Consider the following 55646-nt stretch of genomic DNA (forward strand, 5'->3'; position numbering starts at 1 on the left):
GAGCTGCCGATGCTGACGCTGGCGGACCTGGGTGTGCTGCGCTCGGTGTCCGAGTCCGAAGGGCGGGTCGTCGTCGCGATCACGCCGACGTACACCGGCTGCCCGGCGATGGACACCATGCGCGACGACCTCGAGCACGCCCTGCGCGCGGCGGGCTTTTCCGACGTCGAGATCCGGACGCAGCTGGCGCCGGCGTGGACGTCGGACTGGATTTCGCCGTCCGGGCGGGAAAAGCTGGCCGCGGCGGGCATCGCGCCGCCGGGCGCGGCGCCCCGGCGGTCGGGCCCGATCCCGTTGACGCTGTCGGCGCCGGTGTCGGCGGTCCGCTGTCCTTTGTGCGGGTCGGCGGACACCGAGGAGCAGTCCCGCTTCGGCGCGACGGCGTGCAAGGCGCTGCGGCGCTGCCGCACGTGCCTGGAGCCGTTCGAGCACGTCAAGGAGATCTAAAGTGGCGCGGTTTCACTCGCTCAAGGTGGCGGGCGTCGAGCGGCTGTGCGACGACGCGGTCGCGGTGACCTTTGACGTGCCTCCTGCGCTGGCTTCGGAGTACGCCTTCAAGCCCGGCCAGTCGCTGACCCTGCGCCGCTCGATCGACGGCCGCGACGAGCGCCGGTCGTACTCGATCTGCGCCCCGGCGGGCGCGCCGCCGCGGGTCGGTGTCCGCCTGGTGCCGGACGGGTTCTTCTCGTCGTGGCTGGTGAGCGAGGTGCGCCCGGGCGACACGATCGAGGTGGCCCCGCCCACCGGCTCGTTCACCCCGGACCTGTCCGCGGGCGGCCACCACGTCCTGATCGCGGCGGGTTCGGGCATCACCCCGGTGCTGTCGATCGTGGCGTCGCTGCTGGACACCCCGGACGCGACGGTGACGGTCCTCTACGGCAACCGCCGCACGGACACGGTGATGTTCGCGGACGAGCTGGCGGACCTGAAGGACCGGGCGCCCTCGCGGCTTGAGCTGATCCACGTGCTCTCCCGCGAGCCGCGCGAGGCGGAGCTGTTCACCGGCCGCCTGGACGTCCCGAAGCTGCGCACGCTGTTTTCCACGTTGGTGCCGGTGTCGTCGGTGGACCACTGGTGGCTGTGCGGCCCGTTCGAGATGGTGTCGGGCGCGCAGGAACTGCTGGCGTCCCTGGGCGTGCCGCGCGCGCGGATCCACCAGGAGCTGTTCTACGTGGACACGCCCCCGGCGCCGGTGGAGCACCTCGACCCGGCGGTGGCGGGCGAGTCGTCGGAGGTGTCGGTGGTCCTGGACGGCCGGTCGACCCCGATGACGCTGCCGCGTTCGTCGTCGGTGCTCGACGGCGCCCAGAAGTTCCGCCCGGACCTGCCGTTCGCCTGCAAGGGCGGGGTGTGCGGGACGTGCCGCGCGAAGGTGACCGAGGGCAAGGTCGACCTGCGGCGCAACTTCGCGCTGGAGGAGGCGGAGGTCGAGGCGGGATTCGTGCTGACCTGCCAGTCGTACCCGGTGTCGGAGACGCTCACGGTCGACTTCGACGCCTGAGGCTCAGCCGAGGTCGGATTCCTCGGCGTTGACGAAGCCCCAGTCGCGGGCCAGGCGGGTCAGGGCTTTCGTGGCCAGGGCCCTCCGCTCGTCGCGGCCGAGCCCGATCGGGGCGACCACGGTCACCGCCCCCTGCGGACCCGGCCGGCCCGCCGGGCTGCCGAACGCCGACAGGTCGACCACGTCGGTCAGCGTGCCGTCGGTCTTGACCTGCAGTTCCACCGTCGGCGGGGCGAGCAGCACGGCGTTCGCGGGATCGGGGACGAGGGCACGGGGCACCACGACGGTGGCGGTGTCCCACGCCGCCGTCCACAGGTCCACGACCTCGTTCGCGGTGATCGGCAGGTCCGCCTGGAACTCGACGGCCACGGTGATCGCCGACGTCGAGCTGCCGGGCAGCATGATCCGCGCGACCGCGCGCATGCTCTCGCCTGCCGCCTGGTCGTACCGGGCGTCACGGCCCGTCTGGCGGACGTCCGGCCCGCTCGCCCGCTCCCACCGCAGCCAGGAAAGCGGAAGGCCCCGCCGCCGGGACAGGGCCGGGATCTGCGCGGTGATCTCGGCCTGCGCCAGGGCCGATTCGATCAGTTCGCGGGTCAGGCGGGTGATTTCGAGGTCGTCGTCCAGCTGCCACGGCAGGGTCGCGATGGCCCGCACGGTCAGGTCGGCGGGCCCGGCCACCGGCAGCTGGAAGGCCCGCCGGGCGTCCATGCTCAGCCGCGGCCGGGGATGCCACCGCGGTTCGGGATCGCGGAGCAGGACACCGGCTTTCCACGTCCCGCCGTCGAGGTCGACCACGTGGGCGGCCCCCTCGATGTAGTCGGTGGTCGGGAATCCGGGGCCGGCGGGGAAACCCGGCAGAGACGAGAGGTCGTCCCACACCCGCCCGGCCACCGCGGCGGCAGCCTTGCCGGCGACGGCGCAGATCACGGCGTCACCGCTGAAGTGCTGGACGAAGCCGGGCCCTTCGGGGACGGCCCGGCCGGCCGGCTCGCCCAACCGGCCCGCGGCCCGCCGGAAGGCGTCCTCGAAGGCGCGTCTGGTTCGCGGATCGGCCCCCTCGCCGACCGCGATGGCGGGCGCGCTCGGGACCGTCATCGAGCCGACGCTCCCGACCTGGAGCAGGAACCCGCTGACGTCACGGGCCTCGTTGTGCACGTGGGTGACCGGCTGCCGTGCGACCGGCGCGGCCGGCGGCACGCGCCGCGGTTTCAGCTCCGGCACGGGCCCCAGCGGCGGCTGGAGGATCTCGGGCTGGTTGGTGAGCAGCCGCAGGAGCGGTTCCGCGCCTTCGACGGTGAAGTCGGTGACGGTGTAGACGTCCGCGGTGTCCGGCCCCAGGAAGTCCGGCACGCCGGCCTTCGTCTGCCCGGGCAGGATGACGGGAACGAACCGGTGCACGGCGCGCGGGTCGGCGAAGAAGGTGTCCCGGATCAGCCGGGCTTCCCATTGGACATCGCGTTCCTCACTGGCGTCCCCGCGGCCTTCGGCACTCCGGCGGTACGCGGGTGAGGCGATCACCAGCACGTAGCCGGCCTCGCGGATCTGCTGGCCCCGCCACAGGGCCCAGTCCCGCCGCTGCTGCGCCTCGCCCCGATCGAACCGGGCGTCGACGCCGCAGGACCGCAGCAAGGTCCAGAGCCGGAGAACGGACTCCTCGTGGGAGGGATCGGTGGGTTCCCGCGCGTAGGAGAGGAACACGGCAGCCGGCTGTGGCCGCGGTTCCGCCGGCTCGTCGACATCGAGGTAGTGCCCTGCCACGCGCCCCTCCCACCGTCACGCGAAAGTCAGATTCTACTCACCCGGGGGATGGGCGCCGGTGACGCAGAGGGAGGCTCCCGGCGGGCGGCGGTGTGGGCGCGGTGAGGGGCGGCCGGGCGTCGATCGGCGGCGCTCCCCGCCTTGCGGGCGAGGGGCTGGTGTAGGTCGAGCGGCGGCGCGAACGTGGGGTGGCATCGGCCAGCCGCCGTGCGGTGGGGCGTGGCTTGGTGTGCTGAGCGGCGGCGAGCCGGCTCCGGCTCCCGCCGTGGGCCGGGAGCGCCGGAATCGCGTCCACTTCCCTCACCGGCCGGGTGGCCCACTCCCTCAGAGCAAGCGCCCCCGTCGGCGGCGGCGCGGGCGCGGAGTCCCCTCGTCGCTCTCGGGTGTCTCCTTCGGTGCAGGCGCGGCCGGGTCCGTGAGGCCCAGCATCTCCGCCGCCAGCTGTTGCGAACTCGCGAACATCCCCGTCGGCGCCGCCTGGGCCCGGCGCAGTGCCGACGGGCGGAGGCGGTTGTAACCGCGGACCGTCACCGGTCTGCGGGCGCGGAGCTCGTACGCCTCCTCCTCCGCGAGCTCCGCCGCCAGTTCGCGGTCGACCAGGATCGTGCCCGGGCGGGCCACCGAGGTCAGGCGGGCCGCCAGGTTGACCACCGAGCCGTAGACGTCGCCGAACCGCGACAGGATGCGGCCCGAGGCCATGCCCGCCCGGACCGCCGGCAGCGTCTCGTCCGCCGACGTGCGTTCGGTCAGCGTCAGGGCGATCTCCGCCGCGTCGACCGGGGAGTCCGCCACGAACAGGACCTCGTCGCCGATCATCTTCACCACCCGGCCGTGGTGCTCGGCGATCACTTCGGTCGCCAGCGTCTCGAAGGCGTCGAGGACCCGGCTCAGCTCGTCCTCGCCGATCTGGCGCGTCAGGCGCGTATAACCGACCATGTCGACGAACCCGACCACCTCCGTGCGGGCCTCGACGTTGTCGCCCGCCGCCGCGAACGCCCGGCCCGCGTACGCCGCCAGGTGCCGGCGCCAGACGAAGTTCTGCACCCGCTCGAGCTCGGGCAGCAGCCGGTCGACCAGGCGGGTCACCTGGCGTTCGCTGCGGCCCAGCTCCGGCTGCTCCCGGATCAGCTCCCACAGCATGTCGACCTGCCACTCGGCCAGCCGCGACAGGTGCTGGCCGAGCGCGCGCGTCACCGGCACCTCGATGCTCGGGTCGATCAGCCCGGACTGCACCAGCTGGTCGGCGGTCCGCATGGCCTCGACGTCCGCGTCGGTGAACACGACCTCGTCGTCGCGCACGGTCGCGAACCCCAGCGCCCGCCAGAGCCGGCGTGACCGCTCGTCGGGCACGCCGGCCTTCTCCGCCACCTCGAGCCGGGTGTACTTCCGCCTGCCGCCGAGCAGGACGCGTTCGAGCCGCTGCTGAAGCTCCTCGCTCGGATCGGTCACGTCAGGTCGTGTGGACGATCAGCACGTCCACGCCGGACTTGCGGGCCACCTCGGACGGCACCGAGCCCAGGATCCGGCCGGCGATCGTGTTCAGGCCGCGGTTGCCGACCACGAGCAGGTCGGCCTCGCGTTCCTTGACCACCTTGCGCAGCGAGTCGACCGGGTCGCCCTTGACCGCGACCGTGTCGATCTTTTCGGCCCCCGCGCGCGCGGCCCGGTCCCGGGCCGACTGCAGGGTGTCTTCGGCCGGCGCCGAGCCGACGACCTGGTACGCCTCTTCGCCGAGGACGTCCTGGGCCTTGTCGACGTCGGACTGGCTCGCCGGGTAGAACGCACACGCGATGACGAGCGTGGCGCCCGCGTCGCCGGCCACCGCCGCCGCGCGGTCCACCGCCGCGAACGAGGACTCCGAGCCGTCCGTGCCCACCACCACGGTCCGATATGCCGCACCCATGCGCAAACCTCCAGGTGATCCCCTGTGAGCAGGGACGACAGCCGGTCAGTGCTGACCGGACAGACTCGTCCGCGCCCGTGTCGGGTGGAAGGTTACTCGCCAGTCGCTTTCTGCGCTCCGCTCGCCCGCGGAGCCGGCTTGGGGGCGGCCTTCGCCGCGGGTTTGGCGCCGGGCTTCGGCTTCGGCACGTCGCTGGCGCGGATCCGGATCGTCTCCTCGACGTCGGGCACCCGGACCGTCTGCTCGGTCTCGTCGACGGCGCCGGCCTGCTGGCCCGGCTCGACCTGCTGGGCCGGCGCCAGGTCGGCCTTGACGTCCGCGGGCACCTTGACCTCGTCGCCGAGGACGGTGTGCGCCTCGGCCAGCACCGCCCGCGCCGCGCGCACCTGCTCGGCGAGGCCGCCGCGCACCTTGCGCAGCGCGTCGACCCGCTCGTTGGCCTGCGTGATCCGCCGGTTCGACTCCTCGGTGGCGGTCGTCACCCGGCGCCGCGCCTCGTCGGCGGCCTCGGCGAGCCGCGCGTTGGCTTCGGTGATCGAGTCCTGGCGGCGCTTGTTCGCCTCCGCGACCGACTCCCGCTGACGGCGGTCGATGTCGGCCTTCGCCGCCTTCTCCTCTTCGAGGATCTTCGCGCGGATGTCGGCGGCGTCCTGCGTGGCCTCCTGGACGCGCCGCGCGGCTTCGGCCTTGCTCGCCGCCTCCTGCTCGGCCAGCACCCGCATCGCCTCGGTGCGGCGCGAGGCCATCGCGATCTCGAAGTCCTCTTCGACCTTGGTGCGGCGCTCCTGAGACTCGGTGTCGAGCCGCTTGCGCTCGGCCTCGGCCTCGTCGGTGATCTTCTTGGCCTCCGCGCGGGCGTCCTCGAGGACCTTGCGGTGCTCGGCCTCCATTTCCTTGCGCCGCAGGTCGAGCTCGGTGAGCAGCTGCTCGTAGCGGGCACGCATGGCGCTCGCGTCCGTCTCGGCCTTGGCCCGGATGTGCCCGGCCTCGGCTTCGGCGCGGGCGCGCGTGTCGGCGGACTCGTCCTGCGCCAGGCGCAGCATCCGCTGGAGCCGCTCGGACAGGCCTTCGACGCTCGTCGGCGGCTGGGCCAGCCGGTCGACCTGCCCGCGCAGGTCCGCGATCTCGCCGCGCGCGATCTCCAGCTGGCGGGCCAGGTCGCCCGCCTGCGCGATGGCGGCGTCCCGATCCGCGGTGAGCATCTTGAGGTCGGCGTCCAGCCGTTCGAGGTGCTCGTCGACCTGTGCTCGGCTGTACCCGCGCTTCGCCACGTCGAAGCCGGCTCCCAGCGGCACAAGCTCCCGTTCATCGCCAAGGCTCATGGGCCTACCGTAGTCGCAGTCCGGTCACGGAAGGGTGAGCACCCGTACCGTGCGCCGAACGCACGGCGAGCCGCGGTGAAGGGAACTGGCGGATTCCGGCTGCTTCCTGGCGATTTCCGACACCGGGAGCCCGGCGGCTCCCGGCGCCGCCACGGCTCACGCGCCGCGGAACGCGTTGATGCCTTCGATGTGCTTCGCGCGCTTCTCTTCGTCCCGGACGCCGAGGCCCTCCTGCGGCGCGAGCGCGAGCACGCCGACCTTGCCCTGGTGCGCGTTGCGGTGCACGTCCAGGGCGGCCTGGCCGGTCTCTTCGAGCGTGTAGGTCTTCGACAGGGTCGGGTGGATCAGACCCTTCGCGATCAGGCGGTTCGCTTCCCAGGACTCGCGGTAGTTGGCGAAGTGGGAGCCGATGATCCGCTTCAGGTTCATCCACAGGTAGCGGTTGTCGTACTGGTGCATGTACCCGGAGGTCGACGCGCACGTGACGATCGTGCCGCCCTTGCGCGCGGCGTAGACCGACGCGCCGAAGGTTTCCCGGCCCGGGTGCTCGAACACGATGTCGGGGTCTTCGCCGCCGGTGAGCTCGCGGATCGTCGCGCCGAAGCGCTGCCACTCCTTGGGGTCCTGCTCGTGCTCGTTCTTCCAGAACTTATAGCCCTCGGCGCTGCGGTCGATGATCAGCTCGGCGCCGAGTTTCCGGCAGATCGCGGCCTTTTCGGGGCTGGACACGACGCACACCGGGATGGCGCCGCCGTTGAGCGCGTACTGCGTGGCGTAGGAGCCGAGGCCGCCCGAAGCGCCCCAGATCAGGACGACGTCGCCCTGCTTCATGTCCGCGCCGTTGCGCGAGACGAGCTGGCGGTAGGCGGTGGAGTTGACCAGGCCGGGGGAGGCGGCTTCCTCCCAGGTCAGGTGGTCCGGCTTCGGCATCAGCTGGTTGGCCTTGACCAGCGCGATCTCGGCGAGGCCGCCGAAGTTGGTCTCGAAGCCCCAGATCCGCTGCTCGGTGTCCAGCATCGTGTCGTTGTGCCCGTCCGGGCCTTCCAGCTCGACGCTCAGGCAGTGCGCGACCACCTCGTCGCCCGGCTTCCAGTTGTGCACGCCGGCCCCGGTGCGCAGCACGACGCCGGACAGGTCCGAGCCGACGACGTGGTAGGGCAGGTCGTGCCGCTTGGCCAGCGGCGAAAGCCGGCCGTACTTCTTGAGGAACTTGAACGTCGAGACCGGCTCGAAGATCGACGTCCAGACGGTGTTGTAGTTGATGGCGCTCGCCATCACCGCGACCAGCGCCTCGCCCGGCCCCAGCTCGGGGACGGGCACGTCGTCGACGTGCAGCGACTTGCGGGGGTCCTTGTCCCGGCTCTCGAGGCCCTCGAACATGTCGGCCTCGTCGGCGTGCACGGTCACCCCGCGGTAGCTCTCGGGCACGGGCAACGAGCCGACCGCGGCGGACTCGCCGGTCAGGATGGCCTGCTGGATCTCGCCGAGCTGCGTCATCGGTTCCTCCGCGGAGATGGGGGTCAACGGCGTTGGCGGCAGAAATTACTCGCGAGTAACACGCGCCCACAACTGTACGAGACGGACAGCACGATTACACGCCGAACTGTAACCGGTCCATCTTGACCGGCCGGCCAGTCAAGCGGATCATCGGCGGTGGCCAGCTGTTCCACCCGACGGAGGTGAGCACGAAATGAGTGAAGTCTCTACGCGCGCGTGGTCCCGGCCCCACGACTGGGCCGAGGTCGTGATCGGGGTGGTCGCCGCTCTTTCACCCCTTTGGCTGAGCACGGACACGACCGCGATGTGGACGATGGTCGTCCTGGGCGTCTTGATCGCTCTCGACGGCCTGGTCTCGCTGGCGATGCCGGGCATGGTCTACGGCGAGGGTGTCCAGATCGCGCTCGGCGTGCTGTTGTTCATCGCGCCGTGGGTGATGGGGTACACGGAGTTCAACGGCGCTTCCTGGACGTCCTGGATCGCCGGGGTGCTGACGGTCATCGCCGGCGCGGCAGCGATGCCGGTCGCGAACGCCGCGCACCGCACGGCCGGCCAGCACTGACGTCGTAGGAGGCACGAATGACCGAGGATTCGGCGAAGGAGCGCATCCTCTGCGCCGCCGAGGCGCTCTTCGCCGAGTCCGGTTTCGACGCCACCCCGACCTCCCGGATAGCGGAGCGGGCCGGGGTGCCGAAGGGGCTGGTGCACTACTACTTCCGCCACAAGTCGGACCTGCTCACGGCCCTGGTCGAGCGCCTGCCGGACGAGCGCATCGAGCCGGCGGTGGTGGTGGTCCCGGGCGACCTGGCGGGCAGCCTGCGGCGCCTGGTCCGCGAACTCGACCACCGGTTCAGCCGGTCCCTGGGACTTTCGCACCTGCTGTGGCGCGAAGCCGACACGCACCACGTGGTCCGCGACGCCCTCCACGAACGTTTCCAGGTCCTGGTCCGCCAGGTGACGGCGGTGATCCAGGCAGCGACGGGCGGCGGCCTCCCGGCGGCGGACGTGGACCGCGCATCGGGCCTGCTGGCCCGCGCGGTCAGCCACCGCCACGCAACGGCCCGCCATTCGGAGGACGACCTCCCGGCGGAGTTCGACGGCGAGCTGACGTTCATCGCCGACGCCCTGGCGTCGAAGGCCGCACCGGCGTAGGCGGACCGGGCGCGATGGCTCGGCTGCCTGACTGCTGCCGTCGTGCGCCGCCTGTCCGGCCGATGCGCCGGCGCTCCGGCTCTTGCCGACGTGCCGCCTGCCATCCGGGTGCCGGCCGCCCGCCCGGTTCCTGGCGTGGGCGTGCGGCCTGGCGCGCCGGAATGCTTGCGCCTGAACGCGTCAGTGTGCCGCCGTGTCCTTGGCCGGCTCGACCAGCTCGACCAGGACGCCGCCCATGTCCTTCGGGTGGACGAAGTTCACCCTGCTGTTCGACGTGCCCCTCTTCGCCTCCTCGTACAGCACGCGCACGCCCTTGGCGCGCAGGGCGGCCGCCGCTGCGTCCACATCGGACACGCGGTACGCCAGCTGCTGCAGGCCCGGGCCGCTCTTGCTCAGGAACTTGCCGATCGGCGAGTCGTCGCGGATCGGCGCCAGCAGCTGGATCTGCGTCTCCGTGGCCGCCGCGCCGGGGGCGCGCAGCATCGCCTCGCGGACCCCCTGCTCTTCGCTCACCTCCTCGTGCGTGAGTTCCAGGCCCAGGTGCTCGCGGTGGAACTCGATGGCCGCGTCCAGGTCCGGGACCGCGATGCCGACGTGGTCGATGGCCGTCACGAACGGCCGCAGGGCGTCATTCATGGAGGCAGGATAGGGGGCCCGCGCGCCACCGGGAGGCGGAATCGTCGCGTGCCCCGCCTCACACTGGCTCCATCAAGAAGCCCTGCTCCCGGGTATGGTCGGGAAAACTGCCCATGCGCCGATGCTTGGAGGACGCCGTGTCCGGTTCCGTGATCCTGGGTGCCGCCCGTACGCCGATCGGGCGCCTGCTGGGCTCCCTCAAGGACTTCACGGGCGCTCAGCTGGGCGGGGTCGCGATCAAGGCGGCCCTCGAACGCGCCGGGGTCTCCCCGGACGCGGTCCAGTACACGATCATGGGCCAGGTGCTGACCGCCGGCGCCGGCCAGATCCCGGCGCGCCAGGCCGCGGTCGCCGCGGGCATCCCGATGAGCGTGCCCGCGCTGACCATCAACAAGGTCTGCCTTTCCGGCCTCGACGCCATCGCGCTCGCCGACCAGCTCATCCGCGCCGGTGAGTTCGACCTCGTCGTCGCTGGCGGCCAGGAGTCGATGACCCAGGCGCCGCACCTGCTGCCGAAGTCCCGCTCCGGCTTCAAGTACGGCGACACCACCTTGGTCGACCACATGGCCTACGACGGTCTCTTCTGCGCCTTCGACCAGGTCGCCATGGGCGCCTCCACGGAGAAGTACAACTCCCGTTACGGCGTCACCCGCGAGCAGCAGGACGCGTTCTCCGCCCGCTCGCACCAGCGCGCCGCCGAAGCCATCAAGAACGGCTACTTCGCCGACGAGATCGCGCCGGTCTCCATCCCGCAGCGCAAGGGCGACCCGGTCGTCTTCGACACCGACGAAGGCGTCCGCGCCGACACCACCGCCGAAGGCCTCGCCAAGCTGCGCCCGGCCTTCGCCTCCGACGGCACCATCACCGCGGGCTCGGCCTCGCAGATCTCCGACGGCGCCGCCGCCGTCGTCGTGGCCAGCAAGGCGAAGGCGGAGGAGCTCGGCATCACGCCGCTCGCCGAGATCGGCGCGCACGGTGTCGTCGCCGGGCCTGACGCGAGCCTGCACGAGCAGCCGTCGAACGCGATCCTCGCCGCTCTCGCGAAGGCGAACCTCACGGCCGACGCGCTCGACCTCGTCGAGATCAACGAGGCGTTCGCCGCCGTCGGGCTCGTCTCGACCGAGAAGCTCGGCCTCGACCCGGAGAAGGTCAACGTCAACGGCGGCGCCATCGCTCTCGGCCACCCGATCGGCGCGTCCGGCGCCCGGCTCGCCGTGCACCTGATCCACGAGCTGCGCCGCCGCGGCGGCGGCCTCGGCGCGGCCGCGCTGTGCGGTGGCGGCGGCCAGGGCGACGCCCTGCTGCTGCGGGTGCCGTCGGCGTAAGTGACCGGACCACTCGACCTCGACGACCTCGTCGGCCGCGCGCGGGACGGGCAACCCCGTGCCGTCGCGCGGCTGCTGTCGCTCGTCGAGGACGCCCACCCCCGCGTCGCCGAGATCGCGCGGGCGCTCACCCCGCACACCGGGCGCGCCCGGGTCGTCGGGCTCACCGGGCCCCCCGGCGTCGGCAAGTCGACATCGACCTCGGCGTTGCTCACCGCGTTGCGCGCGGAAGGCAAGCGGGTCGGAGTGCTCGCCATCGACCCGTCTTCGCCGTTTTCGGGCGGCGCGCTGCTCGGCGACCGCATCCGGATGACCGAGCACGCCACCGACCCCGGCGTGTTCATCCGCTCGATGGCCACGCGCGGCCACCTCGGCGGGCTCTCGTGGGCGACCCCGCAGGCCGTCCGCGTGCTCGACGCCGCCGGTTTCGACGTCGTGCTGATCGAGACCGTCGGCGTCGGTCAGTCCGAAGTGGACGTCGTGAAGCTGGCCGACACCACCGTGGTGCTGCTCGCCCCCGGGATGGGCGACGGCATCCAGGCCGCGAAGGCCGGCGTGCTGGAGATCGCCGACGTCTTCGTCGTCAACAAGGCGGATCGCGAGGGCGCCGACGCCACGGTGCACGACCTCAAGCAGATGATCTCCTTGGCCCGCCGGGAAATCCGGGGGCCGAGCTGGCGGCAGCCGATCGTGCGGACCGTCGCGGCGAAGGGCGAGGGCGTAGACGAAGTGGTGCAAGCGCTGGCCGCGCACCACGAGTGGCTCGTGGCGCACGACGAGCTGGCCCGGCGCCGGGTGGCCCGCGCCCGCGACGAGGTCGAGGCCATCGCGCTCCGCCGGCTGCGGGCCGAACTGGTCGACCTGCGCGGCGGGGGACGGCTCGCCGGGGTCGCCGAGCGGGTCGTGGCGCGCGAGCTGGATCCCTTCGCCGCGGCCGAGGAACTGGTCGCGGACCTTCGAGGCTAGCGCGGACGCGAGCCGGGCGAGCAGAAACCGTGCCACCGCAACGGGTCTTCGCCGGAACTTCATGGTGCTCTCCCCTCCGTGGGCGACGGGTTCGCCGCGTGCTGACCATCGTGCGCCGGGGGTCCGACAATTTCCGGGGTGCGGCCGCCGGGGTTCACCCGATGGGCTGACGAGGGCGACTTTCGCGGGTTCTGGCTGTCGGTGCCGGGCCCTAGACTGCGGGGCGCTCCGGAACCGGGCGATCACTGGGAGGGCGTGCAGATGAAGAAGGCACTCGTCACCGCGCTGGCGGCAGGCGCGTTGTTCGTGGCCGGGAACGGCGTCGCCGCGGCGGCCGACGCCCCGCCGAAGACGACCCACGGACCTTGCCAGTACACCGAAACCCCGGACGAGCCGCCCGCGCGGCCGGTGCCGCTGCCGCCCGACCCGCGGCACACGCCGAGCCACGGCAAGGTCGATGTCGCGATCCCGACCAGCCAGGGCGCGCTGCCGCTGCGGCTGGACCGCGCGAAGGCGCCGTGCACCGTGCAGAGCTTCCTGCACCTGGCGCGGCACCGGTTCTACGACCACACGGTGTGCCACCGGCTCACGGCGTACCCGACGTTGAAGGTGCTGCAGTGCGGCGATCCGACGGCGACCGGCGAAGGCGGGCCGGGCTACAAGTACAAGGACGAGCTGCCGGTCGACCTGCCGCCGGCGCCGACCGACCCGACCGGCGCCCGGCGGGTCTACGCGCGTGGCCTGCTCGCGATGGCGAACGCAGGCCCGGACACGAACGGCTCGCAGTTCTTCGTCGTGTACGGCGATTCCGCGCTGCGGCCGAACTACACGGTGTTCGGAACGGTCGGGGCCGAGGGGTTGAGGACGCTGGACAAGGTGGCGGCCGGCGGGATCCAGCCGACCGCGGAGGATCCGGCGCCGGTCGATGGGACGCCGGTGCTGCGGACGGAACTGCTGCGGGTCCGGCCGGACTGCTGGTTCTGATGGTGACCCCGCGGGCCGCTCCGGTGGGGTGGCCCGCGGGCATTTTCGCGGGCTGGGAAGGGCATCTCGCGTGATCGGGCGGGCTTCATGCGTGATCGCGGGGCATCACGTGTGATTGGAGGGGCATCACACGTGATTGGAAGGTCGACTCGCGTGATTGGAGGGTCGACTTGCGTGATTGGAGGGTCGACTCGCGTACCTGGATGGACGACTCGCGTACCTAGGGGGTCGGCTTGTGTGCCTGGAGGGTCGGGTTGTGGGGGTGGGGGGTTGGGTTGTGGGGGTGGGGGTTAGGTGGTTATTTCTTGGAGGGCGTCTATCAGGGTTTGGGTTGCTCCTTTGAAGGCGTGTTTGGGGGTTGCGGCGTAGCCGACTACCAGGCCGCCCGGGGCGTCGGGGGTCATCCAGTGGCTGGACAGGCCCTCGATGCCGATCGCGCGGCGGCGGCAGGCCGCGAGGGCCGTCGACTCGGGAGGGCCGTCCGCGGGGAGGCGCAGCAGGAGGTGCAGGCCCGCCGCGATGCCTTCGGGGCGCACCGAATCCGGCAGGGCCGCCAGCAGGTGCGCGCGGCGGGCACGGTACTCCGCGCGGCTGCGGCGGACGTGGCGGTCGTACGCGCCCGAGTCGATCAGCTCGGCCAGGGCCAGCTGGTTCAGCAGCGCCGGGCGCGAACCGCTGTCCACCATCGCCGCGCGGACCGGCTCCACCAGTGACCGCGGCAGCACCAGCCAGGCCAGCCGCAGGGCCGGCGCGAGCGTTTTGCTGGCCGTGCCCGCGTACACCACCCGTTCCGGCGCCAGCGCCTGCAGCGCCCCGACCTGCTGGCGGTCGAAGCGGAACTCGCCGTCGTAGTCGTCCTCCAGCACGAACGCGCCCGAGTCGCTCGCCCGGCGGGCCAGCGCCGCGCGCCGGGGCGGGGCCAGGGTGACGCCGGTGGGGTACTGGTGCGCCGGGGTGACGACCACCGCCGGGCTGTCCCAGGCCGACACGTCGAGGCCGTGTTCGTCGACGTCCACGCCGACCACGCGCGGCCCCTGCGCCGCCGCGATGGACCGGTACAGCGGCAGCGACGGGTTCTCGAACGCCAGCTCGTCGATGCCCAGCTCGGCAAAAGCCCGGGCCAGCACCGCGATGGCGTGCGAAAACCCGTGGCACACCACGATCCGCGCCGGGTCGGCGACCACCCCGCGGGCCCGGGCCAGGTAGCCGGCGAGGGTGTCGCGCAGCTCCGGCGCGCCCGGCTCCGACTCGTAGCCGAACGCCGACGCCGGGGTCCGCAGCAGCGCCCGCCGGGTGGCGGTGATCCACGCCTGCCGGGGGAACGCCGTCAGGTCCGGGCGCCCCGGGCGCAGATCCCAGCGCGGCGCCGGGTCGCGCGGTGCCTGCCGCGGCGCCGACTGGGGGAGCGAACCCGCCGTCGCGACTCGGGTCGGCGCGCCCTGGGCCGTGTGCAGGTAGCCTTCCGCGGCCAGATCGGCGTACACCCGGGTGACCGTGCCGCGGGCGACGCCCAGGTCGTGGGCCAGGGCCCGGGTCGAGGGCACGGCCGCGCCCGGCTGCCACCGCCCGTCCCGGATGGCCGCGCGGATCGCCGCCGCGAGCCCGGCGCGGCCGGAGGCGGGCTGCCAACCGAGGTGGACGTCGAGCCCGGAACTGGACCACGAATCCGTCATGTGACTGGACCATACCCGTGGACCAGTTCCCGCTAGCGTGGACGGCATGACCAAGCGAATCGGGCTCGGGAGCGCTCCCGAGCTCTACCAGGCGATGGCGAACCTGCAGGCCGAGGTGAACAAGGCCGGCGCCAACGCGGGACTCGACCCGAAACTGCTGGAACTGGTGAAGACCCGCGCGTCGCAGATCAACGGCTGCGCGTACTGCCTCGACATGCACACCCGCGACGCCCTCGAGCTGGGCGAGTCGCCGCGCCGGCTGTTCGTGCTCGACGGCTGGCGCGAGACCGACCTGTTCACCGAGCAGGAGCAGGCCGCCCTCGCTCTCACCGAGGCGATGACGAAGCTGTCGGCCACCCAGTCCGTGCCAGACGACGTCTACGAGCAGGCGGCGAAGGTGTTCACCGAGGACCAGTACCGCGCGGTGGCCTGGGAGGTCATCGCGATCAACAGCTGGAACCGGATGACCATCACCAGCCACACCCCGCTCCCGAAGCGCGACTCGTGACCGCGGCCGCGCTCAGGGCGCTGCACGTCCCGGGCAAGCCCCTGGTCCTGCCGAACGCCTGGGACGCCGACACCGCGAAGCTCGTCGAAGCCGCCGGGTTCCCCGCCGTGGCGACCAGTTCGGTCGCCGTCGCGGCCGCGCTCGGGTTCCCCGACGGGGAGAAGGCGCCCGCGGACGAGATGTTCGCCGCCGCCGCGCGGATCGCGAAGGCGGTCGGCGTGCCGGTGAGCGTCGACGCCGAGTCCGGCTACGGCCTGTCCGGCGCCGAACTGGCGGGCCGGCTGCTCGACGCCGGCGCCGTCGGCTGCAACTTCGAGGACACCGACCACGCGACGGGTGGGGTCCGGCCGGTCGCCGAGCAGGCGGAACGGATCGCCGCGCTGCGCGAGGCGGCGGGGGACGGGCTGGTGATCAACGCCCGGGTCGACTCGTTCCGCGGGGTGGACGCGAAAGAAGCGCTCGCCGACGGCGTCGCGCGGGCGAAGGCGTACCTCGAAGCGGGTGCCGACTGCGTCTACCCGATCCACCTGCGCACGCCGGAGCTGATCGGGGAGTTCGTGCAGGGGGTCGGCGGGGCGGTCAACGCGCCCGCGTGGCCGGGCAGCCCGGGCCTCGAAGGCCTCGCCCAGCTGGGGGTGGCGAGGATTTCGCTCGGCGGCGGGCTGTGGCAGTACGTGCGGAAGCAGCTGGAAACCACCCTCAAGAGCGTCGCCGAGGGCAAGCTGCCGTACTGAAGATGGCCGAAGGCCGCCGCGAGGGGATCGGGAACACCCTCGCGACGGCCTTCGGGGTCGGTGGAACTAGTGGACGACCGCCTTCTCGGCGCCCGCACCGGTGAGGGAGCGGACCTCCATCTCGGCGTACTTCTTCTCGTCGTGCTCCTTGGACAGGACCGTGCCGAGCCAGCCGAGGATGAACGCGGCCGGGATCGAGACGATGCCCGGGTTGCTCAGCGGGAACCAGGCGAAGTCGGCCGTCTTGATCATCGACGTGCTCTTGCCGGACACCGCCGGCGAGAAGACGATCAGCACGATCGTGATGGCCAGGCCGCCGTAGATCGACCACAGCGCGCCCTGGGTGTTGAACCGCTTCCAGAACAGCGAGTAGAGGATCGTCGGCAGGTTCGCCGACGCCGCGACCGCGAACGCCAGCGCCACCAGGAAGGCGACGTTCTGCCCGTTGGCCAGGATGCCGCCGCCGATGGCGAGGGCGCCGATGACCACCGCGGTGATCCGGGCGACCTTGACCTCCGAGTCCGGCGACGTCTTGCCCCGCTTGACGACGTTCGCGTAGACGTCGTGGGCGAAGGACGCCGACGCCGTGATCGTCAGGCCGGCGACCACCGCGAGGATCGTCGCGAAGGCGACCGCGGAGATCAGGCCCAGCAGCACCGGCCCGCCCAGCTCCAGCGCCAGCAGCGGAGCCGCGGAGTTGACCCCGCCCGGCGCCTTCTTGATCGTGTCCGGCCCGACCAGCGCACCGGCGCCGTAGCCCAGCACCAGCGTGAACAGGTAGAACACGCCGATCAGCACGATCGCCCAGACCACCGAACGCCGCGCGTCGCGGGCCGTCGGCACCGTGTAGAAGCGCATCAGGACGTGCGGCAGGCCCGCGGTGCCCAGCACCAGCGCGATGCCGAGGGAGAGGAAGTCCAGCTTGGACGTTCCCGTGGCGCCGTACTGCTTGCCGGGGCCGAGCAGCGTCTGCCCGGCCTTGCCCGCCTTGTCCACGGCGGCCTGCAGCAGCTGGGAGAAGTTGAAGCCGTACTTGCCGAGCACCCACAGGGTGATCACGAGCGCGCCGACGATGAGCAGCGCGGCCTTGATGATCTGCACCCAGGTGGTGCCCTTCATACCGCCGATCAGGACGTAGGCGATCATGATGATGCCGACCACGGCGATCACCAGCGCCTGCGCGCCGGACCCTTCGACGCCGAGCAGCAGCGCGACCAGGCCACCGGCGCCCGCCATCTGGGCGAGCAGGTAGAAGAACGACACGATCAGCGTCGACGTCGCGGCCGCGGCCCGCACCGGGCGCTGCTTCATCCGGAACGCCAGGACGTCGCCCATCGTGAACTTGCCGGTGTTGCGCAGCAGTTCCGCGACCAGCAGCAGCGCGACGAGCCACGCCACCAGGAAGCCGATCGAATACAGGAAGCCGTCGTAGCCGTTGATCGCGATGGCGCCGGCGATGCCCAGGAAGGACGCGGCCGAGAGGTAGTCACCCGAGATGGCGATGCCGTTCTGCGGGCCGGTGAACGCGCGGCCGGCGGCGTAGTAGTCCGACGCCGTCTTCGTGTTGCGGCTGGCCCGGAACACGATCACCAGGGTGATGATCACGAAGAGGGCGAAGATGCTGATGTTGAGGGCGGAATTGCTGCCTTCCACGCCCGCGGCGAGTGTCGAGGTCATGCCCGCTCCTCCTCGATGTCCTCACGGATCTTCTCGGCGACCGGGTCGAGCTTCCGGTTCGCGTACCGGACGTAGAGGCCGGTGATCACGAACGTCGAGACGAACTGCAGCAGGCCGAAGATCAGGCCGACGTTGATGTTGCCGAACACCTTCGTGCTCATGAAGCCGTGCGCGTAGTCGGCCAGCAGCACGTACAGCAGGTACCAGATCAGGAACAGCGCCGTCATCGGGAAGACGAACCGGCGCAGGCGGCTGCGCAGCTCGCGGAACTCGGTGCTTTCGTGGGCTCGTTCCCAGACGGTTTCTGACGTGTCCGGGGGCCCGCCGGTGTTCGTGGTGCTCATCGCTGCTCCCTGCGACGCTGCGGAAAGTGACCTGCGACACCGTAGGGACGCGTGAGGCTCGCGTGAAGAACTAGCGGTTCAACAGCCGAGCCAGACGACGAACGGTTGACGAACGGTCGCGCGCTCCCGTCGAACGGGGCTCGTCCAAGTGCAGGCGGAGCATCGCCGCCGTCGACCAGGCGGGGGGCCTGCCGCGCAAGGAGACCAGTGCCATTACGCCGAACGCCAACGGTACCGACCAGGGTGCCGGTTGCTGCACCAGGATCGCCACCCAGCCGCGCAGCGGCGGCCCGGCGAGGGCGAACAGGATCGAGCCGGAGGAGGCCACCAGCCCGGTCAGCACGCCGGCGATGCCGCCGGTCGCGGTCAGCCGCGGCCACCAGATGCCGAGCACCAGCAGCGGGCAGAACGTCGACGCGGCGACGGTGAAGCCCCACGTCACGAGCACCCCGGCGTCGAGCTCGGCCGAGCGCAGCGCCAGCAGCACCATGATCCCGGCGACGCCGAACACGGCGATCCGCAGCCGCCGCAGCCCGCCGGGGACGAGGTCGTGGGCGATCGCGCCCGACATCACCAGCAGCAGGCCGAGCGACGTCGCCAGGAACGCGGCGAACGCGCCCGCGGTCAGCAACGCCGTGAACAGCCCGCCGGCCCAGCCGCTGTCCACCTGGTACGGCAGCGCGACGACCACGGTGTCGGTGGCGCCGGAGAGGTAGAGCCCGGGGACGAGCACCCGCCCGAGCACGCCGTAGACGCCGGGGAAGAGGTAGAAGACGCCGAGCAGGGCGACGGTGATCGCGGCGGTGCGGCGCGCGGCGCGGCCGTCGGGACTGGTGTGGAACCGCATCAGGACGTGCGGCAGGCCCATCGTGCCGAGCATGGTCGCGATGAGCACGGCCCAGGTGCCGAGCAGCGGGTAGCCCTGGTCGCCGAGGTCGAGCAGCGGGCGCCGCCAGTCGGGTCCGCCGAGCGCGGCGCCGCCGCGGACCGCCGGGACGGCCGCGCCCGTGCCGAACACGACCTCGTCCTGGCTGTGCGCGGTGAACTCGCCCGGCGGCAGGGTCTCGACGACGCCGTTGCGCCGCACCGGGGTCGGTTCGCGGATCTCCATGGTGACGTCGACCTCGAACCGCACCTTCGTCTCGCGGGCGAAGTGGGTGAACTCGACGGGGTTGAGCGCGTCGGTCCGGTTGACCGCGCCGGCCTGCAGCACCAGCCAGATCGCCGGGATCAGGAACAGCAGCAGTTTCAACACGAACTGGAACGCCTGCACGTACGTCGCCGCGCGCATGCCGCCCAGCGCCAGGGTGACGCTGACCGCGGCGCCGGCCAGCACCACGCCGACCCAGTACGGCGTGCCGCCGACGGCGGTGAGCACCAGGCCGGCGGTGCGGAACTGCGGGACGACGTAGATGGTGCCGATCACCAGCACGACGACGGCGGCCAGGCGGCGCAGCGCGGGGGAGTTGAGCCGGGCTTCGGCGAAGTCGGGGACGGTCAGCGCGCCCGACCGCCGCATCGGGGCGGCGACGAGCACGAGCATCGCGATGTAGCCGGCGGTGAAGCCGACCGGGTACCACAGCGCCCCGATGCCGTCCTTGACGACGAGCCCGGCGACGCCGAGGAAGGAGGCGGCGGACAGGTATTCGCCCGAGACCGCGGCCGAGTTGACCAGCGGCGAGATGCGGCGGGACGCGACGAGGAAGTCCGACGTCGTGCGCATCGCGGCGACCCCGCGGACGCCGATCAGCAGCGTCACGAGCACGACCGGCGCAACGGCGAGCGCGATGCCCACTACTCGTCCTCGAGACGCTCGGCGCGGCGCAGCTGCCAGCGGGCCAGGAGGGCCATCGCGGGGTAGGGGAGGACTGCGAGCATCAGCCAGGACAGCGGAATGCCCAGCAGCCGCACGGTGTCCAGGGCCGGGAAGAGCGCGAAGACGCCGGGGAGGCCGAGCAGGAGTGTGAACATGAGGACCAGCGCGGGAATGCCGCGGCGGCGCTGGGCGGCGTAAAGGGCGGTCGCGCGCTGGGTGTCGCCCGCGGCGAGGCGCGGCTGCCGCCAGCGTCCGCGGGACCGGCGCCGGGCGTGGGCGAGGCGGGTCTGCGGGCTGGTGACGGCGACCCGGCGGATCTTGCTCATCGCGTGCCCGGCCCGAGCTGGCCGCGCTGCGCCGCTTCGAGCAGCCTGTCCCGCAGGTCCCGCGCGTGCCGGCGGCTGACCGGGACGTCACCCGCATCCGTGTGGGCCAGCAGGCCGCCCGCGCTGTCGCTGCGCAGCTCCAGCACCGCGCCGACCGACAGGAGGAACCCGCGGTGCACCCGGCTGAACCCCGTTCCCTCCCAGTACTCCTCCAGCCGCGAGATCGGCATCCGCACCAGGTGGACGCCGCCCCGCGTGTGCAGCCGGACGTAGTCGCCGTGGGCTTCGACGAACAGCACGTCGTCGCGGCGGACGTACCGCGTCCGGCCGCCCGACTCCACCGGCAGCGCGGCCATCGCGTCCGGGGTCGGCCGTGACGCCGGGGTCGCCATCCGCTGCACCTTCGCCAGCGCCGCCGACAGCCGTTCCGCGCGGACCGGTTTGAGCAGGTAGTCGACCGCGCCGATGCCGTACGCCGTCACCGCGTGGCCGTCGTGCGCGGTGACGAACACGATCACCGGCGGCTCGCTCAGCTTCGCCAGCAGGGACGCGAGTTCGAGCCCGTCGAGGCCCGGCATCGAGATGTCGAGGAACACCGCGTCGAAGCGGTCCGCCTGGAGCAGCTTCAACGCCTTCAGCGCGTCGCTCGCGCCGACGACTTCGCCGACTTCGGGCGCTTCGCGCAGCATGGTGCACAACTCGTCCAGGGCGGGCGCGAGGTCGTCGACGGCCAGTACCCGAAGCGAAGTCACGGCAGCACCCCCGGCTGGAACCGCGGCACCCGCACGATCACCCGGGTGCCCGCGCCGACCTCGGTTTCGACGGTCAGGCCGTACCAGGCGCCGTAGACGTCCCGGAGCCGTCTGTCCACATTGGCCAGCCCGAGCCCGGCGGGGTCGTCCTCGCCGGTGCGCCCGGCCAGGATGTCCGCCGCGCGTTTCGGGTCCATGCCGACCCCGTCGTCCTCGACGAAGATCACGCAGTCGTTCCCTTCCGCCTGGCCGTGCACCTGGACCAGCCCGGTGCCCGAGCGCGGCTCGATGCCGTGCCGGATCGCGTTCTCCACCAGCGGCTCCAGCACCAGGTACGGCACCGCGACGGCGAGGATCTCCGGCGCGACCCGCACCTGGACGCGCAGCCGTTCCCCGAGCACCGCCCGCTGCAGCGCCAGGTACGTCTCGATCGCGCGGAACTCCTCGGCGACGACGGTGTACTCGCCGTGGCGCGCCAGGCTGTAGCGCGTGTAGTCGGCGAAGTCGAGCATGAGGTCGCGGGCGCGGTCGGGGTCCGAGCGCACCAGCGACGCGATGACCGTCAGCGCGTTGTAGACGAAGTGCGGTGACATCTCCGCCCGCAACGCGCGCAGCTCGGCCTGCGCGGCCTGCTCCGCCGACGCCTCGAGCCGCCACCGCTCCAGCGCGTGCACCACGAGGTCGGCGGCCTGGGCCGCGACCGCGTCCCGGACGTCCCCGACGACCAGCAGCGCCCCGGCCAGTTCGTCGTGGACGTGCAGCGGCAGCACCAGCACGTCCGGCGCGGAGCCGGGTTCTTCGGAGTGGAGGACGCCGTCGAGCACCGACGCGACGACCGCGTCCGGCCCCGGCCGGCCCGACCACAGCAGCGAACCGGACAGGTCGGTGAGGCCGAGGCCGGGGAAGCCGAAGAGCCGGCGCAGGCCGTGCGCGGCGCGGCGGGCGCGGGTGCCGGACAGGCCGTCGCGCAGGTCGTCGCTGACGCGGCGGGCCGCGGCGAGCACCGGCAGCGGGTCGGCGCGGGACGCCGGGCGCAGGTGCACGGTCATCGGGCCTCCCCTCGGCGGCGGTGTCCAGGGCAAAGATCCTACGGCCACGCGCGGCCGTCGCGGTCGGCCAGCACCTGGGCGTGGCGGCGGAAGCGGCGCCAGGTCCGGTAGTGGTCGAGCGACGTGACGCCGCCCAGCAGGCTCGCGTTCGCCGGGTACGGCCGGTCCGGCAGCGAGATCCAGCCGGTCGTGCGGGTCTCCTTGACCGCCACCGGCACCGGCCGGAACGTCGTCGGGTCGAGCCCGTCGCTGTGCCGGACGACCTCGTCGAAGAACCACGCCGACGTGATCAGCGCCAGTACCCCGCGCGACCCCTTGAGCGCCTCCTTCAGCGGCTTCGCCTCCAGCAGCCGGAACGTCTGGTTGATCGCCGGCGCGGTGACGCCGTGGTCGTCGTAGGCGACCTCGCCCGCGTGCAGCGCCATCCGCAGCCGGATCCGGGCGCCGGGGTCGTGCGTCCGGTTGTGCCGGTGCAGCGCCACGGCGAGCGCGGCGGGCAGGAACTCGACGAAGAGGCCCTTCGGCACCTCCGGCGGGACCAGGACGAACACGCCGTCGCCGCAGTCTTCGCGCCGGCATTCCGCCCACGGGACGCCGGCGTCGTCGAACGCCCGGCACAACGCGTGGTACAGCCCTTCGCGCAGGGCCAGCCGGTGTGGCGTGGTCCTGCGCTGGTCGCCGTAGCCCTCGACGTCCACGGCGAAGATCGTCCGGTGCAAAGCCGGCCGCTCGTACTTCATCGCACCCTCCCTGCGATCATGCATCTGTTAGTGCAAATGCATGTGCAAATGAGTGTGACGCCGGACACCCGTTCCGGTAAACGGGCCGTGCGGTGAGCGGTTCTCCCGCCGCGGTGACCGGCACAGGGTGTTCACCGCCAGTGAACACCGCTGGTCAAAGCCCTGCGCGCGGCACAGACCACCCGCAGGGCTCTGACGGACGGGTCAGCAGCTCTGCTTGTAGAAGTACTGAGAGTTGGCATCCATGTCGGCCTTGGTGATCGAGTGCAGCTCCGCGGTCAGGTTCCGCGTCACCGGCTTGCCCTCGATCGCCGCGACGGCCTGCTGCACCCCCTGGGTGCCGATCGAGGCCGGGTCCTGGGCGATCAGGGCCTGGTACTGGCCGTTCTTCAGGCCTTCGACCTCGGACGGGCTGGCGTCGAAACCGATCAGGTTGACCGCGCCGACCTTGCCGGCGTTGCGCAGGCCGGTGGCCGCGCCCTCGCCGGTGTTGAGGTTGGTCGCGAAGACGCCGATCAGGTCGGGCGTGGACGACAGGGCCGCCGTCACCTTGGCCGCGGCCTGCTCCGGCTCGTTCTGGGTGAACTGGACGCCGATCGACTTCAGGTTCGGGGTGTTCTTCAGCTCGTCCTCGAAGCCCTTGGCGCGCGCGGCGGTCGTGGACGTGCCGGCGATCGTGTCGAGCACCAGCACCGAGCCGCTCTTGCCGTTCGCGAGCTTCGCCATCGTCTGGGCGGCGAGCTTGCCGCCCGCGGTGTTGTCCGACGAGATCGAGGACGCGGCCACGCCCGTGTCCTTCAGCGCGGTGTCGACCTCGACGATCTTCGTCCCGCGCGCCTTGACCTGCTGGATCGGCGCCAGCATCGCGGTGTCGTCGGTCGGGGCGATGAGCAGCGCCGCCGGCGGGTTCGCGCCGAGGGCGTTGACCAGCTGGGTCTGCAGGGGAGCGTCGAACTTCTGCGGCGCCTGGGTGGTCAGCTCGTAGCCGAGCTTCTTCGCTTCGGCTTCGGCGCCGCACTGCAGCGAGATGTAGAACGGCTCGGCTTGCACGCCCGGGATCAGCGCGAGCTTCTTGCCGCCGACCGGCTGGGCCGTGTTGCCGGACCCGCTCTGCCCGACCGTGCCGGACCCGCACGCGGAGAGCAGGGCGGCGGCAGAGACCACGGCACCCATGGCGGTGAGAGTCTTGGTCAGTTTCATAAGCACCTCGTTGTACTTGGGGGACTGGACTTGCGGGGACTCAGCGGGAGTTGCGGCGACGGCGGCGGCGCTGGTCGAACCAGACCGCGGCGACCAGGACCCAGCTGACGATGAACATCTGCCAGAAGTCCTGGACGTGGATGATGTTGAAGCCCTTGCGCAGCACCGCGGGGATGAAGACCCCGATCACGGTGCCCAGGATCGTGCCGACGCCGCCGAAGAGGCTCGTCCCGCCCATCACGACCGCGGCGATGGCGTTGAGGTTGTCGGTGGTGTGCCCGGAGATGGTGGTCGAGTTGTAGTAGGCCAGCGAAAGGAACCCGGCGATCCCGGCCAGGAAGCCGGTCAGCGTGTACACCTTCAGCAGGTGCGCGGTGACGCCGATGCCCGCGCGCCGCGCGCCCTCGGCGTTGGAGCCGACGGCGAACGTGTAGCGCCCGAACTTGGTCGTCCGCAGCAGCCACGCGCCGATCACGGTGATCACGATCGCCACGATGACCAGGTTCGGCACGATGCCGAAGGACGTGCCGTAGCCCAGGGTCTGCGTCAAGGCGGCGGGCACGGTCCGCAGGTCCGAACCGCCGTTGAGCAGGTAGGCCGTCGCCAGCGCGGCCCCCATCGTGCCCAGGGTGACGATCAGCGCCGGGATCTTGGCCACGGCGACCAGGACGCCGTTGATCACGCCCCAGATCGTGCCGGTGACCACGGCGACGACGAGCCCGACGAGGATGACGCCCCAGCCCGCCTTCGACGCGTCGCCGCCGGACATCGCCTCCATCACCTTGCCCGCGACCATGCCCGCGAGGATCAGCACCGAGCCGACCGAGAGGTCGATGCCGGAGGTGATGATCACGAACGTCATGCCCACCGAAAGGATGAGCAGGACCGAGGACTCGATGAACAGCGTCTGGAAGGTGAACAGCGTCGGGAAGCTGTCCGGCGCGATCGCGCTGAACAGCACGACCAGCGCGATCAGGACCAGCCCGATCCAGAACGTGTTGGCTTCGACCAGGCGTTTGCCCAGCGGCCGCTTGCCGAACCCGGCTTCGGGGGACTCCTGGATGTCCTTCTTCGGGGGCGTCGACACGCTCATGCCGCCCTACCTTTCAGGTGTGCCCCCGGTCGTCCGGGATGATCGGGGTGTGCAGGCGGGACGGGGATGGCTTTCATGCTGGCTGCCGGTGATGGCTCAGGAGGCTCGGCCCCCTGTTCCGCATCCTTGTTCTGACCGCTGATTAGGCACTGCGATCGATCGCTATGTAGGGCGTTGACGGCGGAACGGGGACGCATTGCCACGTCAGATCGACCGGAGGACCGATGGCAGTAAAGGTGGGAATCGATGTCGCCAAGGAGTTCCACTGGGTCGCGATCGTCGTTGCTGAAACTTGCAAAGTCCTTGCCTCCCAACGGGTCGGCAACGATCCCGGCAGCATCGGTGGCTTGATCGACCAGCTGCGCCAGGCCGAGGTCGGCCACGGCGAGCTCACCGCCGCGATCGACCTGATGGGCGGCGTGGCCGGCCTGCTGACCGCGATGCTCATCGACGCCGGTATCCGCCTGGTGCACGTGCCCGGCCTGGTGGTCAACCGAGCCCGCCGCGCCACCAAGGGCGGTGAGGCCAAATCCGACCCGCGTGACGCCAGGACCCTCGCCGACCAGCTGCGGCTGCGCGATGACTGGCGCGAGGTGACCACCGGCGACGAGACCACGCTGGACCTGCGGATGCTGGTCTCCCGCCGCCGGGAACTCGTGGTCGATCAGACCCGTCGTCTCGCCCGGCTGCGCGAAACCCTGGCCGGTTTCTTCCCCGGGCTGGAACGCGCAGTGGACGTCACCAACCTCGGCGACCTGCGGTTGCTGTCCCGCTACGCCACCGCGGCCGAGATCCGCCGGGCCGGTCGCCGGCGCGTGACCGAATACCTGCTGCGCGCCGGGGTCCGCCGCGGTTATGCCGAAGCGCTGGCGGACAAGGCGATCACCGCTGCCCAGGTTCAGCGGATCGTCGTGCCCGGTGAAGCCCGGATGGCTGAGTTCGCCCGCGAGTTCGCTGCCGAGGCCATGACTGCCAAACGACGTATCGCCGAGCTGGACCGCGAGATCGCCGAGGATCTCGACCGCCACCCTGAGGCGGCCCTCATCGCCAGCCTGCCGGGGATGGGGGCCGTCCTGACCGCGGAATTCCTCGCCGAGGCGGGAGATCTCACCCGGTTCGCCACCGCCGACCAGCTCGCCTCGGCCGCCGGGCTGGCGCCGGTGCTGCAGCAGTCCGGCAAGATGCGCTACCTGCGCCGAGCCACCGCCGGCAGCAAGACCCTGAAGTTCGTCTTCTACCAGTCCGCGTTCTGCGCGATCCGCACCGACCCGGCCAGCAACGCCTTCTACCGGCGCAAACGCGCCGAAGGCAAACGACACCACCAAGCCCTTATCGCACTGGCACGACGCCGCATCAACGTCCTGTTCGCGCTCCTGCGGACCCGCCGGCCCTACCAAGCCGACTACAGCCGAGCCACAGCTGCTTGACAAAAACATTAGGCAGCCTCCTCCTGCACGAGGGCGCCGGTCATCGCGGCGACGAGGTCTTCGAGCTTCGTGTCCGGGCCGGCGAACCGGGCGACGCGCTTGCCCAGCCGCAGCACCTCGACGCGGTCGGCGACCGACAGCACCTCGGGCATGTTGTGGCTGATCAGCACCACGGCGATGCCCTTGTCGCGCACCTTCTTGATGACGTCGAGCACGCGCTCGCGCTGCACGACACCCAACGCGGCCGTCGGCTCGTCCATGAAGACGACCTTCGACGCCCACACGACCGAACGCGCGACCGCGACGCTCTGCCGCTGGCCGCCGGACAGCGAGCCGATCGGGACGTCGGTGCTCTGCAGCGTCACGCCGAGGCGCTGGAACTCCTCGATCGCCTGGCGCCGCATCTCGTTCTTGTCGAGCATCCCGAGCTTGCCGAGCAGGCCCTTGCGGTGGATTTCGCGGCCGAGGAACAGGTTGGCCGCCGGGTCGAGCTCGGGGGCGACGGCGAGGTCCTGGTAGACGGTCTCGATGCCGAGGCGCCGCGCGGTGGTCGGCGAGTCGAAGTGCACTTCGGAGCCGTCGAGGAGGATCTTCCCCGACGTCGGCTGCTCGGCCCCGGAGAGGCACTTGACCAGCGTCGACTTGCCGGCGCCGTTGTCGCCGATCAGGGCCGTCACCTCACCCGCGCGCGCCTGGAACGACGCGCCGCGCAGGGCTTCGACCGAGCCGTAGTGCTTGGTGAGGTCGATCGCGTCCAGCAGGATTTCGCTCATCCGTGCCTCTCCTCCGGTGCCGGCGGGCGGCAGCGGATCACCGTCGCCGTGCCGGACAGCTCGGTCTGGCCGGCGTCGAACGGGACGACGTAGGTGTCGCCCTTCGCCAGCGCGTGCTCGCCGCCGTGTTCGGTGCGCAGGGTGCCTTCGCCGTCGAGCACGACCAGGACCGCGAAGGACGGATCGAGTGACAACGTTGTCGTCATGTCGGTCCGCAGCTGCTCCGCTCGGAAGAACCGCTCCGATCCGCCGGCCAGCAGGTCCACAGTGGACGAACTGTCGGCCGCGGTGCGCTTGATGATGGTTTCGAGGCGCTCGGCGTCCCAGCCGGAGGTGTCGAGGGCTTCGATGGCGGTGTCGAAGCCCAGGCCGAGGTGGCCCTTTTCCGGCGAGGCGAGGAAGTCGCGCCACTCGATGGTGAGCGAGAAGTCCGTCGGCTGCTGCAGCTCGACGACGAACACGCCTTCGCCGATCGCGTGCGGCAGCCCCGCCGGGATGTAGACGGTGTCGCCCGCGGACACCGGGACGCTGTTGAGTGCCCCCAGCATCGACGGCACGTCCTGCTCCCGCGTCCACTCGGAGACCGTCGCCTTCGACAGGGTCTCCTTGAAGCCGGGGTAGACGCGCGGGTCGTCGCCGTGGGTGCCGACCACGATCCACGCCTCGGTCTTGCCGAAGTGGGAGTCGAAGTGCCGCTTCGCGAAGGTGTCGTCCGGGTGGAAGTGCACCGGCAGCCGCTGGCCCGCGTCGAGGAGCTTGACGAGCAGGCCGGTCGACGTCCCGAGCGCCTCGACGTGCTTCGCGCCGAGCCAGCCGTTCGGGTTCGCCATGACGGCGTCGCGCAGCCAGGCGCCGTCCGGGAGCCGGGTGAGGCCGTTCGTCTCCTGGCCGAACATCGTGGTCGCCGAGGCGACCCAGTCCTCCGGGCCGAACTTCTTGTCCGGCGACGCGCCGCGCAGGGCCGCGATGGCGTCCCCGCCGCGGTAGAACTGCGGCGGCTGGTTGGCCGGGAGGCGGATCGGTTCGAGGCTCACGGGGCGACCTCACCGGAACCACGGGCGACGAGATGCACGGGCAGGACTACCTTTCTCGGCGGGGACTGATCTCCTTGGACGCGGGCGAAGAGCAGTTCGGCCGCGGCGTGGCCCAGTGCGCTGACGTCGTGCGCGACCACGGTGACCGGCGGGTTCAGCAGGTCCGCCAGCTCGAAGTCGTCGAACCCGACCATCGCCGGGCGGCGCTCGGCGTGGGCCAGCGCGCGCAGCAGGTGCACGGCGACCCGGTTGTTGCCGGCGATCACCGCGGTGGCCGCGTCGGGGCCGTCGAGCAGCCGCTTGACGGCGTTGCCGACCGAGTCCGGCGTCGGCGTCCCCATCGAGACCAGCGACTCGTCGTAGGAGATCCCGTTGCGCACGCAGCCCTCGCGGAACCCGCGCAGGCGCTCGGCCGCGGTGAAGATGTCGGGGCTGTCGCCGAGGAACGCGATCCGCCGGTGCCCGTGCTGCGCCAGGTGCGTGACGGCTTCGATGGTGCCGCCGAGGTTGTCGACCAGCACGGTGTCGGCCACGATGTCGCCGGCCGGCCGGTCGATGAACACCACCGGCGTGCCCGCGCGCATCTCCGGCACCAGGTAGCCGTGCTGCAGGCCGGCCGGGACGACGAGGATGCCGTCCACCCGCCGCGCGCAGAACTCCAGGACGAGCTCGCGCTCGCGGTCGGAGTTCTCCTCGGACGAGCCGGTGAGCACCTGGCGCCCGAACGACGTGGCGATGCGCTCGACCGCGCGGTTCAGCTCGGAGTAGAAGGGGTTGCCGACGTCCTCGACGATCAGCCCGATGGTGCCGGTCGTGGACCCGCGGCGTAGATTGCGCGCGCCCAGGTTGCGCCGGAAACCCAGCTGCTCGATGGCCGCCATGACCCGCTCGGCGGTGTCCGGGTGCACGGCCGGTTCGTCGTTGACCACGCGGGAGACGGTCTTGATGCTCACGCCCGCCAGCCGGGCCACGTCGCTCATCGTGGCCCGCCTGCTCGCGGTGCGCGTGCTGCCGTCCCGGTCCCGGCCCGGAGGAGACAACGTTGTCATAGTGACCGGGATTGAACGCCACGCGCCGGGTGCTTGTCAACGCCCCGGGCGCATGTTGTGCCGATTCGGCTACCGACGGCGTAGGACAGACGGCTGATCACCCTGTCCGGAACCGGACAGGTCTTGACGGGACCCTTGACTGCCTGGTGAGCCGCTGCCCAAGGTGGCCCGGTTCGACCGACTGCGCGACAAGGTTGTCATGGCACCGTTTTCCGGTCGCGCTGATGAGGTGGAGAGGCGAGGGCAATGGCGCGAGCGCGCTTCAGAGCCGGTTTAACTTTCCTGACCCTGGCGGTGACCGCAGCGGTGGCTCCCGCTGTGCCCGCAGTGGCCGCTACCAGCACGGATTACGCGAAGTGGGTCAACCCCTTCGTGGGCACCCGGCCCGGCGGGGCCGACCACGGCACCGGGGGCGGGGCCGGCAACACGTTCCCGGGCGCGGTGGCGCCGTTCGGCATGGTCCAGTGGAGCCCGGACACGGTGAAGTCCCAGCCGGGCGGCTACTTCTACGACGACAACGCCCTGACCGGGTTCAGCCTGACGCACCTCTCGGGCGCGGGCTGCTCGACGTACCAGGACATCCCGTTCATCCCGTACGTCGGTGAAGTGACGACCTCCCCGGCGACCGACCCCGGGCACTACACGTCGAAGTTCTCGCACGCCAACGAACACGCGACCGCGGGCGCCTACGACGTCACCCTCGACAGCGGCGCGAAGGTCGAGCTCAGCGCGACCCAGCGCACCGGCTCGGCGCGGCTGACCTACCCGGCCGGCGCGTCCTCGACGCTGCTGGTCAACACGTCCGGCTCGGTCAACGGCACCGACGACGCGTCGATCACCATCGGCAAGGACACCATCAGCGGCTGGGCGACCAGCGGCCGCTTCTGCGGCGCGCGCAACAGCTACCGCGTGTACTTCTCGGCCAAGTTCGACACGCCGTTCGCGTCGATCGGCACCTGGAAGAACGGGGCCGTGACGCCGAACAAGGCCGCCGAAACCGGCGGGGCCAAGGCGAAGGTGGCGCAGCCCAACGGCGTGAACGCCTCCATCGCGCGCCCGGCCAAGGCGGCGCCGCAGAACACCACCGTCAGCGGCCCGGGCAGCGGCGGGTACGTCACCTTCGCCAACCTCAACGGCGCCCAGGTGAACGTCCAGGTCGGACTGTCCTTCGTGTCCGTCGACGGGGCGAAGGCCAACCTCAAGGCGGAGAACACCGGGAAGTCGTTCGACACCGTGGCGGCGAACGCGCGCAAGGCGTGGAACGCGCAGCTCGGCAAGATCGCCGTCACCGGCGGCTCGGACGCCGACCAGACGACGTTCTACACCTCGCTTTACCACTCGCTGATCCAGCCGAACGTGTTCTCCGACGTCAACGGCCAGTACCCCGGCTTCGACGGGCGGATCCACACGGCCGACAAGGGCCACGCGATGTACACCAACTTCTCCGGCTGGGACATCTACCGTTCCGAGACGCCGCTGCTGGCGACGATCGCGCCGAAGGAGACGTCGGACATCGTCCGGTCGATGATGGCCTACGCCGAGCAGGGCGGCTCGTGGGACCGCTGGACCGTCGCCAACGACTACACCGGCGTCATGAACGGCGACCCCTACCACATCATCGTCTCCAGTGCGTACGCGTTCGGGGCGCGGGACTTCGACGCCCAGAAGGCGTTGCTGCTCATGATCAAGGGCGCCACCCAGCCGACCCAGGGCTACACCGAGCGCCCCGGCCTGGAGGACTACCAGAACCTCGGGTACGTCCCCGGCGCCGGCGCAGACACACTCGAGTACACCAGCGCGGACTTCGCCATCGCCCAGTTCGCCAAGCGGCTCGGCGACTCCGCGACGTACACGACGTTCATGAAGCGCGCGCAGAACTGGCAGAACCTCTACAACCCGGGCACCGGCCACCTGCAGCCGCGCAACGCCGACGGTTCCTTCGCCGGCACCTACAACCCGGCCAGCTCGCAGGGCTGGGTCGAGGGCAACGGCGCCCAGTACGACTGGATGGTGCCCTACGACCTCGGTGGTCTCGTCACGGCGTTCGGCGGCAACACCGCGGTCCAGTCGCGTTTGGACACGTTCTTCACGCAGCTGAACGCGGGCACGCAGCTGCCGTACGCGTTCATGGGCAACGAGCCGAACTCGAACGCCCCGTGGGTGTACTCCTACGCCGGCGCGCCGGCCAAGACGCAGTCGATCGTCCGGCGGTCGATGAACGAGCTCTACAACCCGCGTCCCGAAGGGCTGATCGGCAACGACGACCTCGGCCAGATGTCGTCCTGGTACGTCTGGGCCGCGCTCGGCATCTACCCGGAGATCCCGGGCCGCGCCGAGTTCGTGCTCAACACGCCGCTGTTCCCCAAGGCCGTGCTGACCACCGGCGCGGGCAAGAAGATCACCGTCACGACGTCGGGCACCGGTGACTACATCGCGGGCCTGAAGGTCAACGGCGGCGACGCGGCGAAGGCGTGGATGCCCGAGGCGCTCGTCTCGACCGGCGGGAACCTGGACTACACGCTGTCGGCGACCCCGACCGCGTGGGGCAGCGCGGCGGCCGACGCCCCGCCGTCCTTCCGCGACCAGGAGAAGCCGAGCCTGTCGTTCGTCAACCCGGCGCGGGCGGTGACCCCGGCGGGGTCGACGTCCAAGGTCTCCGTCGGCGTCCAGGACCTCTCCGGCACGGCCCGGAGCTGGACGTACTCCGCGGGCAGCGTCGACGGGATCACGCTGACCCCGGCGACCGGCAGCATCGCGGTGCCCGCCGCGGGCAAGGCCCAGGCCGAGCTGACGGTGTCGGTGCCCGCGGGTCTGGCCGACGGCGCCCGGCGCATCCCGGTGACGTTCACCGCGCCGGGCGTGGCCTCGTCGCAGGCGGTGCTCACGGTGCTCGTCGCGCAGCCGAACAGCTGGCTGGCCACGGTGAACAACGCCGGCATCTCGCCGGACGCGAAGCCCGCCGCGGCGAACTTCGACGGCGGCGGCTGGAGCTACTCGGCCGACGCGCTGGCCGCGGCCGGCGCCGCCCCGGGCGCGACCGTCACCAGTGACGGGCTCAAGTTCACCTGGCCGTCGTTCCCGGCGGGCGACCCGGACAACGTGATCGCGTCCGGGCAGACGGTGAACGTGAGCGGGTCCGGACGGCTCGCCCTGCTCGGCTCGGCGTCCAACGGCAACGCGTCCGGCACGCTGACCGTCACCTACACCGACGGCAGCAAGTCCACCGCCACCATCGGCTTCTCCGACTGGACGCTCGGCGGCGGCAACGCGCAGCCGGCGTTCGGCAACCGGATCGTGCTGTCCACGCCGTACCGCAACGCCTCGGGCGGCGACCCGCAGCAGATCCGCACGATGGTGTTCGCCACCAGCCCGATCACCCTCGACGCGGGCAAGACGGTGGCGAGCGTGACGCTGCCGGGCAACGTCAGCGGCGGTGCCCTGCACGTGTTCGCGATCGGTATCGGCGCATGAAAGGCACCATCCTGGCGGGCTTTCTGACGCTCACCGCGGCCGCGACGGGGCTCACTCCCGTCGCGGCCGCGGCCGGCGGGGACGCTTTCGACGCCGTCAACACGTTCATCGGTACGCAGGACGAAGGGAACACGTTCCCGGGTGCCTCGGCGCCGTTCGGGATGACGCAGGTCAGCCCGATCACCTCGCACTACGCCGGGTACCGCTACACCGACACCGCGATTCGCGGGTTCGGGCACTTCTTCCTGTCCGGCGCGGGCTGCTGGGAGCAGGGCGGACTCGTTTCGACGCTGCCGACAACCGGGGAAGTGGGTCCGGGCAAGGCGTTCGACACGGCGAAACCGTCCACTTTCGACCAGAAGCAGTACGCCTCGCCGTTCACCCACGACGGTGAAGTGGGGAAGCCGGGCTACTACAAGGTGCACCTGACCGGCTACGGCGGTGTGGACGTCGAGACGACTGCGGCGACCCGCGCGGGTGTCGAGCGGTACACCTTCGCGAAGTCCGGTGACGCCAACGTCTTCGTCAACGTCGGGCAGGCCAACGACAAGGAACCGGTGACCGGCAGCAGCATCCGCGTCGTCGACGACCGGACCGTCGAGGGAACCGTGGAGTCGCAGGCGTTCTGCGGCGGCAAGGCGTACACGACGTACTTCACGACGAAGTTCGACAAGCCGTTCAAGGCGTTCGGCACGTGGTCACCTTCCGGTGGCACGCCCGGCTCCCGCACGTCGGAAGGCGGTGCGGGCCTGCGTGGTGCGTGGCTGACTTTCGCAGGCGGCGGCCAGGTCACCGCGACCACGGCGATCTCCCAGGTCGACGCCGCCGGCGCCCGGGTGAACCTGGCGGCGGAGCGCATCCGGTCGTTCGACGCGGCCAAGGCCGACGTCCAGCGCAGCTGGCGCCGTGAGCTGTCCTCAGTGGACATCAAGGGCGGCACACCGGACGACCGCACGGTGTTCTACACCTCGCTGTACCACGCGCTGCTGCAGCCGTTGACGGCCAACGACGCCGACGGCCGCTACTACGGCTTCGACAAGAAGGTCCACCGCGCGGTCGGCTGGACGTACTACGACTTCTTCTCGCTGTGGGACACCTACCGCTCCCAGAACCAGCTCCTGGCGCTGCTGCGGCCGGACCGGGCGCGGGACATCGCGAAGAGCATCCTGGCCATCCACGACCAGGGCGGCTGGCTGCCGCGGTGGGCGTACGCGAGCCAGGAGACGAACACGATGACCGGCGACCCGGTCACGCCGTTCCTGGTCGACCTGTGGCGCTTCGGCGCGCTGTCCGGCGAGGAAGCGCACGCCTACCAGGCCCTCCTGCAGAACTCGCGCGAGATCCCGCCGGCGGCGTCGCCGTTCCAGGGTCGCTCGGGCAACGCGAGCTACCAGCGGGACGGGTTCGTCCAGTACGACCCGGACTTCCCGAAGAAGGGGCAGGACACCGACCCGAACCACGGCGCTTCGGCCACCCTGGAGTACGCGCTCGGTGACTGTTCGCTGTCGGTCATGGCGGCCGCACTCGGCAAGAAGGCCGACGCCGCCGCTCTGCAGGAGAAGGGCCGGACCTACCGGACGCTGTGGGATTCCACCCAGACCGATCGCGGCTTCGCCGGCTTCTTCCGGCCGAAGGTCCTCGGCGGTGCGTGGTTCTCGCCGGCCGACAAGCCCTACAGCCCGCAGAGCCAGGACGGCTTCCACGAGGGCACGGCCTGGCAGTACCAGTGGCTCGTCCAGCAGGACGTGCCCGGCCTGGTGCAGCGGATGGGCGGCCCGGCGGCCACCGGAAAGCGTCTCGACGACTTCTTCGCCTACGACGAACTGGTGAAGAACCCGGCGACGGCGGTGCGAGAGAACTGGGTCGTCGGCCCGTACGACTACTACGACCAGTTCCGTTACAACCCGAACAACGAGCCGGACCTGCACTCGCCGTGGATGTACGCGCTCACCGGGCAGCCGGCGAAGACGTCGACGGTCGTGCGGGCGGCGCACACGCTGTTCACCAACGCGCCCAACGGCGTCACCGGGAACGACGACCTCGGCACCATGTCGGCGTGGTACGTCTTCAGTGCGCTGGGCCTGTACCCCGCCGTCCCAGGGACTGGGAACTTCGTGCTCAACGCGCCGCGGTTCGCGAAGTCCGTCCTGCACCTGGAGAACGGGCGCGACATCACGATCAAGGCGCCGGGCGCGGACGGCTCGAAGCTGCAGTACATCTCGGGCCTCGAGGTGGGCTCGCGGGCGAGTGACCGCGTTTACGTCGATGTGGACCAGCTGAAGCGCGGCACCACGCTCGACTTCCGCCTGACCACCGACGCCACCGCGGCGACGTGGGGGACATCACCTTCGTCCGCCCCGGTTTCGCCCTGCGCGGAGTAGACAGCGACGCTCACGGCCGTGGTTCAGACCACAATGGACCACGGTCGTGAGCATCGTCACGGGACCCGGTGTTCCCGTGAGGGGCATCACGCCTCACACTGGGTATCAGCACGTCCGACAGCGCCGTTGACGTTCGAGGCAAGTCCGCCTTGGACGGTGCCGTCGGGCGTTTTCGTGTGTGAGACCAACGTGGTGAGACCCCACAGGAGGAAGAAGTGTCCAGCAAGGCCGCTCTAGTGTTCCGCGTGGCCGCAGTAGCCGAAGCCCTGTCCTGGGCCGCGCTGCTGGTCGGGATGTTCCTCAAGTACGTCGTCCACTCTTCCGGCGAGGGCGGCGTGCCCGTCATCGGCATGGTGCACGGCGTGATCTTCGTCCTCTACGTGGTCGTCTCCCTGTCCGTGGCGAAGCCGCTCGGCTGGCGCCCGAAGACGCTGGTCCTGGCCCTGCTCGCGAGCATCCCGCCGCTGTTCACGTGGCTGTTCGAGAAGTGGGCGCTGCGCAACGGCAAGCTCGACGGCCCGCAGCGGCTGTCCCACGGCGGTGTCGGCCTGTTCCAGGCGAAGGAACCCGTCGCCGCCTGATCCCGGCATGTGAGAAAGGGCCCGCACTCGCCAGTGCGGGCCCTTTCTGCTGCCGCACGCTTACTCGCTGAAGTCCCCGGCGGCGCGGCGCACCTTGGTCAGCAGGTCGGTGAGCTGCTCGGTCTGCCGTTCGGTCAGGCCGCTCAGCCCGAAGTCGATGGCGGTGACGGCCTCGGTCGCGGCCTCACGGCGTTTGCGGCCTTCGTCGGTGATCTCGACGAGCGTCGTGCGGCGGTCCGTCGGGTGCGGCACGCGCTTGACGAGCCCGTCGCGCTCCAGCCGGTCCACTATGTTGGTGACACTGGTGGGGTGCAGCTGGAGCCGCTCGCCCATCACCCGCATCGGCAGGCTGGCGCTGCGGGCGAAGGTGAGCAGCACCAGTGCTTCGTACCGGGCGAAGGTGAGGCCGTGCGGCTTGAGCGCGCCGTCCACCGCGGACTGGATGATCTGCTGGACCCGCATCACCCCGGTCACCGCGGCCATGGTCCCGGAGGGCCCGATCCGGTCCTCCCAGATCCGGGCCGCGCGGGCGATCGGGTCGAACGGCAGCGGACGGTTCATGACACGCGAAGTTACCAGCGGGTACCGGCGGGTGTCGCACGACTGGCGGAAAAGACCACCGAAGAAGGGACTTCCGAGCATGATCGTCGCGTTCAGCGTGAGCCCGTCCGGCGGGGACCCCGACGGCGGGGTGAGCGAAGCCGTGGCCCGCGCGGTGAAGGTGGTCCGCGAGTCGGGGCTGCCCAACTCGACCAACGCGATGTTCACCAACATCGAGGGCGAGTGGGACGAGGTGATGGACGTCGTCAAGCGCGCGGTCGAGGCCGCGGGGGAGGGTTCGTCCCGGGTCAGCCTGGTGTTGAAAGCGGACATCCGGCCGGGTTTCTCCGGCCAGCTGGAGGCCAAGGTGGACCGCATCGAAGCCCACCTCCGCGAATCCTGACTACGGCAGAGGCGGGGTGAAGGCGACCGTCCAGCGGCCGTCTTCGCTCGTCACCGTGAGCGGGTAGCTGAACGCCTTGCCGTCGCCGAGGGCGCCGGAGACCGTCGCCCGGGTGGGGGAAGCAGGGTTCGGCTCCAGGTCCACGTGCACGTCGTGGACGCCGCGGTCGGCCAGCACGGAGACGTAGTCCTTGGCGAAGTCGCCGCCGCCGGAGCCGGGGTAGTCGAGGAGGTCGGCGAAGGCGTCCGCATCGTGCCCGGACAGCGCGGAGGTGAGCCGCTCCCGCAACTCGGCGGGCGAGGTCGCCCCGGGGTCGGGTTCGTGCACGATGAGCAGCGTCACGGCCCCGACCCAGACGACGGCGGCCGCGACCGACAGCCCCACCTTCACGTCACGCCGGATGTGCACCCGGCCGAGCCTGCCCCAGCGGTGCCGTCCTGCCAAGCGGACGGGCCGGGCTCCCGGTGAAACTTCTCCGGCGCGCGTGCCAGGATGGAAGCGTGACACAACCACGCGGATCTGCAGCGAAGTCAGCGGCCCTGTCCGCCGCCCTTTCCGGCGCGGTGGACCTGTCCGCGCTCAAGGCCCGCGCCGATGCGGCGCAACGGCAGCCGGCGGCCCCGCCCGCCCGCCCGGCCGGCGAGGGACCGCCGCAACCCGGTGCGGGCGATGCCGTGATCGATGTCACCGAGGCCACCTTCCAGGCCGAGGTCGTGGAGCGGTCCCTGCGTCAGCTCGTGGTCGTCGACCTGTGGGCCGAGTGGTGCGGCCCGTGCAAGCAGCTGTCCCCGGTGCTCGAACGGATGGCCGCCGAGTCCGGCGGGGCGTGGGTCGTCGCGAAGGTCGACGTCGACGCCAACCCGCGGATCGCGCAGCTGTTCGGCGCCCAGTCCATCCCGACGATCGTCGCCATCGCCGGCGGCCAGCCCGTCGACGCCTTCTCCGGCGCGCTGCCCGAGCCCGAGATCCGCAAGTGGATCAACGCGCTCCTGGACGCCCTGCGCGACAAGCTGCCGGGCATCCGCGACGCCGAGGCGGCCGGCGGTCCGGCCGAGGAGCCCGAGGACCCGCGCTTCACCGAGGCGGAAGAGGCCTTCGAACGAGGTGACTTCGCCGCCGCGCAGGCCGCGTACGAGCGCATCCTCGACGTCGAACCGGCCAACGAGCTGGCCAAGAACGCCCTGGCCCAGGTCAAGTTCACCGCCCGCGCCGAAAGCGCCGACCCGGACGCCGTCGCCAAGGCCGACGCCGACCCGTCCGACCTCGCGGCCCAGCTTGACGCGGCCGACCTGGAGATCGCGGCGAACGACGTCGAGGCGGGCTTCAAGCGCCTCATCGACACCGTCCGCCGGACCGCGGGCGAGGACCGCAACAAGGTTCGCGAGCACCTCGTGGCCCTGTTCGACCTCTTCGACCCGGCCGACGACCGGGTCATGAAGGCCCGCCGCGACCTCGCCAGCGCGCTGTTCTAGAAAAAGGGCCCCCACCACGCGGTGGGGGCCCTTTCCGCAGAAGATCAGGCGTACGCCTTCGAGCAGACCGACGACCCCTCGAGGTATCCGCGCCGCAACGCCTCGACCCGGTCGAAACCGCTGTCCGGGCGCTTCCCGTTGACGTCCGCCGAGACGAGGCTCTCCGGCTGCAGCAGGTCCGCGATGGCCTCGTCGAGGTCGCCCGCCGACAGCCGCAGGTCGCCCGGGCGGTTCGTGAACGCCGCCCACGCGCCGACCAGGCAGGCCGTGCGCAGGCCCGCGTTCGCGTTGTCGATCGACGCGCCGACGCCCTTCTGGATGCCGAGCGCGTACCGCGACGCGACTTCCGAGAACGCCGCGAAGTCGCCCATGCCGCCCGGGTCCTGGCCCTTCATCTCGGCCTCGCGGTCGATCGGCTGGGCCAGCTGGGCGAGCTTGGCCATGTCGATGCTCACCGTGTTGTCACCCGGGCAGTAGGACGCCGGCGGGGTGGTCTGGCAGCTGCCACTGTCGGTGATCTCCGGTGCGGCCGCCCCGGCGCGCTGGAACGCCTCATCGAGGCTCTTCTTCAGCAGCGCGACCGTCTGGGCGTTGAACTTCGCGTCGCCCTTGCCCTTGTCGCCCTTGTCGAAGGGACGCTCGGTCAGCCGGGCCTTGACGTTCTCGGTCGTCATCGCCGCGCACTCCTTGGGGCCCTTCTCGAACCCGGCCTGGAACGCGTAGGTGCGGTCGAACGCCGTGCCGTGCGCGCCCTTGTCGGCGGCGCTGGTGCCGGCCTGGTCGCGAATGAGGAACATCGACGCCATCACCTGGTTCAGGCCCTCGGACGTCGACACGCGGTAGAACTTGCTCTTGTCCTCGGCGACCCAGCGGAAGTAGCCGCCGGCGAAGCAGTCGGCCTGCTGCTCCTTGACCACGGTGGGGGTGCTCTTGCCCACCCCCGCCTTGTCGCCGAGCCGGTACTGGACGGCGTGGCCGAACTCGTGCGCGAGCACCACGACCACCGACATCGGGCCGAACCGCTGGCGCAGCATCGGCAGCAGCACGCCGCGGTCCCACGCCACCGAGTCGTCGACCGGGCAGTAGAACGCGTTCACGAGCTTCTTCACGCTGCCGCAGCCGGTCTCCTCGGTGTCGGTCTGCGCGTCGTAGGACAGCAGCGACTTCACCGGCTCGAACTGCTGGCCGAAGTTCGCCGGGAGCATCTCGCCCCAGTACGTCTGGACGTCGGCGATGGCGGCGGTGGCGAGCTTGTCGTCCTCGCCGCCGTCGGCGTTGCGGACGTTCAGGTCCGGCGTCGGCGCGCTCGGCTTGAGGCCGCTCTCGAAGTGCGTCACCGGCAGCCCGGACACCGAGCCCGCGCCGGTGTCCTTGGCCGGGTCCCCGCTCGCGCCGCCCTTGCCGTGGCACCCGCTCACGGCGACCGCCGCGACGGCCAGCAGCGCGACCAGCGCCCGCCGTCCTCCCCCTGGGATCATCTGTTCCACTCGCTCTCGTGCCCACCCGGTACCCGACGGGCAGGACCATACCCAGGGCATACGCGGAGCGTGCGGGTTATCCCCGAACTCCTCCCTGCGCATCGCGGCCCGCGGCCCGATATCGTCGCTTCCCATGCGTGCAGTCCGCCGGTTCACCGTCCGCGCCAGCCTCCCGGACTCCCTCGCCGGCCTGGGTGCGCTGGCCACCAACCTGCGCTGGACGTGGCACCCGCCGACCCGGGACCTGTTCGCGTCGATGGACGCCGAGCTGTTCAACGCCGTGCGCGACCCGCTGCGGATGCTCACCGCGCTGCCGCCGGCCCGCCTGGACGAGCTCGCCGTCGACGACGACTTCCTCCAGCGCGCGAGAACCGCGGCCGAGGACCTGGAGAAGTACCTGTCCGAGCCACGCTGGTACCAGCGCCGTGACGACCCCGACCTGCCGTCCGCGGTCGCCTACTTCTCGATGGAGTTCGGCGTCACCGAAGCGCTGCCGAACTACTCCGGCGGCCTCGGCGTGCTGGCCGGCGACCACCTCAAGGCCGCGTCCGACCTGGGCGTGCCGATGGTCGGCGTCGGGCTGCTCTACCGCAACGGCTACTTCCGGCAGTCCCTGTCGCTCGACGGCTGGCAGGTCGAGCACTACCCGGTGATCGACCCGAACGCCTTCCCGCTGGAGCTGCTGACCGCGGGCGGCCGTCCGGTGCTGATCGGCGTGGCGATGCCGGGCGGGCGCGAGCTGTGCGCGCAGATCTGGCAGGCCCGCGTCGGGCGCGTGCCGCTGCTGCTGCTCGACACCGACACCGAGGCCAACGACGAGGACCTGCGCGGCGTCACCGACCGGCTTTACGGCGGCGACGCCGACCACCGGCTGCGGCAGGAGATCCTGGCCGGCATCGGCGGGTTCCGCGCGGTGCGGAAGTACTGCGAGCTGACCGGGCACCCGCAGCCGATGGTGTTCCACACGAACGAGGGACACGCGGGCTTCCTGGGCCTCGAACGCGCCCGCGAGATCGTCCAGGCCGACGGCCTCGCGTTCGACGAGGCCATGCCCGCGGTCCGCGCCGGGACGCTGTTCACCACGCACACCCCGGTCAGCGCGGGCATCGACCGGTTCCCGGTGGACCTGGTCCAGCGCTACTTCAACGACGGCCGCCTGGTGCCGGACATCGACCCGAGACGGGTCCTCGCGCTCGGCGCGGAGGACAACCCCGGGTTGTTCAACATGGCGCACATGGGCCTGCGGCTGGCGCAGCGCGCGAACGGTGTCTCGCAGCTGCACGGGCGCGTCACGCGCAAGATGTTCTCGCGGCTGTGGCCCGGGTTCGACCACGACGAGGTGCCGATCTCGTCGGTGACCAACGGCGTCCACGGCCCGACGTGGGTGGCGCGCGAGCTGAGCACGCTGCTCGGCCGCGAGTGGGGCCTCGACGTCGGCGAGGGGCCGCTGCGGGACGGCGTGTCCGACGCCCAGCTGTGGGGCCTGCGGCGTGACCTGCGCGAGAAGCTGGTGCACGAGGTCCGGCGCCGGGTGCGCGCGGCGTGGCTGCAGCGCGGCGCGTCACCGCTGGAGCTGGGCTGGGTGGACTCGGTTTTCGACCCGGACGTGCTGACCGTCGGGTTCGCCCGCCGCGTCCCGACGTACAAGCGGCTGACGCTGATGCTGCGCGACCCCGACCGGCTGCGGACGCTGCTGCTGCACGAGGACCGGCCGATCCAGGTCGTCGTCGCGGGCAAGTCGCACCCGGCCGACGAAAACGGCAAGCAGCTGATCCAGCAGATCGTCCGGTTCGTCGACGGCGCGGACGTCCGGCACCGGATCGTCTTCCTGCCCGACTACGACATGTCGATGGCCCGGTACCTCTACCGCGGCTGCGACGTCTGGCTGAACAACCCGGTGCGGCCCCTGGAGGCGTGCGGGACGTCGGGGATGAAGTCGGCGCTGAACGGCGGGCTCAACCTGTCGATCCGCGACGGCTGGTGGGACGAGTGCTACGACGGCAGCAACGGCTGGGCGATCCCGACCGCGGACGGCGTCACCGACCCCCTGCGCCGCGACGACCTGGAGGCGGCGGCGCTGTACGAGCTGCTGGGCCAGCAGATCGCGCCGCTGTTCTACGACCGCTCGGCCGACGGCGTGCCCACGGGCTGGCTGTCGATGGTGTGGCACACCCTGGAGACGCTCGGCCCGCGGGTCCAGGCGTCCCGGATGGTCCGCGAGTACGTCGACAACGGCTACCTCCCGGCGTCCCGGACCGTGGCGGCGGCGACGGGCGACGGCTACCGCGGAGCGTTGTCGCTGGCGGACTACCGCACGAAGCTCGAGGTGTCGTGGCCGCGGGTGCGCATCTTCGACTCGGAACTGCTGGTGGAGGCGACCGAGCCCCTGGTGGTCGGCACCGAGGTGACGATCCGCGCCCGGATCGACCTGGCCGCCCTCGATCCGTCCGAAGTGGACATCCAGGCGGTGGTCGGCCGGGTGGGCGACGACGACGAGCTGCGCGACACGGTGACGGTCCCGATGACCGGCGACGGCATCGGCGCGTTCGCGGCCCGCGTGAAGCTGCCGCGCCCGGGGTCGATCGGGTACACGGTCCGGGTGCTGCCGAAGCACGGCCTGCTGGCGACCCCGGCGGAGCTGGCGCGGGTCGTGCTGGCCTAGCTCCGGACAGCGGTGAGGAAGGCGGCGAAGCTCTCCGCGGGCACGGCGATGTGGCCGCCCGCGCGGTCCTTGGTGTCGCGGACCGCCGCGTAGCCGGGGATCACCGCGACTTCGACGCACGTGCCGTTGCCCTCGGTGTAGCTGGAGGTCTTGAACGTGGCAGCGGTGAAGTCAGGGGACATGGGGACCGTCCTTCGATGTCACGCGTAGTTCTGGGCGATCTCCAGGATAAGCCTCCGTGACTTGTCCATGCCGGTCGCGTTCGCCGTGAGGCGGCTCCACAGGCTCGCGTAGTCGGCGACTTCGGCGACGCCGTCGAGGTAGTCGGCATCGTGCAGGTTCTCCACGTAGACCATCTCCAGCGGCTGCGCCGACGTCGTGGGAGCCGGGATGCGCAGCATCGTGAAGCCGAAGGTGCTGGCGCCGCCCGGCGAATCGAAGGGCAGGATCTGGAGCTGGACGTTCGGCTTGCGGGCGATCGCCGCGAGGTGCTCCAGCTGTTCGTGCATCACCGCGTTGCCGCCGATCACCCGGCGCAGGCAGCTCTCGCTGAGCACGAAGTGAGCCGTCGCGGGCTTCTGCCGGAACATCACTTCCTGCCGTTCCAGGCGGGAAGTGACGATGTCGTCGATGTTCATCGCGTTCGCGCGGAAGTTGTTCGCGATCGAGACGCGCATGTACGCCTCGGTCTGCAGGAGCCCCGGCACCATCTCGGCGCCGTAGTGCTGGATGAGGTTCGAGTCCCACTCGAAGTCGTAGTACGCGCGCTGCTCCATCGGCACGATGGCGCGGTGGCCGGACCAGCGGCCGCGCTGGCTGCGCGTCCTCGCCAGCTCGACGATGGCGGCCTTCTGCTCCTCGCTGTGCACGTCGTAGTGGTCGAGGAGCATCTTGGCGTCGCCGGGAGTCAGGCCCTCGCGGCCCTTCTCCATCTTCGTGACGCGGGTGGTGTCGCGGCCGAGCAGCTTGGCGGCGTCCTTCATGTCCACACCCGCCTGGAGCCGGGCCTCCCGCATGTAGATCGACAGGAACTTCAGCCGCACCGTCGGTGTCATCGGCATGCGCATCATCCGTTCGTGTCAATTGCTGTACAGCAGTTGCAAAGTTGGCCTGGTGAATTCAGACTAGCAACCGTTGGCGGAGGCGTGGGGTTGCGCGCTCCGGGATCACTCGAAAGGGGATGGCTGTGAGCGAGCCGCTGATCAGGAGCACCGAACCGCGGCGGGAATGGCTGGTCCGGTGCACGGACGCCTGGCGCGACCTGGCCGTGTGCTCGGTCGAGGTCAACCGGGGCGAAATCGGCATCTTCGGGCCGCGCGGTGACGTGTTCATGCTGAACCGCGCGGAAATCGCCGACTTCCGGACCGCGCTCGACGCGGCGATCGGGCAGGCCGAGTCCGACCTGCAGGCGGAGCGGGCCGGCCGGGCGGCGGACTACCGGATATAGCGGCGCGCGCAGCCCGGGGCGAAGCTAAGTTGGGGGCATGCGCTTCGGAATGTTCGTCCCGCAGGGCTGGCGGCTCGACCTGGCCGGCATCGACCCCGCGGACCACTGGCAGACCATGCTCGGCCTCGCGAAACACGCGGAGGCCGGCCCCTTCGAATCGATCTGGGTCTACGACCACTTCCACACCGTGCCCGTGCCCACCGAGGAGGCCACGCACGAGGCGTGGTCGCTGATCTCGGCGTTCGCCGCCGCGACCGACACCATCCGGCTCGGCCAGATGTGCACCTGCATGGGCTACCGCAACCCCGCCTACCTGGCGAAGGTCGCCGCCACCGCCGACATCATCTCCGGCGGCCGGGTCGAAATGGGCATCGGCGCCGGCTGGTACGAGCACGAGTGGCGGGCCTACGGCTACGGCTTCCCCTCGGCCGGTGAGCGGCTCGGCCAGCTCGACGAGGGCGTGCAGATCATGCGCGACCTCTGGACCACCGGCAAGTCCACTTTGGACGGCAAGCACTACCGGACCGATGGCGCGATCCTGCGCCCGCTTCCGCTCCAGGACGGCGGGATCCCGCTGTGGATCGCCGGCGGCGGCGAGAAGAAGACGCTCCGGATCGCGGCGAAGTACGCGAAGTACACGAACTTCTACCCCGAGCCGGAGATGTTCACGCGCAAGTCGGAGATCCTGGCCGCGCACTGCAAGGACGTCGGCACCGACTTCGACGCCATCGTCCGCTCGGGCAACCTCAGCGTCGTCCTCGGCGAAACCGAAAACGACGTCCGGGAGAAGCAGGCCTGGCTGAAGGCGCACTACGAGAAGTACGTCCCGGCCGAAGACGCCGAGCGGGCCGTCGCCACCTTCGCGAGCGGCCCGTCGGCCGGCACCCCGGAACAGGTCGCCGAGCACCTCAAGGCCCTCGGCGAACGCGGGATGTCGTACGCGATCCTGAACTTCCCGGAAGCCGCGTACGACCGCTCCGGCATCGACCTGTTCACCAAGCACATCGCCCCGGCGCTGGCCGGCTGAAACTGTCGGTCCTCCCCGGTAGCGTGGAAAACGGGGGCTGCTAAGGCACCGCCGGGCTCCCGCCGGCCTGCACGGGCAGGCCGGCGGCGGCCCAGGCGCGGAACCCGCCGTCGAGGTCGGTCGCGTTGGCCAGGCCCAGCCGCTGCAGGTCGGCCGCCGCCAGGCTCGACGAGTAGCCCTCGTTGCACACCACGATCACCGTCGTGTCCGGCGTCACCGCAGGCAGCCGCCACTCGCTGTCCGGCGCCAGCCGCCACTCCAGGTGGATCCGCTCGACGATCACCGCGCCCGGGATCTCGCCCTCGGCCCGGCGGTTCGCCAGCGGCCGGATGTCGACCACCAGCGCCCCCGCCTCCTGCAGCTCGCGGGCCCGGACCGGCGTCACCCGGTCCAAGCCGGACCGGGCGGCGGCCAGCAGCGAATCGACGGCGCTCATGATCGGACGATAGCGGGCAGCGGCGGGATTTCCGCCGGAACGTCGGCGAGCGAGTCGTACTCCCGCGTCGCCACCAGCGGCGGCGAATACGCGTGGACGCTGGCCGCCGGCTGATCGCCGAGGCCGGTGACCTGGTGGGCGCGGCCGGCGCCGAAGCCGAGACCCTCGCCCGCCGCGTGCGTCCGGCGCCGGATCGGCCCGCCGGGATAGCGGTACTCCTCGCCGAGTTCACCCTGCAGGACGGTGAACGAACCGGACGCGCCGCCGTGGTCGTGCGGCTTCGTGTGCTGGCCGGGCAGCCACGACAGCAGCCACAGCTCGACGCCGTCGGTCAGCGCCAGCCGCGCCCACCAGCGGCGGTCCTCGTCGAACCGCAGGATGCCGCGCAGGCCCGCGGTCAGCTCGGTGGTGACGGTGGCGGTCAGCTCGGCCAGCTCACGCGGGGTCCAGAGCAGCCGCGACGGGTGCAGCAGCTCGGGCAGCAGCGGGTCGGTCAGCTGCGGGTGGATCTCGACGGACGGGCGAACCAGGGAAGTGGTCAACGCGGGTGCTCCTCGGACGCGAAGGATTTCGGGACACGGAGGCAGCACGGCACCGCACGCGCCCGGGGGCGCGAGATCAGCGGAGCCGCGCCCGCGTACACCCGGCCGAAGCGACGAGGAGCAGGTCGATGGTGCGACGGCGCCAGAACGAACCCCGGGTGATCCCGGTGGCGGGCGCGTCGGCTGACATGCCCGCGATCCTGCCACAACGGCGTCCCCGGCTGCTCTCCCGCGGTGCGGCGTTCCACGTCGTGGACACTTCCCGACCTGGCGGTTCGCCGTCTCACCCGGGCGGGTGCGCACGCGCGCGCGACGGCAGACAGAATGGGCCTCGTGAGCGAGCCGATCCAGCCCAGCGAACTTGACGACCTCGTGGTCCGGATGGCCGGTGTCGGCGTCCGCCGGGGGACCAACGACCTCCTCGCCGGCCTCGACTGGACCGTCGAACTGGACGAGCGCTGGGTGGTGCTCGGCCCGAACGGCGCGGGCAAGACCACCCTGCTGCGCCTCGCCGCGGCCGAACTGCACCCGACCACCGGCGAGGTCGACCTGCTCGGCGAGCGCATCGGCCGGGTCAACATCTTCGACCTGCGTCCCCGCATCGGCTTCACCTCGGCGGCGATCGCCCAGCGCGTCCCGGGCGACGAGCTGGTCAAGGACGTCGTGGTCAGCGCCGGCTACGCGGTGCTCGGCCGCTGGCGTGAGGAATACGACACCCTCGACACCGCCCGCGCGACCGAGCTCCTCGAAGCGATGGGCATCGGGCACCTCGGAGAGCGCACCTTCGGCACGCTCTCCGAGGGCGAGCGCAAGCGCGCGCTGATCGCCCGGTCCCTGATGACCGACCCGGAGATGCTGCTGCTCGACGAGCCCGCCGCCGGCCTCGACCTGGGCGGCCGTGAGGACCTGGTCGCCCGGCTGTCCGACCTGGCGCTGGACCCCGACGCCCCGGCGCTGGTCCTGGTCACCCACCACGTCGAGGAGATCCCGCCGGGGTTCACCCACGCGCTGCTTCTCCGCGACGGCCGGGCGGTGGTCTCCGGCCTGGTCGACGACGTCATCACCAGCGAAAACCTCTCGAAGACGTTCGACCAGGACCTCGTGCTGGAGCGCTCCGGGGATCGCTTCTTCGCCCGCCGTCGCTAAGCTGACGCTTACCGGCCGGTAGCCTGCTGGCAGTCCGTCAACGAGGAGGAGTGACGTGGGAGAGTTCGTAACCCTCGAGGTGAAGGACGGGGTCGGCACCATCCGGCTCGACCGGCCGCCGGTCAACGCCCTGAACGCCCAGGTCACCGCCGAGCTCGCCGAGCTGGCGAAGGAGGCCACCGAGCGCGACGACGTCCGCGCGGTCATCCTCTACGGCGGCGAGAAGACCTTCGCCGGCGGCGCGGACATCAAGGAGATGGCCACCCGCACGTACCCCGAGATCGCCAAGTTCGGCGCGAACCTCACCGGCACCCTCGCGGCCATCGCGAACATTCCGAAGCCGGTCGTCGCGGCCATCACCGGGTACGCCCTCGGCGGCGGCCTCGAACTGGCCCTGACCGCGGACTGGCGGGTCGCCGGCGACAACGTCAAGGTCGGCCAGCCGGAGATCCAGCTCGGCGTCATCCCCGGCGCGGGCGGCACCCAGCGCCTGGCCCGGCTGATCGGGCCGAGCAAGACCAAGGACATCGTCTACACCGGACGGTTCGTCAAGGCCGAAGAGGCGCTGCAGCTGGGGATCGTGGACCAGGTCGTCGCCCCCGACGACGTCTACGCGGCGGCCCACAAGTGGGCGGCGCAGTTCGCGAACGGCCCGGCCGTGGCGCTGCGCGCGGCGAAGGCGGCCATCGACGGCGGTCTCGACATGGACCTGCCGAACGCGCTCAAGCTCGAGTCGCACCTGTTCGCCGCCCTCTGGGCGACCCAAGACCAGCAGAACGGCATGAAGTCGTTCATCGAAAACGGGCCCGGCAAGGCCACTTTCGAAGGGAAATGACGCCTTGACCGACGTGAACGACCCGGCGCCGAACCCGCACGCCACCGCCGAAGAGGTCCAGGCCGCGTACGCCGACCCCAAGCTGGCGAACGTGCTCTACCACGACTGGGAAGCCGGCACCTACGACGAGAAGTGGTCGATCTCGTACGACGAGCGCTGCATCTCCTACGCCACCGACGTGTTCAACGCCGTCGCGGGCGAGGACGGCCAGCCCTACCAGCACGCGATGGAACTGGGCAGCGGCACCGGCTTCTTCCTGCTGAACCTCATGCAGGGCGGGGTCGCCAAGAAGGGCTCGGTCACCGACCTTTCGCCCGGCATGGTCCAGGTCGCGCTGCGCAACGCCGAGAAGCTCGGCCTCGACGTCGACGGCCGGGTCGCCGACGCCGAGCGCATCCCGTACGAGGACAACACGTTCGACCTGGTCGTCGGGCACGCGGTGCTGCACCACATCCCGGACGTCCAGGCGGCGTTCCGCGAAGTGCTGCGCGTGCTCAAGCCGGGCGGCCGGTTCGTCTTCGCGGGCGAGCCGACCAAGGTCGGCGACTTCTACGCCCGCAAGCTGGGCCAGCTCACCTGGTTCCTGACGACCCGGGTGACGAAGCTGCCGGTGCTGAGCGGCTGGCGGCGCCCGCAGTCCGAACTGGACGAGTCCTCGCGCGCCGCCGCCTTGGAGGCCGTGGTCGACATCCACACGTTCGACCCGTCGGAGCTGGAGTCGTGGGCCCGCGGGGCCGGCGCCCAGGACGTCCACGCGGTCACCGAGGAGTTCGCCGCCGCCCTGGCCGGCTGGCCGATCCGGACGTTCGAAGCGGCCGTGCCGCAGGAGAAGCTGACCGTGCGCTGGCGGCTGTTCGCCTACCACCTGTGGCTGCGGCTGTCCGCTGTGGACAAGAAGGTGCTGTCGAAGATCCTGCCGCGCGAGCTGTTCTACAACGTGATGATCACCGGGACCAAGCGGCCGTCCTGAGTTGGGTTATTCGTTCAGCCTCGGCGACGTCGCCTACCTGCGTTCCGGCGCGGGTGTGGCGGCGCTCGCCGAGGTCTCGGCCTTGCCCCTGACCGACCCGATCGCGTCGGTCGCCGCCGTCCGCCGTCTCGTGGGCGAGGAGCGGGCGGCCGCCGTCCTGGAAACGGTGCTGCTGCGGCGCAAAGCCGTCGGCAAACTGTCCGGTGTGGACTGGCTGTTCACCTCCGACGCGCTCCAGCAGGCGAGCGCGTCGATCGTGGCCCGGCACCGGGCGGCGCGGCTGGCGGGGCTCGACGTGCACGACGTGACGTGTTCGGTGGGCGCGGACCTGGTCGAAATCGCGCGGGTGGCACGGCGTGCCTTCGGGTCCGATCTGGACCCCGTGCGGCTGGAGATGGCCCGCCACAACGGAACTGCCGCGGGAGCCGCGTTCGGACTCGCGCGGGCCGACGCGCTGCGCCCGGTGAGCCGGTCCGGGGTCGTCGTGGCCGACCCGGCCCGGCGTGACTCCGCCGGTCGCCGGGCGTGGAAACCCGCCGACTTCGCGCCGCCGCTGGACGGCCTGGTCGAGGCGTACCCGGGGCGGCCCCTGGCGGTCAAGTGCGCCCCCGGCCTCGACTTCGCGCTCACGCCGTGGGCCGAGGAGGTCGAGCTGGTCTCCTTGGACGGGCAGGTCCGCGAGTCCTGCCTCTGGCGCGGCCTGGGCACGGGCGTCACCCGCCGGGCGACCGTGCTGCGCTCGGACGGGACACAGTGGACGGTCACCGACACGGAACCGGACGACCTGCCGGTGCGGGAGCCGGGGGAGTGGATCATCGACCCGGACGGCGCCGTCGTGCGCGCCGGGCTGGTCCGCCACTACGCGGCGCGGCACGGGCTGTGGCAGCTGGACGAGCGCATCGCGTACCTGACCGGGGACACTCCACCGCCCGGCGTGCGGGCGTTTCGCGTTCTGGAGCAGGGGCCGTACAGCGAGAAGGCGCTGAAGGCGGCGCTCAAGCGGCACGACGTCGGACGGCTGGAGATCCTGGTCCGCGGCCTCGACGTCGACCCGGACGCGTTGCGCCGCCGGCTGAAGCCGCGCGGCGAAGCGGAAGCTTCGGTGGTTCTGACGCGGATCGGCCGCGCGCCGGTGGCTTTCGTCTGCCGGGCGGAACGGGTGACGTAAGTTCCCCGGGTCGTCAAGTTTCCGTGGAGGTCGCTGTGTCCGGAAAATGGTCAGGTCTCGTCAAGCTCGCCGCCGCCGCGGCCATCGGCGCCACGGTCGCCTCGGGCGCCACCGCGCTGGCCGGCTCGGACGACGCGACCGCTGCCCGTTCGAAGGAGCCGGCCAACATCGGCCAGGTCAAGCTCGACGTCAAGGCGTACTACGGCGACTACGTCGACACCGCGGGCAAGCACCACTACTCCGACACGAGCCGGTTCGTGAAGGACACCGGCCGGATCGTCTCGGACGCGAAGCGTTACCTGCAGCAGTCGCTGGGCCGGGTGCAGAACCCGGCGGTCGTGCTGGACGTCGACGACACGTCCGAGGTCACCTACGGCTGGGAGGCCGACAACGACTTCGGCTTCGACCCGGTCAAGCAGCAGCAGGCGATCGACAACGGCACGTTCGTCGCCAACAAGCCGGTCCTGGAGCTGGCGAACTGGGCGGCGCAGCACGGCGTCAAGGTCTACTTCCTGACCGGCCGCAACGAGTTCCAGGGCCCGCAGTCGCTGAAGAACCTGGCCAACGAGGGCTTCCCGGCCCCGGCCGGCGCGTTCTTCAAGCCGAAGACCACCGCCCCCGACTACCTCCCGTGCGGCCTGACCTGCACCACCGTCCAGTACAAGTCGGGCACGCGTGCGCACATCGAGGCGACCGGCGCGAAGATCGTGCTCAACCTCGGTGACCAGTTCAGCGACCTCGAGGGCGGTCACGCGCTGCGTCCGGTCAAGCTGCCGAACCCGATGTACTACCTGCCCTGATCGCGGAATAACGGCCGGGCCCGGCGTGCTGCTCCTGATACACAGGACGCTTAGGGAGCTGACATGGCGAAGAAGGTTCTGCAGCCGGGCCCGGACCACCCGATCACCGTCGAGCCGACGAAGGCCCGCGTCGTGGTCAAGGCCGGCGGGCGGGTCGTCGCCGACAGCCGCAACGCCCTCACCCTGCAGGAATCCACCTATCCGGCGGTCCAGTACATCCCGCTGGCCGACGTCGACGCGAGCGTGCTCGAGCGGACCAGCCACGAGACGTACTGCCCGTACAAGGGCGAGGCGAGCTACTACTCGCTGAACGCGGGTGACGTGCAGGGCGAGAACGCGGTCTGGACGTACGAGAACCCGTACGACGCGGTCGCGCCGATCAAGGACCACGTCGCGTTCTACCCGAACGTGGTGGACTCGATCGACCTCGTCGAGGACTGAGCTGGACCTCGACCTGCTGCGCACGTTCCTGGCGGTCCACCGCGCGGGTTCCCTGACGGGTGCGGCACCGTCGCTGGGCCTGTCCCAGCCGACGGTGACCGCGCAGGTCAGGGCCCTGGAGGAGCAGCTGGGGCAGCAGTTGTTCGTCCGGCGCGCCCGCGGGGTGACGCCGACGTCGGTGGCCGACGAGCTGGCGGCCCGGGTCGCCCCGCACATCGACGCGCTGGCTTCCGTGGTCGTCGGCGGGGCTTCCCCGGTGCACTTGGCCGGGCCCGCCGAGCTGACGACGGCCCGGGTGCTGCCCGCGCTGGCCGGTCTGGTCGCGCGCGGGCTCGAGCTGCGGGTGACGTTCGGCCTGGCCGACGACCTCCTCGCGGGCCTGGCCGAGCGCCGCTTCGACCTGGTCGTCTCGACGATCCGCCCGCGCGGCCGCGCCTTCACGGCCACCCCGCTGACGGACGAGGAGTTCGTCCTCGTCGGCCCCCGCGGCTTCACCGGTGACCCCCGGAGGGCGCCGCTGGTGGCGTACGCGGAGGACCTGCCGATCATCCGCCGCTACTGGCGCACGGTCCTGGGCACCCGCCCGCCGCGCGGCCCGGCGGTCGTCGTCCCCGATCTGCGCGGGGTGCTGGCGTGCGTGCTGGCGGGCTGCGGCGTCAGCGTGCTGCCGCGGTACCTCTGCGCGGCCGAGCTGGCGTCGGGCGACCTGGTGGCGCTGCTGGAGCCGGAGGAGCCCCCGATCAACACGCTGTTCGTGGTCAGCCGGACCGAGCCGTGCCGGCCGGGGCCCGCGGCGGTGCGGGACGCACTGCTCGCGGACGCCGCCCGGTGGTGACTCAGCCGGTGTACCCGGCGAAGATCTTCGCGAACTCGTACTTCGACTGCGGCACGTTGGTGCACTTGTACAGCGCCCCGGTGCACGCGTTCGCGTCGCGGCCCTGCTCCCAGAACGACAGCATCCCGAGGTGGACCGTCTTCGCGAACGCCACCAGCGCCTTCGCGTCCTTCTGGTAGAAGATTTCGTTCTGCGAGTCGTTGACGCCGATCATCGGGGTGACGCCGACCTTCTTCCACGCCGCCGCGTCGCTCAGGCCGTACAACGACTTGAGCTGCGCCTGCGTGGCCTTGGCCGCCGAGATCGCCTTGGCGCCCTGGTCGCCCGCGCCCTGGTAGTAGTCCATCGCCATGATGTTGACCAGGTCGAGGTTCACCCCGGCGTTCTTGGCCGCCTTGACGACGTTGAGCCCGTCCGCGGTGAGGCCGTTCGGCAACACCGGCAGCGTCAGGGAAATCTTCAGTCCGGGGTTGCCGTCCTGAAGCGTTTTCAGGGCCTGCGAACGCCGGGCGATCGACGCCGGATCCGCGACCGCCGCGCCCTCGATGTCGAAGTCGGCGTACTTGAGGCCGTACGCCTTGACCACGGCGTCGTACTCGGCCGCGACCTGTGCGGACGTGCTGCACGCCTGGGCCAGCTCGATGCCGGACGCGCCGCCGAAGGAGATCTTGACGTCCCCGCCGCCGTTGCGGATCTTGGCGATCTCCTCCTTCTGCCACGCCGTGCGCGGGTCGTAGGCGCCGAACCAGCTGGCCTTGCAGCCGTAGGAGTTGACGAACGCGAGCGTGAACCCCTTGACGCCACTCGCGGCCGACATCGCCGACAGGCTGGGCGTCGGCCACGCGCCCATGTCGACGTAGGGCCCGACCGGGATCGGGGAGCCGGCCGCGGCGCCGGCGGGGGCGGCGAAGCCGGTGCTGAGCAGGGCGAGCCCGCCCAGAAGGGACAGGAAGGAACGGAGACGCATGGGTACCTCCACGACGACGAGCGCGGCGGCGGGGAACTGCGGTCCCCATTGGTATAGACCTTTTTCTGTGGTGTGGACCATCGGCCGATCGGGCTACGCCGGTGACCCTGCGTCGCGGCGGCGGGCGGGACGGCGGCCGAGCCACCACTCGGCGGCCAGCAGCGGCAGCACCCAGCCGGTCCACGTCGTGATGCCGGCGATCGCCTGGCCGAGCGCGGCTTCGCTGCCGCCGAAGGTCGTGTCCAGCTGCGGGGTCAGCACGATCGCGCAGACCACGCCCCAGATCCGGTTGCTGATGATCGACATGCACAGCGCGAAGCTGCGGACCATCCAGCGGCGGTGGTCGCCGAACCGGCGTGCCCGCGCCGCCCGGTAACCCTGCACGGTGCAGCCGAACCAGAGCGTCGCCAGCAGGATGTTCGACACTGCTCCGACCGGCCCGAACGGCGCCGCCAGCGCGATGGTGAACCCGGCGATCGACGCCGGGATCGCGCCGGCGAAGACGTACACGCGCCCGGTGCGCCGGTGCACCGCCGGGTGCTTCCGCCGCAGCCACGGCCAGATCTGCAGCGCGCAGGTCACCATGGCGATGGTCGCGAACCCGATGTGGGTGACCAGCACCGGGTAGTACCACCCGGTCGGCGCCGGGATCCGCGACTTCGCCGGGTCGAGCCCCAGGTACGGCGGGAGCGAGAACACCAGGAACGCCGTGACGAGCAGGCCCAGCGGGAAGACCCACGGGCGCCGCCACCACGGCGTCGCGCGGCGGACTGCGGGTTTTTCGGTCGTCGTCATCATGCCCCCTGTTCGTACGGTGTATCCGAACCGTATGAGCGGTGGAGAGCCGGCGACAATAACCGCGGTCAGTAATGGGGGAGTACCCTGAAACCGTTCTAGGTGGCTTCGGCAACCGTTCTAGTACGGATCGGGGAGTTCGTGACGGAGGCGCCCTACCTGCGGATCGCGGCGGACCTGCGCCGCCGGATCACCGCGGGCGAGCTGCGGCCCGGTGACCGCGTCCCGTCGACCCGGGCGCTGGTGCGCGAGTGGGGGGTCGCGATGGCGACCGCGGCGAAAGCGTTGTCCGCGCTGGGCGAGCAGGGCTGGGTGCGCGCGGTGCCGGGCAGCGGCACGGTCGTCGCCGACCGGACGCCGGCGAAGCCGCCGCTGGGCCGCGACAGCCTGGTGCGCGCGGCCATCGCACTGGCCGACGCCGACGGCCTCGCCGCCCTGTCGATGCGGCGGCTCGCGGCCGAGCTGGGCGTCGGCCCGATGGCGCTGTACCGGCACGTCCCGGACAAGGACGAGCTGCTCCGGCTGATGGCCGACGTCGCGCTCGGCGAGGCGGACCTGCCGGAACCGGGCCCGGCGCAGTGGCGGCCCCGCCTCGAACTCGCCGCCCGCGCGCAGTGGCGGGCCTACCGGCGGCACCCGTGGCTGGCGCCGATCCTGCTCAACTCGCTGGTCCGCCCGCCGGTACTGCCGGCCGGCCTGCGGCTGGTGGACTGGTCGCTGCGCGCGCTGGCCGGCACGGGCCTGCGGCGGCGGGTGAAGCTGCAGGTGGTCATGACGCTCAACGGCTGGGTCGGCGGGCTGGCGGTGAGCAACGCGTTCGAGGTCCAGGCGGAGCAGGACACGGGCATCACCGGCGACCAGCGCCTGGCGGCCGACATGGCCCTGCTGGCGCGGCTGCTCGGCTCGGGCCGGTACCCGGTGCTGACCGAGGTGCTGACCGGCATCGAGGACGTCGGCCTGGACGAGGCGTTCGAGTTCGGGTTGCGCCGCCAGCTCGACGGCATCGCCGTGCTGCTGGGCGAACACTGAGTGTCGACGCTCGCCGGGGTCAGGCGAAGTGGAGATCGACGTCCTTCTCGATGCAGAGCTGCAGGACGACCAGCAGTCGGCGGGCGTCGTCCATGTGCCGTTGAAGAAGGGGGTCGGTGCTTCCGCCTTGAGACCGGCTGGTGATCTCCTGCAGGCGGGGCAGCATCGCGGCGCACTGGCCCGGGGAGAGGTCGGGGCCGTCGTCGTCGGGATGATCGAGGAGTGGTGCCAGGTCGGTGGAGACGTCGTTCCACGGGCGCTGTCCACCGAAGCCGTGCATCTCCTCCAGTGCGAACCCTTCGGCCTGAGCCAGCCACCGTCGGAACGCATCGAAGCCGGTGTAGGACCAAGCGATGTCCGGACTGCTGGTGTCGCCGTCTCCTGGGAACAGAACGAGCCCCACATGTCCTCCTCGGCCGTTCGGCGAGCTGATCATCGCACTGCGGCGCAAGGACATTAGACTGGCCCCGGTGCGGATCACCACGGAACGGCTCACGCTGCACGCGTGGTCCGAGGAGTTCTTCGACGACCTGTTCGCGCTGGCCCAGCTGCCGGAGACGGTCCGCTACGTGGGCACCGGCGAGCCGTGGAGCCGCGAGTACACGCTGGCCAAGCACCAGGCGACGCTCGCGCACTGGGCCGAGCACGGCTTCGGCTGGTTCGCGGTGTCGGCGGCGCCGGGTTCCTTCGACGGGGTCGTGTCCCTGGTCCGGCGCAGCGCGGCCGAGTCGGGGCTCGGGTGGCCGGCGGTGGAGATGGGCTGGTGGATCGCGCCCTCGGGCTGGGGCCGCGGCTACGCGACGGAAGCGACCGCCGCGGTCCGCGACCGGGTGTTCGCTTCCGGCTGGGCGGACCGGCTGCTCGCGGTGTACGAACCGGTGAACAAGCCGTCCGCGCGGGTGGTGGAGAAGCTCGGCTTCACGCCGCACAGCCGGTTCGTGCTGGACGGGCGGGTGGAGCAGCGGGCGGTCCTGGACC

Annotated in this window: 56 protein-coding genes (2 of these 56 running past the window's edge); 27 read left to right on the top strand and 29 right to left on the bottom strand. The window is 71.3% G+C overall.

Going from position 1 to position 55646, the window contains the following annotated elements; genetic code table 11:
- Together paaD and paaE are read left to right on the top strand one after the other, a co-directional pair.
- Window positions 1–447 carry the 3' portion of a 1,2-phenylacetyl-CoA epoxidase subunit PaaD gene (paaD, locus tag AB0J55_RS34940; RefSeq protein ID WP_364258514.1) on the top strand. Its footprint begins 42 nt before the window's first position, so 447 of the gene's 489 nt are visible here — the last part of the coding sequence; its start codon lies beyond the left edge, outside the window; its stop codon occupies window positions 445–447.
- Between the two features lies 1 nt (window position 448).
- Complete coding sequence (paaE, locus tag AB0J55_RS34945) at window positions 449–1501, top strand: 1,2-phenylacetyl-CoA epoxidase subunit PaaE (protein ID WP_364258517.1); 1053 nt, start codon at window positions 449–451, stop codon at window positions 1499–1501.
- 3 nt (window positions 1502–1504) lie between these two features.
- Here the strand turns inward: paaE and AB0J55_RS34950 are convergent, their stop codons facing one another.
- From AB0J55_RS34950 to ccrA, 5 genes are all read right to left on the bottom strand, one after another.
- The gene (locus tag AB0J55_RS34950; protein ID WP_364258519.1) at window positions 1505–3262 is read right to left on the bottom strand and encodes a toll/interleukin-1 receptor domain-containing protein; all 1758 of its coding nucleotides are present in this window, start codon (window positions 3260–3262) and stop codon (window positions 1505–1507) included.
- A 324-nt stretch (window positions 3263–3586) separates the two neighbouring features.
- A complete protein-coding gene (locus AB0J55_RS34955; RefSeq protein ID WP_364258522.1) occupies window positions 3587–4711 on the bottom strand; it encodes an adenylate/guanylate cyclase domain-containing protein in 1125 nt (374 codons plus the stop codon).
- A gap of 1 nt (window position 4712) precedes the next feature.
- Window positions 4713–5165 (bottom strand): universal stress protein, encoded by a 453-nt coding sequence (locus tag AB0J55_RS34960; RefSeq protein WP_086838234.1) that lies wholly within the window; start codon window positions 5163–5165, stop codon window positions 4713–4715.
- 92 nt (window positions 5166–5257) lie between these two features.
- Complete coding sequence (locus tag AB0J55_RS34965) at window positions 5258–6460, bottom strand: chromosome segregation protein (protein WP_364258951.1); 1203 nt, start codon at window positions 6458–6460, stop codon at window positions 5258–5260.
- A gap of 183 nt (window positions 6461–6643) precedes the next feature.
- Window positions 6644–7984, bottom strand: a complete 1341-nt coding sequence (gene ccrA / locus AB0J55_RS34970; protein WP_364258525.1) for a crotonyl-CoA carboxylase/reductase — start codon at window positions 7982–7984, stop codon at window positions 6644–6646.
- Between the two features lie 193 nt (window positions 7985–8177).
- Here ccrA and AB0J55_RS34975 point away from each other — a divergent pair, with 193 nt between their 5' ends.
- Together AB0J55_RS34975 and AB0J55_RS34980 are read left to right on the top strand one after the other, a co-directional pair.
- Window positions 8178–8546, top strand: coding sequence for an SPW repeat protein (locus AB0J55_RS34975; protein ID WP_364258528.1), 369 nt, complete (start codon window positions 8178–8180; stop codon window positions 8544–8546).
- Between the two features lie 17 nt (window positions 8547–8563).
- Window positions 8564–9136: a TetR/AcrR family transcriptional regulator gene (locus AB0J55_RS34980; RefSeq protein WP_364258531.1), complete on the top strand. Its 573-nt coding sequence runs from the start codon at window positions 8564–8566 to the stop codon at window positions 9134–9136.
- Between the two features lie 180 nt (window positions 9137–9316).
- Here AB0J55_RS34980 and mce read toward each other — a convergent pair whose 3' ends face one another.
- Window positions 9317–9772 carry a methylmalonyl-CoA epimerase gene (mce, locus tag AB0J55_RS34985; RefSeq protein ID WP_364258534.1) on the bottom strand — a complete coding sequence of 152 codons (456 nt, stop codon included), beginning with the start codon at window positions 9770–9772 and terminating at the stop codon, window positions 9317–9319.
- A gap of 137 nt (window positions 9773–9909) precedes the next feature.
- Between mce and AB0J55_RS34990 the strand changes: the two genes are divergently transcribed.
- The 3 genes from AB0J55_RS34990 (at window position 9910) to AB0J55_RS35000 (ending at window position 13047) form a co-directional block, all read left to right on the top strand.
- On the top strand, window positions 9910–11097 hold the full coding sequence (locus AB0J55_RS34990) for an acetyl-CoA C-acetyltransferase (RefSeq protein WP_310977548.1): 1188 nt from the start codon (window positions 9910–9912) through the stop codon (window positions 11095–11097).
- Window positions 11098–12063, top strand: a complete 966-nt coding sequence (gene meaB, locus AB0J55_RS34995) for a methylmalonyl Co-A mutase-associated GTPase MeaB (protein WP_364258538.1) — start codon at window positions 11098–11100, stop codon at window positions 12061–12063. It abuts the gene before it with no gap.
- A 261-nt stretch (window positions 12064–12324) separates the two neighbouring features.
- Complete coding sequence (locus AB0J55_RS35000; RefSeq protein ID WP_364258541.1) at window positions 12325–13047, top strand: peptidylprolyl isomerase; 723 nt, start codon at window positions 12325–12327, stop codon at window positions 13045–13047.
- A gap of 290 nt (window positions 13048–13337) precedes the next feature.
- Here AB0J55_RS35000 and AB0J55_RS35005 read toward each other — a convergent pair whose 3' ends face one another.
- Window positions 13338–14720: a PLP-dependent aminotransferase family protein gene (locus AB0J55_RS35005; protein WP_364258544.1), complete on the bottom strand. Its 1383-nt coding sequence runs from the start codon at window positions 14718–14720 to the stop codon at window positions 13338–13340.
- A 46-nt stretch (window positions 14721–14766) separates the two neighbouring features.
- Here AB0J55_RS35005 and AB0J55_RS35010 point away from each other — a divergent pair, with 46 nt between their 5' ends.
- Both AB0J55_RS35010 and AB0J55_RS35015 read left to right on the top strand, forming a co-directional pair.
- Entirely contained in the window at window positions 14767–15228 is a 462-nt protein-coding gene (locus tag AB0J55_RS35010) for a carboxymuconolactone decarboxylase family protein (RefSeq protein WP_364258547.1), read from the top strand.
- Window positions 15225–15962, top strand: coding sequence for an isocitrate lyase/phosphoenolpyruvate mutase family protein (locus AB0J55_RS35015; RefSeq protein WP_364258550.1), 738 nt, complete (start codon window positions 15225–15227; stop codon window positions 15960–15962). Before AB0J55_RS35010 ends, AB0J55_RS35015 begins: the two co-directional genes overlap by 4 nt.
- 66 nt (window positions 15963–16028) lie before the next feature.
- Here AB0J55_RS35015 and AB0J55_RS35020 read toward each other — a convergent pair whose 3' ends face one another.
- The 9 genes from AB0J55_RS35020 to AB0J55_RS35060 form a co-directional block, all read right to left on the bottom strand.
- On the bottom strand, window positions 16029–17639 hold the full coding sequence (locus AB0J55_RS35020; RefSeq protein WP_364258553.1) for a cation acetate symporter: 1611 nt from the start codon (window positions 17637–17639) through the stop codon (window positions 16029–16031).
- On the bottom strand, window positions 17636–17983 hold the full coding sequence (locus AB0J55_RS35025) for a DUF485 domain-containing protein (RefSeq protein ID WP_364258556.1): 348 nt from the start codon (window positions 17981–17983) through the stop codon (window positions 17636–17638). The genes AB0J55_RS35020 and AB0J55_RS35025 overlap by 4 nt, the downstream gene beginning before the upstream one ends.
- Before the next feature lie 70 nt (window positions 17984–18053).
- Window positions 18054–19778, bottom strand: a complete 1725-nt coding sequence (locus tag AB0J55_RS35030) for a cation acetate symporter (protein ID WP_364258559.1) — start codon at window positions 19776–19778, stop codon at window positions 18054–18056.
- Window positions 19778–20125: a hypothetical protein gene (locus AB0J55_RS35035; RefSeq protein ID WP_364258562.1), complete on the bottom strand. Its 348-nt coding sequence runs from the start codon at window positions 20123–20125 to the stop codon at window positions 19778–19780. Before AB0J55_RS35035 ends, AB0J55_RS35030 begins: the two co-directional genes overlap by 1 nt.
- Window positions 20122–20877 carry a LytTR family DNA-binding domain-containing protein gene (locus AB0J55_RS35040; protein WP_364258565.1) on the bottom strand — a complete coding sequence of 252 codons (756 nt, stop codon included), beginning with the start codon at window positions 20875–20877 and terminating at the stop codon, window positions 20122–20124. Before AB0J55_RS35040 ends, AB0J55_RS35035 begins: the two co-directional genes overlap by 4 nt.
- Window positions 20874–21926 (bottom strand): histidine kinase, encoded by a 1053-nt coding sequence (locus AB0J55_RS35045; RefSeq protein WP_364258568.1) that lies wholly within the window; start codon window positions 21924–21926, stop codon window positions 20874–20876. Before AB0J55_RS35045 ends, AB0J55_RS35040 begins: the two co-directional genes overlap by 4 nt.
- A 38-nt stretch (window positions 21927–21964) precedes the next feature.
- Window positions 21965–22666: a hypothetical protein gene (locus AB0J55_RS35050; RefSeq protein ID WP_364258571.1), complete on the bottom strand. Its 702-nt coding sequence runs from the start codon at window positions 22664–22666 to the stop codon at window positions 21965–21967.
- Between the two features lie 204 nt (window positions 22667–22870).
- The gene (locus AB0J55_RS35055) at window positions 22871–23866 is read right to left on the bottom strand and encodes an ABC transporter substrate-binding protein (protein ID WP_364258573.1); all 996 of its coding nucleotides are present in this window, start codon (window positions 23864–23866) and stop codon (window positions 22871–22873) included.
- A 40-nt stretch (window positions 23867–23906) separates the two neighbouring features.
- Window positions 23907–24959, bottom strand: coding sequence for an ABC transporter permease (locus tag AB0J55_RS35060; protein ID WP_364258576.1), 1053 nt, complete (start codon window positions 24957–24959; stop codon window positions 23907–23909).
- A gap of 224 nt (window positions 24960–25183) precedes the next feature.
- On the opposite strand from AB0J55_RS35060, the gene AB0J55_RS35065 reads away from it, so the two are divergent.
- Window positions 25184–26386 (top strand): IS110 family transposase, encoded by a 1203-nt coding sequence (locus AB0J55_RS35065; protein ID WP_364258578.1) that lies wholly within the window; start codon window positions 25184–25186, stop codon window positions 26384–26386.
- An 8-nt stretch (window positions 26387–26394) separates the two neighbouring features.
- On the opposite strand, the gene AB0J55_RS35070 is transcribed toward AB0J55_RS35065, so the two are convergent.
- From AB0J55_RS35070 to AB0J55_RS35080, 3 genes are read right to left on the bottom strand one after another with little or no spacing between them, the layout of a single operon-like run.
- The gene (locus tag AB0J55_RS35070; protein WP_364258581.1) at window positions 26395–27159 is read right to left on the bottom strand and encodes an ATP-binding cassette domain-containing protein; all 765 of its coding nucleotides are present in this window, start codon (window positions 27157–27159) and stop codon (window positions 26395–26397) included.
- A complete protein-coding gene (locus AB0J55_RS35075; protein ID WP_364258584.1) occupies window positions 27156–28193 on the bottom strand; it encodes a class I mannose-6-phosphate isomerase in 1038 nt (345 codons plus the stop codon). The genes AB0J55_RS35070 and AB0J55_RS35075 overlap by 4 nt, the downstream gene beginning before the upstream one ends.
- Entirely contained in the window at window positions 28190–29173 is a 984-nt protein-coding gene (locus AB0J55_RS35080) for a LacI family DNA-binding transcriptional regulator (RefSeq protein WP_364258587.1), read from the bottom strand. The genes AB0J55_RS35075 and AB0J55_RS35080 overlap by 4 nt, the downstream gene beginning before the upstream one ends.
- Before the next feature lie 315 nt (window positions 29174–29488).
- Between AB0J55_RS35080 and AB0J55_RS35085 the strand changes: the two genes are divergently transcribed.
- The 3 genes from AB0J55_RS35085 to AB0J55_RS35095 all read left to right on the top strand — a co-directional run bounded on the left by AB0J55_RS35085 (window position 29489) and on the right by AB0J55_RS35095 (window position 35675).
- On the top strand, window positions 29489–32713 hold the full coding sequence (locus AB0J55_RS35085) for a GH92 family glycosyl hydrolase (protein ID WP_364258590.1): 3225 nt from the start codon (window positions 29489–29491) through the stop codon (window positions 32711–32713).
- A complete protein-coding gene (locus AB0J55_RS35090) occupies window positions 32710–35094 on the top strand; it encodes a GH92 family glycosyl hydrolase (protein ID WP_364258593.1) in 2385 nt (794 codons plus the stop codon). Before AB0J55_RS35085 ends, AB0J55_RS35090 begins: the two co-directional genes overlap by 4 nt.
- 215 nt (window positions 35095–35309) lie before the next feature.
- Window positions 35310–35675 carry a DUF3817 domain-containing protein gene (locus AB0J55_RS35095; protein WP_004562934.1) on the top strand — a complete coding sequence of 122 codons (366 nt, stop codon included), beginning with the start codon at window positions 35310–35312 and terminating at the stop codon, window positions 35673–35675.
- A 60-nt stretch (window positions 35676–35735) separates the two neighbouring features.
- On the opposite strand, the gene AB0J55_RS35100 is transcribed toward AB0J55_RS35095, so the two are convergent.
- Window positions 35736–36236: a MarR family transcriptional regulator gene (locus tag AB0J55_RS35100; protein WP_004562932.1), complete on the bottom strand. Its 501-nt coding sequence runs from the start codon at window positions 36234–36236 to the stop codon at window positions 35736–35738.
- A gap of 79 nt (window positions 36237–36315) precedes the next feature.
- On the opposite strand from AB0J55_RS35100, the gene AB0J55_RS35105 reads away from it, so the two are divergent.
- Window positions 36316–36618 carry a thiamine-binding protein gene (locus AB0J55_RS35105; protein WP_364258954.1) on the top strand — a complete coding sequence of 101 codons (303 nt, stop codon included), beginning with the start codon at window positions 36316–36318 and terminating at the stop codon, window positions 36616–36618.
- On the opposite strand, the gene AB0J55_RS35110 is transcribed toward AB0J55_RS35105, so the two are convergent.
- On the bottom strand, window positions 36619–37026 hold the full coding sequence (locus AB0J55_RS35110) for a hypothetical protein (protein WP_364258597.1): 408 nt from the start codon (window positions 37024–37026) through the stop codon (window positions 36619–36621). It lies immediately after the preceding gene.
- A 92-nt stretch (window positions 37027–37118) separates the two neighbouring features.
- Between AB0J55_RS35110 and AB0J55_RS35115 the strand changes: the two genes are divergently transcribed.
- Entirely contained in the window at window positions 37119–38090 is a 972-nt protein-coding gene (locus tag AB0J55_RS35115) for a tetratricopeptide repeat protein (RefSeq protein ID WP_364258600.1), read from the top strand.
- Window positions 38091–38134: 44 nt separating this feature from the next.
- Here AB0J55_RS35115 and AB0J55_RS35120 read toward each other — a convergent pair whose 3' ends face one another.
- On the bottom strand, window positions 38135–39568 hold the full coding sequence (locus tag AB0J55_RS35120; protein WP_364258603.1) for a neutral zinc metallopeptidase: 1434 nt from the start codon (window positions 39566–39568) through the stop codon (window positions 38135–38137).
- A gap of 133 nt (window positions 39569–39701) precedes the next feature.
- Between AB0J55_RS35120 and glgP the strand changes: the two genes are divergently transcribed.
- The gene (glgP, locus tag AB0J55_RS35125; RefSeq protein ID WP_364258605.1) at window positions 39702–42230 is read left to right on the top strand and encodes an alpha-glucan family phosphorylase; all 2529 of its coding nucleotides are present in this window, start codon (window positions 39702–39704) and stop codon (window positions 42228–42230) included.
- On the opposite strand, the gene AB0J55_RS35130 is transcribed toward glgP, so the two are convergent.
- Together AB0J55_RS35130 and AB0J55_RS35135 are read right to left on the bottom strand one after the other, a co-directional pair.
- Window positions 42227–42412, bottom strand: a complete 186-nt coding sequence (locus AB0J55_RS35130) for a DUF397 domain-containing protein (RefSeq protein ID WP_364258608.1) — start codon at window positions 42410–42412, stop codon at window positions 42227–42229. The genes glgP and AB0J55_RS35130 overlap by 4 nt on opposite strands.
- A gap of 18 nt (window positions 42413–42430) precedes the next feature.
- A complete protein-coding gene (locus AB0J55_RS35135) occupies window positions 42431–43291 on the bottom strand; it encodes a helix-turn-helix transcriptional regulator (RefSeq protein ID WP_364258611.1) in 861 nt (286 codons plus the stop codon).
- Between the two features lie 125 nt (window positions 43292–43416).
- On the opposite strand from AB0J55_RS35135, the gene AB0J55_RS35140 reads away from it, so the two are divergent.
- On the top strand, window positions 43417–43677 hold the full coding sequence (locus AB0J55_RS35140) for a hypothetical protein (RefSeq protein WP_364258614.1): 261 nt from the start codon (window positions 43417–43419) through the stop codon (window positions 43675–43677).
- Between the two features lie 37 nt (window positions 43678–43714).
- Window positions 43715–44704, top strand: a complete 990-nt coding sequence (locus AB0J55_RS35145; protein WP_364258617.1) for an LLM class F420-dependent oxidoreductase — start codon at window positions 43715–43717, stop codon at window positions 44702–44704.
- 40 nt (window positions 44705–44744) lie between these two features.
- Here the strand turns inward: AB0J55_RS35145 and AB0J55_RS35150 are convergent, their stop codons facing one another.
- Together AB0J55_RS35150 and AB0J55_RS35155 are read right to left on the bottom strand one after the other, a co-directional pair.
- On the bottom strand, window positions 44745–45140 hold the full coding sequence (locus AB0J55_RS35150) for a rhodanese-like domain-containing protein (protein ID WP_364258620.1): 396 nt from the start codon (window positions 45138–45140) through the stop codon (window positions 44745–44747).
- The gene (locus AB0J55_RS35155) at window positions 45137–45682 is read right to left on the bottom strand and encodes a cysteine dioxygenase family protein (RefSeq protein WP_364258623.1); all 546 of its coding nucleotides are present in this window, start codon (window positions 45680–45682) and stop codon (window positions 45137–45139) included. The genes AB0J55_RS35150 and AB0J55_RS35155 overlap by 4 nt, the downstream gene beginning before the upstream one ends.
- A 324-nt stretch (window positions 45683–46006) precedes the next feature.
- Here AB0J55_RS35155 and AB0J55_RS35160 point away from each other — a divergent pair, with 324 nt between their 5' ends.
- From AB0J55_RS35160 to AB0J55_RS35190, 7 genes are all read left to right on the top strand, one after another.
- Window positions 46007–46828 carry an ABC transporter ATP-binding protein gene (locus tag AB0J55_RS35160; RefSeq protein WP_364258626.1) on the top strand — a complete coding sequence of 274 codons (822 nt, stop codon included), beginning with the start codon at window positions 46007–46009 and terminating at the stop codon, window positions 46826–46828.
- Between the two features lie 55 nt (window positions 46829–46883).
- Entirely contained in the window at window positions 46884–47663 is a 780-nt protein-coding gene (locus tag AB0J55_RS35165; protein ID WP_364258629.1) for an enoyl-CoA hydratase-related protein, read from the top strand.
- A 4-nt stretch (window positions 47664–47667) separates the two neighbouring features.
- Entirely contained in the window at window positions 47668–48633 is a 966-nt protein-coding gene (locus AB0J55_RS35170; RefSeq protein WP_364258632.1) for a class I SAM-dependent methyltransferase, read from the top strand.
- A 1-nt stretch (window position 48634) separates the two neighbouring features.
- Window positions 48635–49801, top strand: coding sequence for a class I SAM-dependent methyltransferase (locus AB0J55_RS35175; protein WP_364258635.1), 1167 nt, complete (start codon window positions 48635–48637; stop codon window positions 49799–49801).
- A 35-nt stretch (window positions 49802–49836) separates the two neighbouring features.
- The gene (locus tag AB0J55_RS35180; protein WP_364258638.1) at window positions 49837–50601 is read left to right on the top strand and encodes an HAD family acid phosphatase; all 765 of its coding nucleotides are present in this window, start codon (window positions 49837–49839) and stop codon (window positions 50599–50601) included.
- A 63-nt stretch (window positions 50602–50664) separates the two neighbouring features.
- Window positions 50665–51042, top strand: a complete 378-nt coding sequence (locus tag AB0J55_RS35185) for a DUF427 domain-containing protein (protein WP_364258641.1) — start codon at window positions 50665–50667, stop codon at window positions 51040–51042.
- 16 nt (window positions 51043–51058) lie between these two features.
- Complete coding sequence (locus AB0J55_RS35190) at window positions 51059–51877, top strand: LysR family transcriptional regulator (protein WP_364258957.1); 819 nt, start codon at window positions 51059–51061, stop codon at window positions 51875–51877.
- 1 nt (window position 51878) lies between these two features.
- On the opposite strand, the gene AB0J55_RS35195 is transcribed toward AB0J55_RS35190, so the two are convergent.
- Window positions 51879–52844, bottom strand: coding sequence for a chitinase (locus AB0J55_RS35195; protein WP_364258644.1), 966 nt, complete (start codon window positions 52842–52844; stop codon window positions 51879–51881).
- A 93-nt stretch (window positions 52845–52937) separates the two neighbouring features.
- The gene (locus tag AB0J55_RS35200; protein WP_364258647.1) at window positions 52938–53639 is read right to left on the bottom strand and encodes a DUF2306 domain-containing protein; all 702 of its coding nucleotides are present in this window, start codon (window positions 53637–53639) and stop codon (window positions 52938–52940) included.
- A 141-nt stretch (window positions 53640–53780) separates the two neighbouring features.
- Between AB0J55_RS35200 and AB0J55_RS35205 the strand changes: the two genes are divergently transcribed.
- Entirely contained in the window at window positions 53781–54668 is an 888-nt protein-coding gene (locus tag AB0J55_RS35205) for a TetR/AcrR family transcriptional regulator C-terminal domain-containing protein (protein ID WP_364258650.1), read from the top strand.
- A gap of 19 nt (window positions 54669–54687) precedes the next feature.
- Here AB0J55_RS35205 and AB0J55_RS35210 read toward each other — a convergent pair whose 3' ends face one another.
- The gene (locus AB0J55_RS35210) at window positions 54688–55071 is read right to left on the bottom strand and encodes a hypothetical protein (protein WP_364258653.1); all 384 of its coding nucleotides are present in this window, start codon (window positions 55069–55071) and stop codon (window positions 54688–54690) included.
- A 67-nt stretch (window positions 55072–55138) separates the two neighbouring features.
- Here AB0J55_RS35210 and AB0J55_RS35215 point away from each other — a divergent pair, with 67 nt between their 5' ends.
- Window positions 55139–55646 carry the 5' portion of a GNAT family N-acetyltransferase gene (locus tag AB0J55_RS35215; RefSeq protein WP_364258656.1) on the top strand. Its footprint extends 11 nt past the window's final position, so 508 of the gene's 519 nt are visible here — the first part of the coding sequence; its start codon is at window positions 55139–55141; its stop codon lies beyond the right edge, outside the window.

The sequence above is a fragment of the Amycolatopsis sp. NPDC049688 genome (genome assembly GCF_040674975.1).
Lineage (GTDB): Bacteria > Actinomycetota > Actinomycetes > Mycobacteriales > Pseudonocardiaceae > Amycolatopsis.

Bases quoted from the DNA above. Each gene is read 5' to 3' on its own strand.
- AB0J55_RS35010 (WP_364258547.1), top strand. From the start codon at position 14,767: ATGACCAAGCGAATCGGGCTCGGGAGCGCTCCCGAGCTCTACCAGGCG.
- ccrA (WP_364258525.1), bottom strand. From the start codon at position 7,984: ATGACGCAGCTCGGCGAGATCCAGCAGGCCATCCTGACCGGCGAGTCC.
- AB0J55_RS34980 (WP_364258531.1), top strand. From the start codon at position 8,564: ATGACCGAGGATTCGGCGAAGGAGCGCATCCTCTGCGCCGCCGAGGCG.
- AB0J55_RS35070 (WP_364258581.1), bottom strand. From the start codon at position 27,159: ATGAGCGAAATCCTGCTGGACGCGATCGACCTCACCAAGCACTACGGC.
- AB0J55_RS35185 (WP_364258641.1), top strand. From the start codon at position 50,665: ATGGCGAAGAAGGTTCTGCAGCCGGGCCCGGACCACCCGATCACCGTC.
- AB0J55_RS34975 (WP_364258528.1), top strand. From the start codon at position 8,178: ATGAGTGAAGTCTCTACGCGCGCGTGGTCCCGGCCCCACGACTGGGCC.
- AB0J55_RS35130 (WP_364258608.1), bottom strand. From the start codon at position 42,412: ATGTCCCCTGACTTCACCGCTGCCACGTTCAAGACCTCCAGCTACACC.
- AB0J55_RS35195 (WP_364258644.1), bottom strand. From the start codon at position 52,844: ATGCGTCTCCGTTCCTTCCTGTCCCTTCTGGGCGGGCTCGCCCTGCTC.
- AB0J55_RS35005 (WP_364258544.1), bottom strand. From the start codon at position 14,720: ATGACGGATTCGTGGTCCAGTTCCGGGCTCGACGTCCACCTCGGTTGG.
- AB0J55_RS35135 (WP_364258611.1), bottom strand. From the start codon at position 43,291: ATGCCGATGACACCGACGGTGCGGCTGAAGTTCCTGTCGATCTACATG.
- AB0J55_RS35055 (WP_364258573.1), bottom strand. From the start codon at position 23,866: ATGAAACTGACCAAGACTCTCACCGCCATGGGTGCCGTGGTCTCTGCC.
- AB0J55_RS35080 (WP_364258587.1), bottom strand. From the start codon at position 29,173: ATGAGCGACGTGGCCCGGCTGGCGGGCGTGAGCATCAAGACCGTCTCC.
- AB0J55_RS35060 (WP_364258576.1), bottom strand. From the start codon at position 24,959: ATGAGCGTGTCGACGCCCCCGAAGAAGGACATCCAGGAGTCCCCCGAA.
- mce (WP_364258534.1), bottom strand. From the start codon at position 9,772: ATGAATGACGCCCTGCGGCCGTTCGTGACGGCCATCGACCACGTCGGC.
- AB0J55_RS35035 (WP_364258562.1), bottom strand. From the start codon at position 20,125: ATGAGCAAGATCCGCCGGGTCGCCGTCACCAGCCCGCAGACCCGCCTC.
- AB0J55_RS35160 (WP_364258626.1), top strand. From the start codon at position 46,007: ATGGGCCTCGTGAGCGAGCCGATCCAGCCCAGCGAACTTGACGACCTC.
- AB0J55_RS35200 (WP_364258647.1), bottom strand. From the start codon at position 53,639: ATGACGACGACCGAAAAACCCGCAGTCCGCCGCGCGACGCCGTGGTGG.
- AB0J55_RS35045 (WP_364258568.1), bottom strand. From the start codon at position 21,926: ATGACCGTGCACCTGCGCCCGGCGTCCCGCGCCGACCCGCTGCCGGTG.
- AB0J55_RS35145 (WP_364258617.1), top strand. From the start codon at position 43,715: ATGCGCTTCGGAATGTTCGTCCCGCAGGGCTGGCGGCTCGACCTGGCC.
- glgP (WP_364258605.1), top strand. From the start codon at position 39,702: ATGCGTGCAGTCCGCCGGTTCACCGTCCGCGCCAGCCTCCCGGACTCC.
- AB0J55_RS35085 (WP_364258590.1), top strand. From the start codon at position 29,489: ATGGCGCGAGCGCGCTTCAGAGCCGGTTTAACTTTCCTGACCCTGGCG.
- AB0J55_RS35000 (WP_364258541.1), top strand. From the start codon at position 12,325: ATGAAGAAGGCACTCGTCACCGCGCTGGCGGCAGGCGCGTTGTTCGTG.
- AB0J55_RS35105 (WP_364258954.1), top strand. From the start codon at position 36,316: ATGATCGTCGCGTTCAGCGTGAGCCCGTCCGGCGGGGACCCCGACGGC.
- AB0J55_RS35120 (WP_364258603.1), bottom strand. From the start codon at position 39,568: ATGATCCCAGGGGGAGGACGGCGGGCGCTGGTCGCGCTGCTGGCCGTC.
- AB0J55_RS35065 (WP_364258578.1), top strand. From the start codon at position 25,184: ATGGCAGTAAAGGTGGGAATCGATGTCGCCAAGGAGTTCCACTGGGTC.
- AB0J55_RS35020 (WP_364258553.1), bottom strand. From the start codon at position 17,639: ATGACCTCGACACTCGCCGCGGGCGTGGAAGGCAGCAATTCCGCCCTC.
- AB0J55_RS35150 (WP_364258620.1), bottom strand. From the start codon at position 45,140: ATGAGCGCCGTCGATTCGCTGCTGGCCGCCGCCCGGTCCGGCTTGGAC.
- AB0J55_RS35100 (WP_004562932.1), bottom strand. From the start codon at position 36,236: ATGAACCGTCCGCTGCCGTTCGACCCGATCGCCCGCGCGGCCCGGATC.
- AB0J55_RS35090 (WP_364258593.1), top strand. From the start codon at position 32,710: ATGAAAGGCACCATCCTGGCGGGCTTTCTGACGCTCACCGCGGCCGCG.
- AB0J55_RS35050 (WP_364258571.1), bottom strand. From the start codon at position 22,666: ATGAAGTACGAGCGGCCGGCTTTGCACCGGACGATCTTCGCCGTGGAC.
- AB0J55_RS34960 (WP_086838234.1), bottom strand. From the start codon at position 5,165: ATGGGTGCGGCATATCGGACCGTGGTGGTGGGCACGGACGGCTCGGAG.
- AB0J55_RS35025 (WP_364258556.1), bottom strand. From the start codon at position 17,983: ATGAGCACCACGAACACCGGCGGGCCCCCGGACACGTCAGAAACCGTC.